Raw genomic sequence first — 49563 nt, 5'->3', positions numbered from 1 at the left:
GGCTTACCGGCGCGCAACCCTTGGGGCCACCCACCACGCTGGGCCCCCCCGCGGGCCCCCCATGATGTGGGCGTTGCCCCCGGGGCCCCCCGCCGCTAAACCGGCGGTTTCGCGGATTCCCGCCTTGAGCAGCACATCGCGATCGAAGCCGACGCCCTTCACGGTGCGGCCGTTGAAATCTGGGCCGAGACGACGGAATGCCTCGACATTGAGGTCGACGACGGCGATCGAATGACCGCGCTTCTCCATCACCCGAGCCAGGCTCGCCCCGACGCGCCCACAGCCCATGATCACAAAATGCACTCGAACCCCCGAATCCACACACCCGCACTAGAACACCCGCACTAGACCCCCTGCCCTGCACCCAAGGCGCAGCGCACGGAAGACCGGCACGAACGTGGTGATCTGCCGACGGTCTGCGCCGGCCTGCATACCGAGCTGCTCAGTGCGTTCCTAGCGTAGTCATCCCGAGGCTATTGGGAATCGAAGGTCCGGCGCGCCAGCTGCCCGGGCGGAGCCTTCCGCAAGCGCGATGGTTGGCAGCCAGGGTCTCGGCGTTAGTCTTGGCGGTCGTGAGCATCACCGATGCGGTCAAGCGCGTGATCGTCGGACGCCGCCTGGCAAGCGCACAGCTGGGTGAGACCCTGCTTCCGAAGCGTATCGCGCTTCCGATCTTCGCCTCCGACGCTTTGAGCTCGGTGGCCTATGCACCCGACGAGATCCTTGTCACCCTGTCTCTGGCCGGAATGGTGGGGTACGGTTTTTCGATCCCGATCGGGATCGCCGTGGGCGCCCTGATGCTCGTGGTCGTGGCCAGCTATCGCCAGACCGTGCACGCCTATCCCAACGGTGGCGGCACCTACGAGGTGGTCACCACCAATTTGGGGCCTACCGGGGGGCTGATGGTGGCCAGCTCGCTGCTGGTGGACTATGTGCTCACGGTGGCGGTGTCGGTGAGTTCGGGGGTGCAGAACGCCGAGGCCATGATGCCATTCATCCAGGGCCATGAGGGGATCGTGGCTGCCGTGGTGATCGTCTTCCTGATGACGGTCAACCTGCGGGGCCTGCGCGACTCGGGAGCCTTCTTCGCGGTACCCACCTATTTGTTCATCGCCGGTGTCGGCTGCATGGTCGTCTGGGGTTTGTTCCAGATGCTGGTGCTCGGTCATCCGCTTCGTGCCGAGACCGCCGGGTACACCGCCGTCGGGACGAGTTCCTACGACCCCTTGACGGGCTTCGCGATGATCGTGCTGCTGGCGCGCACCTTCTCCTCCGGCTGCGCCGCACTGACCGGCGTCGAGGCAATCAGCAATGGGGTGCCGAATTTCCGCAAGCCCAAGAGCAAGAATGCGGCGACGACGCTGCTGATGCTCGGTGTCATCGCTGTGAGCATGCTGCTGGGCATCCTCGCGATGGCCCGGATGACCGGCATCAAGATGATCGATCCGTCCAGCGGCTCCTACTTCGTGACACCTGACGGCCGGCACATCACGACCGGCGCCACCACGGTGATGGGCCAGCTGGGCAGGGCCGTCTTCGACCCGAGCTTCCCCTTCGGCTTCTACTTCCTCGTCACGATGACGATGGTGATCCTTTTCCTGGCGGCGAACACCGCCTTCAACGGTTTCCCGACGCTGGGATCGATCCTGTCCCGCGACGGCTGGCTGCCTCGCCAGCTGCACACCCGCGGCGATCGGCTGGCCTACTCCAACGGCATCATGACCCTGGCCGGCGGCGCCGTCGTCCTGGTGCTGGTGTTCAACGCCTCGGTCACCGCGCTCATCCAGATGTATGTGATCGGGGTGTTCATCTCGTTCACGCTGAGCCAGTACGGCATGATCAAGCACTGGACGCGTCATCTGACCACCGAGACCGATCGCGGTGCGCGCGCCGCCATGAAGCGCTCCAGGGTCATCAATGCCGTCGGCATGGTGATGACGGCATGTGTGCTCGTCATCGTGGTGCTCAGCAAGTTCCTGCACGGCGCCTGGCTGGCGATGCTGGCCATTGCCGTGCTGTTCATGATGATGCAGCAGATCCACCGGCACTACGACCAGGTGCGCGAGGAGACCTCGAATATCGATCCCTCCGATCTGGCGTTGCCGAGCAGGGTCCGCGCGGTCGTCATGGTGAACACCCTCAACAAGCCCACCGTGAAGGCGATCCAGTTCGCCAAGGCCACCCAGCCGAGCGAGCTGGTGGCCGTGACGGTGGCTGTCGATCCCGACGAGACGGCCGAGGTCATCGCCGAGTGGGAGGCCAATGACCTGTCGGTGCCGCTGCGCGTGATCGATTCGCCGTTCCGCCAGATCACCCAGCCCTTCCTGGACTATGTGCGCGCGATGGTCAGCGAGAATCCCCGCGACATCGTCTGCGTCTACATCCCCGAATACGTGGTGGGGCACTGGTGGGAGCAGATTCTGCACAACCAGACGGCCTTGATGATCCGCACCCGGCTGCACTTCATGAAGGGGGTCATGGTCACCTCGGTTCCGTACCAGCTGCGGTCCTCGAAGATTCTGATGGATCGCTATCGTGCCCGGGAGCGCGACAGGGCGCGGGCAGTGGTGAGGCGATGATCGGAACCGACATGGCTGCGCCCGGTGATGTGATCGGGCCGGTGGACATGGGTCCTGTGGCGCACGGTGGCCACTTCGTGGCCCGCTTCCAGGGACGCGTCATCTTCGTGCGTCACACGCTGCCCGGCGAGCAGGTGATGGTGCGGCTCACCGATGTCAGCCACGACCGCTTCTGGCGCGGGGACGCCACCCAGATCCTGCGGACCTCACCCGACCGGGTCGAGCCGCCCTGCCCGGTGGCCGGGGTCTGCGGAGGCTGCGACTTCCAGCACGTGACACCAGAAGCGCAACGCCGGCTCAAGGCCGATGTGGTCGCCGAGCAGCTGTCCAGGCTGGCCGGGATCGAGCGGGAGGTGTGCGTCGAGCCCTTGCCAGGCACCAGCGGCGATGGCCTGGGCTGGCGCACCCGGATGCGCTATCGCGTGCACGATGGGCGTGCCGGACTGCTGGCCCACCGAAGCGCGCACATCGTGGCGCTGCCGGAGGGCGGCTGCCGGATCGCCGATCCCCGGGGGCCTCACGACGAGGCGCTGCAGGCCTATTGCGCCGACGCCGGTGAGGAGATCCTCGTGACGACCGCCTCCTCCGGGGCGAGCGTGTTCAGCGACGGGCGCGTCCTCGCCGGTGAGGAGATCGTGCGGGAACAGGCCGGTGGACATGACTTCCAGGTGAGGGCCGACGGCTTCTGGCAGGTGCATCCGGGCGCGGCATCGACCTTCAGCCGTGTGGTCGCGGACTCTCTCGAACCTGAGCCAGGGGAGGTGGCCCTGGATCTGTACTGCGGTGTCGGCGTGTTCGCCGCCGTACTGGTGGATGCGGGCTGCCGGGTGCACGGCGTGGAGGCCGACAGACAGGCCATTTCGTGGGCCCGGCGAAATGTGCCGGCCGCGCATTTCGTCGTCGCACGGGTGGAGAGGGCCTTTCATGCGCTGCCGCACCGAGCGGACCTGGTGGTGCTCGATCCGCCGCGCACCGGCGCGGGGAAGCGGGTCGTGGCGGCCATCGCTGCGCTGCGGCCCCGCAGGATCGGCTATGTGGCCTGCGATCCGGCAGCGCTGGCCAGGGATCTGAAGGCCTTCGCCCGGGCCGGCTACCGGCTGAACTCGTTGCGGGTCTTCGATGCCTTCCCCATGACCCATCACATGGAGTGCATCGCGATAGTGGAAGCATCCGGGACGTGATTCCTGGCGTTGACCAGGGGCACCTTCAGGCGGGCTGGGTGATGGCAGCTTTCGCCCGTTCGCCGGACTGGCCGAGCCAGTAGGTGCGGGTGTATCCGTCCTCGACATCGGTGATGTCGACGTGCACGATGCCATTCGGGTCGACGGTGTACACCTCGCGCACCACCGGAAAGTCATCGGCGCGCCGCAGCGGTACCTGGGCGAGATCCTCCACATCGCGCAACGCCGGGTCGAAGGGGAACAGCACCAGGCCGAGAGGGGCGATGTCGCCGACCGGTTGGCCATCGCGATCCAGGTCGGAGTGCTCCGCGAAGCGGAACCAGCCGACGTTGTGAACCGGCCGGTAGCGCCGCTCGATCCGTATGTCGCCCGCCGCCGGAAGGACTTCGTGACGGGAGACGATGGGATCGAAGACCACCCGGCGCCCGCCGTCCCATTCCCGGAACACCCCGAAACCCCGGGAGAGCTGATCGGTGATGGTGTAGCCGCTGCTCGGGTCGGCGGCGATGGCCAGGCCGATCGCCGTGGACGCTGCCGGATAGGGCGCGCGATGCACGCGGCGCCCGAAGCGGGCGCGCAACATCCGCGGCACGATGGGCAGTGAACTCGCTCCGCCTGCGACGTAAATTCCGGCCAGACCGGACAGTGCGCCATCGGTGTCGTCGTCGAGCAGTTTGGAGACCACCGCGATGCTGCGTTCCACCAGTGGTTCCGCGGCCTGGTAGAAGTCGTCAACCAGGATCTGGACGATCGATTCATCGACGTCCAGGGTGATCTTGCGGGTCTGCGGGGTCAGGGCCTCCTTGGCCTGGCGGGCCTGCTCGCGCAAGGCCTGCTCGGCGTCCGGTGAGAGCGTCCCCTCGTCGATGCCGGCAGCCTCGAGGCACATGTCCTTCAGGATCTCGTCGAAGTCGTCCCCGCCCAGCCGGTTGATGCCGGCGGAATCCAGTACCTCGTGGGCGTGCTGGCGCACTTCCACCAGCGAGGCGTCGAAGGTGCCACCGCCCAGGTCGAAGACGACGATCTGCGTGCGGTTGGAGGTGACCGTGCGTCCCTGCCGGTGGGTGTATTCGAAACCGGCGGCCGACGGCTCGTTCATCATGGCAACCACCGGGAACCCGGCCCGCTGGAAGGCCTCGAGCGTCATGACGCGCTGCGCGCTGGTGGCATGGGCGGGAACCGCGACCACTGCGCTCTCGATCTCGTCTCCGGCCAGCAGATCGGCAATGGTGGACTCCTCCGCCAAGGCAGTGCGCAGGCTGCTCAGGAAACCCACCAGCACGTCCATCAGGCGAACCCTGACACTCTCGCTCTCGATCTCGGTGTCGTTTGAGACGTCCGGCGCAGCGAGGGCCCGCTTGAAGGAATGAAATCGCACCCCCGGGCGGTCATCCATGGCCGCCGTCCCGAAGTCCCAGGTCTCATCGGGGCGAAGCGCCGCGACGCTGGGAAAGTAGTCGAGCGAATCACCCAGCCGGTCGAAGAAACTCACGACCGGGTAGTTTCCCCGGTCGGCGAATGAGACCACCGTCCGAGTCGTGCCGAAGTCGACTCCCACATACATGACCACAGCCTAGACATTCTGTGAATGCGGTGTGGTGGGGGCCACCACGTGCCGTTGGATGGGCGGATTCGTTCGCGACGAAGCATCCGCTGGCGCGCTACCTTGATGTCCAGAGGTGCCATGTCCAGATATGGCCAAGCGACCGCGCCGATCGCCGGTTGTTGGGATAATCGTCCGCGGTGCCAGCCGTGGCCCAGGGAAGGAATGCGATGACCGTCAACAGCTTCGGTGCCCAGTCAGAATTGGCGGTGGGGGACAGCCGCTATCAGATTTTCCGATTGGACGCCGTGCCGGGCTCAGGCTCTCTGCCGTACAGCCTGAAAGTACTTCTGGAGAACCTGCTCCGCCACGAGGACGGCGCCAACATCACCGCGGATGACATCAAGGCGCTGGCCGGCTGGGACCCCTCGGCGCAGCCCAACCATGAGATCCAGTACACGCCGGCCCGCGTGATCATGCAGGACTTCACCGGTGTTCCCTGCATCGTCGATCTCGCCACGATGCGCGAGGCGATGGCTGATCTGGGCGGTGATCCAGCAGGCATCAATCCCCTGAGCCCATCGCAGCTGGTCATCGACCACTCCGTCATCGCCGAGAAATTCGGCACGCCCGAGGCGCTGCACGCAAACACCGACATCGAATACCACCGCAATCGCGAGCGCTACCAGTTCCTGCGCTGGGGCCAGACGGCATTCGACGACTTCAAGGTGGTTCCGCCGGGCACCGGCATCGTGCACCAGGTGAACATCGAGTATCTGGCCCAGGTGGTCTACTCCCGTGAGGTCGGTGGCGTGCTGCAGGCCTACCCCGACACCTGTGTGGGCACCGACTCCCACACCACCATGGTCAACGGCCTGGGCGTGGTCGGCTGGGGCGTCGGCGGTATCGAGGCGGAGTGCGCCATGCTCGGCCAGCCGGTGAGCATGCTCATCCCGCGCGTGGTCGGATTCAAGCTGTCCGGTCAGCTTCCCGAGGGCACCACCGCCACCGACCTGGTGCTCACCATCACCCAGATGCTGCGTGCGCACAAGGTGGTCGGCAAGTTCGTGGAGTTCTACGGGCCAGGTATGGCCGAGGTGCCCGTCGCGAACCGCGCCACCATCGGCAATATGAGCCCCGAGTACGGCTCGACCATCGCCGTGTTCCCCGTCGACGACAAGACCCTCGACTACCTTCGGCTCACTGGGCGCAGCGACCAGCAGATCGCCCTTGTCGAGAGCTACGCGAAGGAACAGGGCCTGTGGCACGATGCCGCACACGAGGCCAAGTACTCCGAGTACCTCGAATTGGATCTGTCGACCGTGCGTCCCTCGATCGCCGGCCCGAAGCGTCCCCAGGACAGGATCGCCCTGGACGAGGCGAAGCAGATCTTCGAGCGCGACGTGAAGAACTATGTCAGCGACGCCACCACTCCCGCGGAGGTGGAATTCGACGGTGAGCAGGTGACCCTCGACAACGGCGCTGTCGGCATCGCGGCCATCACCTCATGCACCAACACTTCCAATCCGAGCGTCATGGTTGCAGCAGGCCTGCTCGCCAAGAAGGCCGTGGAACACGGTCTCACGCGCAAACCGTGGGTGAAGACCTCGCTGGCCCCCGGCTCCCAGGTGGTCACCGACTACCTGGGCAAGGCCGGTCTGCTGGAGCCGCTCGCCGCTCTGGACTTCGACATCGTCGGCTATGGATGCACGACCTGCATCGGCAACTCCGGTCCGCTCATCCCGCAGGTGAGTGGTGCCGCCGAGGACAACGACCTGGCGATCACTTCCGTGCTGTCCGGCAACCGCAACTTCGAAGGCCGGATCAACCCCGACGTGAAGATGAACTATCTGGCCTCGCCACCCCTGGTGGTGGCCTATGCACTGGCCGGCAGCATGGACCTGGACATCGTCAACTCGCCCCTTGGCGTGGACAAGGACGGCAAGGACGTCTACCTGGCGGACCTGTGGCCCACCCCTGCCGAGGTGGACGAGGTCATTTCGGACAGCATGAACGCCGAGATGTACCGCACCAGCTATGCCGATGTCTTCACCGGCGACGAGCGCTGGCGCAATCTGGAGACCCCCTCCGGTGCGGTGTTCAGCTGGGACGACAACTCCACCTATGTGCGCAAGCCTCCCTACTTCGAGGGCATGAAGCACTCCGCCGATCCGGTATCCGACGTGCTGGATGCCCGGGTGCTGCTCAAGCTCGGTGATTCGGTGACCACCGATCACATCTCCCCGGCCGGCGCCATCAAGGTCGACTCGCCTGCGGGCCACTACCTCAAGGAGCACGGCGTCCGTCCGCTGGACTTCAACTCCTACGGCTCCCGTCGTGGCAACCACGAGGTGATGATCCGTGGAACCTTCGCCAACATCAGGCTGCGCAATCTGCTCGCACCTGGCACCGAGGGTGGTTTCACAAGGGACTTCACCAAGCCCGATGGGCCCGTTACCACTGTCTACGAGGCCGCTCTCGATTACCGCGCGGAGGGTATTCCGCTGGTGGTGCTGGCCGGCAAGGAGTACGGCACCGGTTCCTCGCGCGACTGGGCTGCCAAGGGCACCATGCTGCTCGGCGTCAAGGCCGTCATCGCCGAGAGCTACGAGCGCATCCACCGCTCGAACCTGATCGGCATGGGCGTGCTGCCACTGCAGTTCCCGGCAGGCACCGGCGCCGACAGCCTTGGGCTCACCGGTGAGGAGACCTTCTCCATCAAGGGCCTCGCCCCCTTCAACGAGGACGTGACTCCCAAGACGGTCGAGGTCACTGCAGTGGCACCCGACGGGCACGAGACGAGCTTTGAAGCCGTGGTACGCATCGACACGCCAGGGGAGCGCAACTACTACGTCAACGGCGGCATCATGCAGTACGTGCTGAGGCGTCTGGCTGCGGCCTGAACCGAGGTTTCAGCCAGCCGAGGCGTTCGACGACGGGAGCAGTGGGTTCGTGTCCGTTGCTCCCGCCGTCTGTCCTTGGGCCGGTTCGTCCTTGTGGGACTGCGCTTTCGTTGCGTATACGCACCAGGATCGCAGTCCATCTTGGGTTGGCACCGCGAACCATTCCCGCCGCTGAATCCCGCCTCGCGGATATGTGAGCCCGTATCCGTTCTATGAACTGAGAAGGGCGCCGGGTCCCGTCCACGGGGTTGCGTCCCAGCATGGACGGCGACGACCCGGGCCCTACAATTGCCCCTATGGCGCTGCTCGACGAGATCAATGGGCCGGCGGACCTCAAGGCCCTGAAGCCGAGGAAGTTGCCCGCACTGGCCAAGGAGATCCGCCAGTTCCTCATCACGAATGTGGCATGTACCGGCGGGCATCTCGGCCCCAACCTCGGTGTCGTCGAACTGACGATGGCCATCCACCTGGCGTTTGATTCACCCTACGATCCGATCGTCTTCGACACCGGGCACCAGAGCTATGTGCACAAAATCCTCACCGGCCGTAAGGACCAGTTCAGTACGCTGCGGCAGAAGGACGGCCTGGCCGGTTATCCGAGCCGTGCGGAGTCCGAGCATGACTGGGTCGAGAATTCCCATGCGTCGGCCGGTCTGAGCTGGTCGGAGGGCATGGCCAAGGCCTTCCGGCTCACCGGCCAGCAGGACCGCACAGTCGTCACCGTCGTGGGGGATGGTGCGCTCACCGGCGGTATGACCTGGGAAGCGCTCAACAACATCGCGGTGGAACAAGACCTCAACATGGTCATCGTCGTCAACGACAACGGACGTTCCTACGCCCCCACCGTCGGTGGGCTGTCCAAGGAGCTCTCCGGATTCCGCACCGATCCCCGCTACGAGAAGACGCTCGACATCATCAAGGCCTCGGTGAATCGTGCGCCGCTGTTCGGCAAGCAGGCCTACGACCTGTTGCACGGCCTCAAGATCGGCCTGAAAGATGTGCTCGCTCCCCAGGGCCTCTTCGGAGATCTCGGTCTGAAGTACATCGGCCCGGTCGATGGGCATGACATCCAGGCACTGGTGACGGCCTTCAACCAGGCAAAGGGTTTCCACGGTCCCGTCATCGTGCACGCCATCACCGTGAAGGGCAAGGGTTTCTCCTTCGCCGAGAACCACGAGCAGGACCGCTTCCACGCCATCGGGCGGATCAATGAATTCACCGGCGAGCCACTCGAGGTCTCAGTGCAGGCCACCTGGACAGACGCCTTCGCCCAGGACATGGTCGAGGTCGGCGCCGAGCACCCCGAGGTGGTCGCCGTCACCGCAGCCATGCTGCATCCGGTGGGCCTGACGCGCTTCGCCGCCGCCTATCCCGAGCGAGTGTTCGACGTCGGCATCGCCGAACAGCACGCGATGGCTTCGTCTGCCGGCATGGCCCGCGCCGGGCTGCATCCGGTCTTCGCGCTCTATTCGACCTTTCTCAACCGGGCCTTCGACCAGATGCTGCTCGACGTGGGCATGCACCATCTCGGCGTCACCGTAGTCCTCGACCGGGCAGGGGTGACGGGCCCGGACGGACCGAGCCACGACGGCATCTGGGACACTTCGCTGGCAGGTATCGTGCCAGGGCTCCGGCTCGCTGCACCGCGGGACGCAGCGCGGCTCAATGATGCGCTCAGAACCGCCGTCGGCATCAACGACGCGCCCACGGTGATCCGCTACTCCAAGGGCAGGTTGCCCGACCAGATCGATGCGGTGGTCGGCGAGGACGGCTACGACCTGGTGCGCCGCGACGAGTCGAGTGATGTCCTCATCGTGGGCTACGGGCCGATGGTGGGTACTGCCCTCAAGGCCGCGGAGCGGCTCGCGAAGCAAGGTATCGGTGTCACGGTGGTTGATCCGCTATGGGCACTTCCGGTCAACCCGGCCCTGGTCAAGCTCGTGTCGAAGTTCGCTCTCGTGGTGACCATCGAGGACGGCCTGGTGGCCGGAGGACTGGGCTCGCATCTGCAGCAGGCCATGGACGACGCCGGGGTCTCGGTGCCGGTGCGGCTGTTCGGCGTGCCCCAGGAATACCTTCCGGTGGGTACCAGGGATGAATTGCTGGAAGAGGTCGCGCTCACTGCCAGGCAGATCGCCAGGTCGGTCACCGAGACCGCGCTCACATTGCTGCCCCAGCCTGCGCTGCCAGTCGAGGAGAACGACGAAATTCCCACCGCGCCAGCGATGAAGCCGCTGCCCCGCCGCGGTGCACCGGTGAGGCGTCACCACTGAGCGTGCGCGCCGCCGCTCGGGTGAACGCATCCTTCGGCATCGGCGTCAGGCCGTCGTCCACCTGCTAGGTCTTTCGCTCACCCACCAGGCCCTTCATCTGCTCATTCGGCCCGGAGCGCGGCACTCAGCACAGGGGACAGCAGAGTGCGCTGCCAGGGCCGCACGTCGTGCTCGGCGAGACGTTCAGAGATGGCCTGCGCGTCGACGGAGGGCAGCGGATCCCACACCAGGCGGCGCAGCGCATCGGGGGAGACCAAGTTCTCCGGTGGCATCGACAGTTCCGCTGCCAGTGCATTGGCCGCAGGACGCACCTGCTGCCAGTGCTTCCAGGCCTCAGGTCGGCTGCGTTGCCAACTGCGCGGCTGGGGTGGCCCATCATGGGCGACCTGCAGGCTCGGCAGATCGGCTGCCGGTAGTCCGGCAACCTCGTGGCACGCCTCCAGCCAGTGCTCCCGATAGCGCTTGGCGAGGCGATGGTGGAATCCCATCACCGTGTCCATCTCGCGTGGTCCGGGCACCTTGTGGTTGTCCTTGGTGATGGTGGCCGCGAGTTCGGTGATTGCCTTGTCCTGGACGATCTTGCCCGGTGCCTTGTCCAGGTCGAGAGCGAGCTGGTCCCGGTGTGTCCACAGGGCACGCACCAGCGCGAGACCGCGCCGCGAACGCACCGCATGAATGCCATTGGTGCGCCGCCAGGGCTCGACCCTGGGTGGCGCAGGGGTGCGGTAGACCTCGACCAGGTGGTCGAACTCCTGGTGAGCCCATTCCAGCTTGCCGGCCTTGTCGAGTTCTTCCTCGAGCAGATCGCGCAGTTCGACGAGCAGTTCCACATCGAGGGCGGCGTAGGCGATCCAGTCCTGGGGAAGGGGGCGGGTGGACCAGTCGGCGGCAGAGTGCTCCTTGAGCAGGTGCAATCCGAAGTACTTCTCCACCAGGGGGCCCAGTCCCACTCGCGGTAGGCCGAGCAGTCTGCCGGCCAATTCCGTGTCGAACAGGCTGGTGGGCCACAGGCCGTCCTCCACCAGGCAGGGCAGATCCTGGGTGGCGGCATGAATGATCCACTCCGCCGAACTCGTGGCCTCACGCAGGGCAGTGAAATCAGCGTCGGCACCCGGTGAGGGTTCGAAGGCTTCGGGGTCGATCAACCAGGTTCCGGCATCGGCACGGCGGAACTGCAGCAGGTAGGCCTTGGCGCTGTAGTGGAAGCTCTGAGCCCGCTCTGTGTCGATGGCCAGCGGCCCGGTGCCATCGCCGAGTTCGCGGATGCACTCACTGAGCGCCTCGGCGGTGTCCACGACGACGGGAAGGCCGTCACGGGGCATCGCGAGGATCGGCAGACCCGAATCCGGATCGATTCGTTGATCGGCGGTACGGGCATCAGTCATGACGAGAACCATTGTTCAACTGCTGGAGCGAGCTGCCCCCATTCCGGAAACCGAGTGGCGTGATGCCCTCGGGCAGCGGTGGAAGACCGGCCACCTGGCAGATGAGCTGCTGCCAGCCCTTGAGGTGCCTCTCGATGTCACCGGGTTCTTCGACCAGCGGCGTCCAACTCGTGCGGATCTCCACCTCGGCGCGATCAGGTTCGCTGTTCATGTCGCCGAAGAAGCGGCTCGAAACGACTGTCACTGTTCCTGCCGGGGCTGTGTAGCCGGCGTCGTGGTCGTCCAGGGCATCGGTGAACCAGCTCCATCCCACCTCGCCCAGCAGCGGGTCTGTCGCCATCTCCAGGTCGGTGTCGGCGCGCACCAGGCTCACCAGACGATGGGTTCCCTGCCAGGCATCCACGCCCGCCGGATCGTGCAGCAGGACCAGCCGGCCCGACCCGAGTTCTGCGTTCGTGGGGCCGAGCGTCACTTCGATCGCATAGCTGTAGGGCGCAATACGCTGCGGCGAGCCGATCTCCTCACAACGCAGATCGTGGCGCCAGGTGAACCGATCGATGCACTCGAGGATGCGAGCAAAGCGCTCGCGCACCGCAATCGCGTGTGGGTCGAGAGCCATGGCTCGACCCTAAGAGCAGAGAAGTTGTCTGGGGCGCAGGCTCGCCGGGATGCGGCACCATGCGCTGCCCGTACGAGCCATACCCCTTTGAATGATGCTGCCGGCCCGGATGCGCGCCTACTCATTCTCGGTGGGTTCCAATGTCAGGCAGATGGAATTGATGCAGTAGCGCTGATCGGTGGGCGTGTCGTAGCCCTCGCCCTCGAAGACATGGCCCAGATGGGAGCCACAGTTGGCGCAGCGGACTTCCGTTCGCCGCATGCCGAGCGAGTCATCGACGATGTATTGCACGCGATCCTCGGCAAGCGGAGCATAGAAGCTCGGCCAGCCGCAGTGCGAGGGAAACTTCTGATCGCTGCGGAACAGTTCTGCACCGCAGGCCCGGCACCGGTAAACACCCTTGGTGGTGGTGTCGGTGTACTCGCCCTGATAGGGCGCCTCGGTGCCTCCCCGCCGGAGCACCTGGTATTCCTGCGGGCCAAGTTCAGCCTGCCACTGCTCATCGCTCTTCAATCGTGCGTGTGCCAGGTGGGATTGTGGCTGGTCTGACATGACGACCTCCAGCTGTCGGCGTTCCAGCCAGCGTACGTCGGTGCTGCACTACCTCAAATGGCGAGCAGGCGCGTGTTGGAGGTGGTCATCACATCGCTGCCCAGGTGTTCTGCGGCCGGGGCGTCATCGAGCATGTCCATGGCGGCGAATGCATAGCGGGCCATCAGCAGGTCGACGATGTGTTCGTCGGCGCCGAGCGGTGCGCTCACCGCAACAGCTCCGGCGGCCAGCGCCTGCTCGGTGGCCAGGACATAGCGCTCGTCGGCGGTGAGGAAGAGGGCACCGACGGCGATTGCGCGGCGACCCTGCTCTCGCAGCGTTGCCATGGCTGCTCCCACCGACAGGCCCGAGCCGTCGACGGAGGCCACGGCAACGGGCAGCCTGTGGTGTGAACCCCACTGGCGTGCGCGGCGGGCCATCAAAGCTGAGCCACGGACATCGCCGCTGTCGGGTGCGCACAGGATCAGACCATCAAGCTCGAGTGCGTGGCAGGCGGACAGGGCGTTCCGCAGTCGAAGATCGAGGACATTGAGGAGCTCGGTGGCCGGCCCGATCGGGTGGGCGAGCGTGACATTGAGATCAGGATGATTCTTGCGGACCGCTTCGACCATGGCGATGGCTGCGGGATCGGCGTCCACCGCGTGGCTGAGGGCCAGCGGTGCGAACACGATCTCCTGCACGCCGCGCGCTGCGAGCGTGCTCACAACCTGAGGGCCGCTGGGCGGGCAGTGGTCGATGAATGCGAGATGAATTGAGAGTTCCTGACGCTGCATCTGCATCTGCTTGCGCAGCTTGTGAATCACCTCGACGACGCGAGGCTCGGAGGAACCTTCGGCCAACAGGACCAGTGCCGGTGCAGTCATCTGCATGCCCTTTCGTGGATCTTTCGTGATCTGCAGGGCGGCGCCGTTGCCGTTGATTGACTCCAACTGTCCGCCCTGGCGAAGCTCTTCGCAAGCCCCTTGTCCAGGATGTGACACTAAAAATCACATTTCGAGACACAAGAACTCTTGTCTGAGCATCTCAATAGTGGCTTCTCACGCGAGAATCTGTGGTACTTGGCCTAATAGGTAACAAAGACGTAACACTTCGTAACTTCTGTGCTATAAGCCACCGCTGATCAGGGTGTGGAGAAGTGCAACGGCATCCTGCCGTCATTCAGATCGGGCCGATATTCGGGTGCTGTCACGGGCTCGCCGTTGTGGGCATCGGCAGCCCATCGGGCCGGTCGGCTGTCAGACCAGCCACCCTGGGAGCCGGTATCGGCACGCATCACAAAGATTATCAGTCGTCCTTGCGGTCCACTCGTGCGCACCGGGTACATCGTCTCGTCCGCGGATTGACGCGTTGGGATGCCGGAGCGATGTCGCGAAGGCCGAGGCCTTCGGGCTCTGCGGTCGGCGGTCTTGTCCTCTCGGCCGCCTTCGGTGCCCTGGGTCTGGCGGTTGTCTCAGCTCGCGTTTATTATCGAACGCATGTTCGAACCTTCGAGAGTGGCGGCTGCCGCGTGGCCTTCGCCCGCGCAGGACTACACCAGCGAGCCGTTGGACTGGGTGGCCAGGCTGATCGCCCATCCTCCGGCGACCTTCATCGTCGCGGCAGGGGTGGACTGGCCCGAGAGGCAGATACAGGCCGGAGACGAGCTGATCGTGGATCGTTCCCTGGAGCCCCGCTCCGGGTTGCTGGTCATTGCGTCCAGCGGCGGGCAGCTGCGTCTGGGTGCGATGACCAGGGCCGGAAGGATCGTCGCCCCGAGCGGGTTTCTGGGTGAAGCGACAGTGTGGGGTGTGGCCGCCGCGATCGTGCACCGGACCGCCTGGTGAGCGCCGCGGCGTACGGGCTCGTGGACGTCTCCTCGATGTATGTGGCCTGCGAGCGGGTCTTCGACCCGTCCCTGGTCGGACGGCCGGTGGTGGTCCTGTCCAACAATGACGGGTGCGCGGTCGCACGGTCCGCCGAGGCGGTGGCCCTCGGGATTCCTCTCGGGCAGCCCTGGTACCAGATCAAGGCCGATCCCAGGCTCCGCGCGGTGGTGGCCCGGTCCTCCAACTACGAGCTGTACGGGGACATGTCCCGGCGCATGGTGGACGTGCTCGATTCGCTGTGCGCGCAGGTGATGCCCTACTCGATCGATGAGTCCTTCGTCCTGCTCGGCCCGGGGCGGGATCCCGGCATCGCCCACGCCATCCGGGACCGGCTGGACCGCTGGCTGGGGCTGCCCGTCCGGGTGGGGATCGGGCCCACCATGACACTCGCGAAACAGGCCCAGCACTGGACCAAGACCTCGCCTGGCCTCGGCGGGGTGCTGGACCTGACCGGCGCGAACCCCGGAGTCGTCTGGCGTGCCCTCAAGCGCACCCCCGTCGAGAACGTGTGGGGTGTGGGTCACAGACTCGCCCGCAGACTGTCACCCCGGAACATCGTCACCGCCGCCGATCTCGCGGCCGCCGACCCGGTCGTGCTGAGGCGTCAGCTGGGGGTTCCGGTCGCCCGCACTGCCCTGGAATTGGCCGGCACGCCGTGCATGGAGTGGCAGCCGGCTGCCCCCGCAGCGGGCCAGGTCATGTACTCCCGTATGTCCGGGCATCCCATCACCACACCGGCCGAGGTGCGGACCCTGCTGGGCGACTACGCGACAGCCCTGGCCCGCAGACTCCGGCGCCGGGGTCTGCTCGCCGGCCGGATCGAAACCTGGCTGGCCACCTCCCCGTTCCGCTCGGGCCTGGAGGTCGCCCGCCACACGCAGGCCCTCACCCCGCCGTCCGCGTCGACGCTTGCGATCGCTGCCGCCGCGCGCCACGTCGCCGACGCCCTGCCCTGCAGACAGTGGATCCGGGCCGGGATCACAGCCACCGCGCTCGTCCCCGACGGCACCCAGGACATGCTGCCCCTCGACGAACCCGACGACAGGGACCAGCACCTGGACACCGCCCTGGACACGATCACCACCCGCTGGGGGCAGACGGCCGTCACCCTCGGCCCGCCGCACCACCTCGGCATGCACCGCGACATGCTCTCCCCACGCTGGACCGCAGACCAGCCGCCCATCGCCCACTGATCCCCAGCCTCGGGAGCAGAGAGCAGGCGTCCGACCATTCGACGGCCGGATCGGCAGATGACCGGACAATGGTCGGAAACACAAAATGGGCACTCACGAATGAGTGCCCATCCCTGGTCCGGATACGGTGGGCGATACTGGGATCGAACCAGTGACCTCTTCGGTGTGAACGAAGCGCGCTACCGCTGCGCCAATCGCCCGCAGCGACGACAAGGCTAGCGCACAGGCGTCTGGGCCGCCAATCGTGGCGTGTGCAAGATGGTTGCGCGAGCTGTGGGGCTGTCCATGCTCCGTGTGCGTCCAATTTTGATGTGTAGGACGGAGCTCTTCTCGCTCCTCGTCACGGCGGTTGGTGCGCCCGTGAACCAGGCGGCAGAGGGGTGACAGGCAGCGTGATGCGGGCGAGGATCCCTCAAGTTGTGCCCCACAATGGGGTCCGCTAAGGTAGTTAACGCGCTTGAACGGGGGACCCCCTCCGGTACAGCAATGCGGACGTGGCTCAGTTGGTAGAGCATCACCTTGCCAAGGTGAGGGTCGCGGGTTCAAGTCCCGTCGTCCGCTCGGAGAGGCTTGAGCCCCATCCACCTGGCCACAAACCTTCGTGATGAGGCAACTCTTCAGATGGTGGAGTGGCCGAGAGGCGAGGCAGCGGACTGCAAATCCGTATACACGGGTTCAAATCCCGTCTCCACCTCGGGCGGCTGGCGCAGCGGTAGCGCGCTTCCCTGACACGGAAGAGGTCACTGGTTCAAACCCAGTGTCGCCCACGGGACCGAGGGTCCGGTTTTCAGATGTGAGTCTGATGGCCGGGCCCTTTTTCACAAGCACCCACGACTGCCATGTGCAGAGAGCCCCTGATTCGGCATCGGGCACAATTGGCGTCATCGATCACGCGCGGCCAGGTATGCCGCCCGAAAGGAAGATCATCGTGTCCTCAACAATCACCATAAATCGCGACGAACAGGCAGAACCGGTGGTGATCGAGGGCGCTACGACCGGGCTCGATCTGTTCGGCGATGATCGCTCGGTCGTGGCGATGAAGGTGAACGGAACCACGGTCGACCTCGCCGTCGAGGTGCATGAGGGAGACACAGTCGAGCCGGTGCTCTCCACCAGCGACGAGGGGCTGACGATCATCCGTCACTCGGCTGCCCATGTCACCGCGCAGGCGCTGCAGGATATCTATCCGCAAGCCCGGCTCGGTATCGGTCCTCCCATCACCGACGGCTTCTACTACGACTTCAAGACCGATCCGTTGTCACCCGAAGACCTCAAGGCCATCGAGAAGAAGATCAGCGCGATCATCAAGCAACGTCAGCGCTTCGTGCGCCGCGTGGTCACCGAGGAAGAGGCGAGGGCCGAAGAGGCCAACGAGCCTTACAAGCTGGAACTCATCACCGACAAGGGGCACCCTCGCGCCGATGACGGTTCTGATGTCGAGGTCGGCGGGGCGGAACTCACCGTCTATGACAATGTGCGCCGCGACGGCTCGGTGGCCTGGCGCGATCTGTGCCGTGGCCCGCACGTGCCGCACACGGGCTACATCCCCGCCGTGGCGCTCACCAAGACCAGTTCTGCCTACTGGCGTGGCGACCAGCACAACGACCAGCTGCAGCGCGTCTACGGCACCGCGTGGGCATCCCGCGATGACCTCAAGGCCTATCAGCACAGGCTGGCCGAGGCCGCGAAGCGCGACCATCGCAAACTGGGCGTCGAGCTCGACCTGTTCAGCTTCCCCGAGGAGATCGGGCCCGGCCTGGTGGTCTTCCACCCCAAGGGCGGCATCCTGCGTCACGAGATCGAGAGCTATATCGAGCAGAAGCACATGGAGGCCGGCTTCGAGTTCGTGCACACCCCTGAGATCTCCAAGGGTGGCCTGTTCCACACCTCGGGACACCTTCCTTACTATGCGGACACCATGTTCCCGCCGATGCTCGTCGACGAGGAGCGCGACGAAGAGGGAAATGTCACCCGGCAGGGTCAGGAGTACTACCTCAAGGCCATGAACTGCCCGATGCACAATCTCATCTTCCGCAGCCGCGGGCGGTCCTACCGGGAACTGCCGATGAGGCTGTTCGAGCTCGGTCACGACTACCGCTACGAGAAGTCTGGCGTGGTGCAGGGACTCACCCGGATGCGTGGCTTCACCCAGGACGACTCGCACACCTACTGCATGCCCGAGCAGGCCGGCGACGAGATCAAGATGCTGCTGAATTTGTTCCTCAACATCCTGCGCGACTTCGGGCTCAAGGAGTTCTACCTCGAGTTGTCCACCCGGGACGAGAATTCGAGCAAGTTCATCGGGTCCAACGAGGACTGGGCCGCGGCCACCGAGATCCTGCGCGAGGCCTGCGAGTCGACCGGTCTGGAACTCGTGCCCGATCCGGGCGGCGCAGCCTTCTACGGCCCCAAGGTCTCCGTCCAGGCCAAGGACGCACTGGGCCGCACCTGGCAGATGTCCACCGTGCAGTACGACTTCAACCAGCCGGAGCGCTTCGAGTTGGAGTACACCGCCGCCGACGGCAGCCATCAACGCCCGGTGATGATCCACTCGGCGAAACTCGGCAGTGTGGAGCGCTTCATCGGTGTGCTCACCGAGCACTACGCGGGTGCCTTCCCGGCCTGGCTCCACCCGGTGCAGGTGGTGGGCGTGCCGGTTGCGGGGGAGTTCACCGGCTATCTGGAGGAGATCTTCGAGAAGCTCAAGGCCCAGGGTGTACGTGTCGAGGTCGACGAATCCGACGACCGCATGCAGAAGAAGATCCGCAATGCGACCCGTCAGAAGGTGCCCTACATCCTCATCGCCGGCGAGAAGGATCGCGAGGCCGGCACGGTGAGCTTCCGCTTCCGCGACGGTTCCCAGGACAACGGCGTGCCGATCGATGAGGCCGTGACAAGGATCGTCGACCACATCCACTCCCGCAGCGCCGAGGATCCGACAGCGCCGCACCAGGAGTCCTGAGGTGGCTCGTAGCGGGCACACGCCCGTCGAGGTCGATTCTGGCGAAGACCTCGCGGGCGTGCCCGACAGCCTCCAGAGGTTGTGGACGCCCTATCGAATGGTCTACATCCAAGGGGAGAACAAGCCCCAGGATGCTGCGTCTGATGAGTGCCCTTTCTGCTGCGCCCCGCATCAGGATGATGAGCATGCGCTCATCGTGCGCCGGGGCCGGGAGGCCTTCGCCATATTGAATCTGTATCCCTACAACCCGGGCCACCTGCTGGTCTGTCCCTACCGGCACGTCAGCGGATATTGGGAGACCAGCGAGCAGGAAAGCACCGAGATCGCTACGCTGACCAAGCAGTCCCTGCAGGTGATCAGGCACGTCTCCCGCCCAGCGGGATTCAACCTGGGCATCAATCAGGGGTCCGTGGCCGGAGCGGGGATCGCGGCGCACCTCCACCAGCACATCGTGCCCAGGTGGCAGGGCGACGCCAATTTCCTTCCGGTCGTGGGCCGCACGAAGGCGCTGCCGCAACTGCTCTCGGACACCCGGGCGCTTTTCGCCCAGGCATGGGTGGAAGATTTCGGCCCCTCACAGGAGGACAACAATGCTTGAGCATCTCCGCTCCAGATGGACGAAGGTGCTGTCACCGGCGGCCGCGCGGCTGCTGAAGGCAAACATCACCCCCGACATGGTGACCTGGATCGGAACCATCGGGGTCGTCGTCGTCTCGCTGGTGTGCTTCCCCCGTGGCTGGCTGTGGCAGGGCACGCTCCTCCTGCTGGTCTTCATATTCTCCGACTCCCTCGACGGCATCATGGCCCGGATGTCCAAGACGAGTTCTTCATGGGGAGCATTCCTGGACAGCTGCCTGGACAGGATCGCCGACGGGGCGGTGATGGGTGGTCTCGCCCTCTACTACGTGGGCAAGGACTACAACACGCTGTGGGCCACCCTTGCCATCGTCGCACTGGTCTGCGGGCAGGTCACCAGTTACACGAAGGCCCGCGGCGAGTCCCTTGGATTCACGGTGGACGGCGGCCTGGCCGGGCGTTCCGATCGTCTGCTGGTGGGCCTGCTCGGCGCCTTCCTGACGGGTCTGAGCATCGGCTGGGCGCTGCCCGTCGCACTGATCGTGCTTGCCATCGCGGGAATCATCACCGTGGGGCAGCGGATGACGCTGGTGCGTGGTCAGGTCGTCGCCGACGCACACCAGGACGAGACGAAGTGAGCCGTCACCGACGATCACTGAACACGCTCGACGCCATGAAGATCGGGGCGCATCTGCCCCAATGGCTGTGGCGCCCGATCGGCCACATCGTTATCGCGGTGCTGGTGGCCAGGCGTCCCAGGCCGGTGCGTCAGCTGGCGATGAACTACGAGGTCGTCACCGGCGAGGCGCCTTCTCAGGCCGTCGTGCGCAAGGCCATGAAGTCGTGGCTGGAGAATGTGATGATCTCGCTCCAGCTCGGCAACTGGTCACCCCGGCGCATCCGTCGCAAGGTCATCGTCGACGATCCTCCTGCGTGGCAGCGGCTGAAGGATCTGTGCAGCCAGGGTGGTCTGGTCATCGCGCTGCCGCACATGGGCTGCTGGGATCTGGTCGGCGCCTATGGCGGATTGGAGGAACTGCCGGTCACCTCTGTGGCAGAGGCACTGCCCGATGGCCAGTTCGAGTATTTCCGGCTGCTGCGCGAGAAGCTGGGCATCAAGATCTACAGCACCGCGGAGCGTCATGTCTTCGAACTGCTGCGCGACGACCTCGACGAGGGCCGCCTGGTCAGTCTCGTCTCGGACCGTGACTTCGGGCGCCGCGGTGTGCCCGTGACATGGGATTTCGCCGCCGGTGCGATGGAACAGACGCTTCCTCCGGGGCCTGCGATGCTGGCACAGCAGGGCCCGCATCCCTTGATGGGCGCGGCAACCTATCTCGGTGAACATCGAAAACTGCACCTGGTGCTCGCCGGGCCCGTCGAGGTGGCCCCCGGCAGGCAGGGTCTGATCGACGCGAGCCAGTGGCTCACCGATTTCTTCGCCACACAGATCTGCGCCCATCCAACGGATTGGCACATGCTGCAGAGATTCTTCAAGGGAGTGACGCCATGAAGGTGGGCATCGTCTGCCCCTACTCGTTCTCCCGACCAGGTGGGGTGCAGAACCATGTGCTGGGCCTTGCCGGATGGCTGAAGGAGCAGGGGCACGAGATCTCGATCATCGCTCCCGGCCAGGCCAGCCCGGCGCTGCTGGCCGAGACAGGTCTCAAGCCTGCCGAGTTCGTCACCGCCGGGCGGGCGCTGCCGGTCAACTTCAATGGCTCGGTGGCGCGGATCAATTTCGGTGTCGGTCCGGCGCTCACGGTGAAGAAATGGCTCGATGAGGGGCATTTCGATGTCATCCATCTCCATGAGCCGGTGGCACCGACGATCTGCCTGCTGGCGCTGTATCTGACCGATTGCCCGGTGACTGCCACCTTTCACACCGCCACGCCCGCGGTGGGGGCGATCACCATCGCCAATCGGCTGCTGCCGAGGGTGGTCTCCCGCATTGACGCCTCGATCGCGGTGTCCAGCGAGGCAGCCGCGGTGGCCCAGCACCACCGCGGCGTGCATCCGGTGGTGATCGGCAACGGCATTCACATTGACGACTATCCGATCGCACCGGTCAGCGGGCGGTGGCGCGGTGGGGAGCACCCCAGACTCACCTTCTTGGGCCGGTACGACGAACCGCGCAAGGGGTTCGAAGTGCTCACCGCCGCCTTGCCGCTGGTGACAGCCCACTATCCGGATCTCGATGTCGTCGTGATCGGCAACGGCTCGTCCCGGTCGGTGGAGGGCGTCCGCTTCCTCGGCGGCCTGGACGACATGGCGCGAAACCGCTGGCTCGGGAGCAGCGATGTCTACATCGCCCCCCAGACCGGCCGGGAGAGCTTCGGTATCGTGCTGCTCGAGGCGATGGCCTGTGGTGCGCCGGTGGTGGCAGCCAATCTGCGCGCCTTCACCGAAGTACTCACCGACGATCAGGGCGTGGTGGGTCAGCAGTTTCAGATCGGCAACTCGGCCAGCGCATCGCGGGCGATCCTGCGCTCCCTGGCTGAGCCCCGTGATCTACGTCTGGAGCGCGGCCGGGCGCAGGCCGCCAGCTTCGACTGGTCGGTGATCGGGCCGCAGGTGGTCGCCATGTACGTGATTGCCCAGCAGAATTCTGCCCGGGAGCGGAACAAGGAGATCGGCCCGGCATGAATCGAAGTGCACAGGAATCCTCATCGCGCCCCCCGCTTCCTCAGATCTGCCGCTCTGGTTGCTGAACCCTGTCGTGGCGGCACAGTTGTCATAGCGGTGCAGGGGGGAGTCGCCTAGTCTGAGGTGGTGTCCGATCCTCAGCACAGCGGTCAGCCCGTGCAGGACAAGAGTTACGACACCGATGCCGTCGTCACTGTGCCCAATGTGCTGTCCGCGTTGCGGCTGGCAGGAGTGCCTGTCTTCCTCGTGCTCATCCTCATGCACCGCGATGTCGCGGCCATCGTGCTGCTGGCGTCCGCCAGTGCCACTGACTGGTTGGACGGGCGTCTGGCGCGGGGCCTGCACCAGGTGAGCAGGCTCGGCCAGATGCTCGACCCGGTGGCCGACCGGCTCTACATCGCGGCCACCGTGGTCGGGCTCGCCGCGCGTGGCATCATCCCGTGGTGGTTCCTGGCGGTGCTGATTGCCCGGGATGTGCTCATGCTCTGCCTTGTGCCAGCCCTGAAGACCGTCGGGTACACCAGCTTGCCAGTGCATTTCGTCGGCAAGGCGGCAACATTCTGTCTGCTGTACGCCCTGCCCCTGGTGCTGCTCGGCGCCGGCCCATGGTCCTGGTCGCCGGCGGCGCAGGTCGTGGGCTGGGCCTTCGCATTGTGGGGTGCCTTCTTGTACTGGTGGGCGGGTCTGCTCTATGCACGCCAGACCAGAATGCTGATGACCGTGCCGCGTTCGTCATAGCGTGCGTAGTCCCCGTCATGCATTCCTCCTGGGTACGGGAAGATTGAGTAGGCTGCCCGTGGGCCCGGTCCCACCGCCAGAGAGGAATTGCCATGGTCGACGTTCCACCAGATCTGCTGTTCAGCACCGAGCACGAGTGGGTTCGTCGCGCGGGTGCGACGGCCAGAGTGGGGATCACCGCGCATGCTGCGCATGCCATGGGCGACATCGTCTATGTCGCACTGCCGACGGTCGGCTCCCAGATCGTGGCAGGTGATGCCTGCGGGGAGCTGGAATCCACCAAGTCCGTCTCTGATCTGTACGCTCCGGTCACCGGCATCGTCAGCGCCGTGAACGAGGAACTCGCGGATTCCCCGGAGACCGTCAACGCCTCTCCCTACGATGAGGGATGGCTGTTCGACGTCGAGATGGCTGACGAGTCCGGTGTCGAGGCGCTGCTCGGCCCAGCAGCGTATGAGGAGCTCATCGCCCAGTGAGGGGCCGGTGGCTGAGGAAAGCACCTGAGAAGGTTCGCTGTAAGTCGGTAAGGTGACTGTGAGCGGCCAGAAATCTTTGGGAGAAGAGAGTTCGCACCATGATGGTTTGCGGTAAATGCGGTTTCAAGAACCCCGATGGAAGCAATTTCTGCGCCAACTGCGGGGTCCCCCTGGGGAGCCCTTCCGAGACCACTTCGGTGATCCCGGTCGTCGACGATGACATTCCCCGCTCCGAGATCAGTGCTGAGGACAGCGCTGCGGTCAGTGCACTGCCAGAGGGCAATGCACTGCTCATCGTGACCCGCGGCCCCGACGTGGGGGCCCGCTACTTGCTCGACCAGGAGCAGACCACCGCGGGCCGCAGCCCTGACTGCGACATCTTCCTCGACGACATCACGGTGTCACGGCACCATGCTCGTTTCGACATGCATGAAGATCGCATCACCATCACCGATCTGGGCAGCCTCAACGGAACCTATGTGAACCGGACGCTCGTGGACGGCTCTGCCGAACTCCGTCCTGGTGAAGAGGTCCAGATCGGCAAGTTCCGCATGGTCTTCTTCGTGAGCGCGCACGGGTTGCGCTGATGGCCCAGCCGACGCTGCGCAGCATCGGCCAGGTTCTCACCATTCTCAAGGCGGAATTCGCCGACGTCTCCATCTCCAAGATCAGGTTCCTTGAGAGTGAGGGCCTGGTGTCGCCTGAGCGCGCACCGTCGGGCTATCGCAAATACTCCGAGGCGGACATCGAGAGATTGCGCTACATCCTGCGCGCCCAGCGCGACCAGTACCTGCCGCTGAAAGTCATCCGGGAAAACCTCGAACGCATGGATGCCGGGGAGCAACCTGCCGCACCCGAACCGATTCCCCAACCGTCAGCTCAGCCTGCCGCGCAGCCAGTGCAGGCTGCGGTGCCACCGGGTGCAGGCCGGTCGGGGCGTCCGCTCAGACTGACCCGGCGTGAGTTGCTCAAGGGCTCCGGGCTGTCGGAGGCTCGCCTCATCGAATTGGAGCGTCAGCAACTGGTGATGCCTCGGCACAACTCCACCTATTACGGGCGCGAAGCCCTGATGATATGTATCGTGGCGAGGAAGCTGCAGGTCTACGGCATGGACACCCGGCACCTCAGGGCGATCAAACAGGCCGCCGAGCGGGAGGCGGGACTGGTGGAGCAGGGCGCCCAGCCATTCGTCCGGAACAATCCAGAGGCGGCGCAGCTGGTGAGCGAGCTCTGCCAGCTGGTGATTCACGCACACGCCGCCCTCATGTACACCATGCTGGAGCGCTGAAATAGGTTGGAACGCTGGGAGAGGTTGGTGCGTCGAGATGGCCAGACTTGAATTCGTCGGTTTGCGTGTCATGGAGTCCGGTGACCAGCCGGTGCTGCTGCTCCGCGAGACCGACAACACCAGGCTGCTGCCCGTATGGGTGGACGCGGTCGCTGCCGCGACGCTGCTGGGCGTCTCCGACGGGGACGAAGGGGGTTCGGCGCGCAGCTTCCAGCTGTTCGCCGAAATGGTCCGCGCCCTGCACCCGCACTCCCTCAGCGCCGAGATCTTCGGCTGGGAGGAGGGAGCCTTCTCCGCGCGTCTGTTCGTGGACGGCAAGGAGATCCCCGGACGGCTGTCCGACATCGTCGCCCTGTCCAGCGTGCTCGACTTCCCTCTGACCTGCTCCGACACACTGCTCACCGAGTTGGGTATCGAGGCCTTCGACCAGGACCCGGATGTCGTCGAGGAGTTCAAGAGCTTTCTGGACGAGGTCGATCCCGGGGACTTCGAGAAATGATCATGACGCGGGCGGCCACGATTGCCGGCAGCCCTTCGACGCACCGTGGTCTGCTGGTTGGTCACGCGGCGAATGGTGTCCGAGGCGGCGCCGATGAGCACGACACGTTGCCGATCGGGCCCGAATGTCGTTGCGCTGCACCCGGTCGGACGCTTACGGTCAGGATTGCAGCAGCGCACCTCCCCGGCTGCATCGACTGATGAAAGAGGCCAGCGTGACCGACCCAGCCTCACAGGCGGTGGCGAAGGCCACCTGTCAGGACGCCCTCTTCGAGGGTGATTTCGCCCGTGTCCCCGAAGACGCGGGTTTCCGGGGTCCCACCGCCAGCCGGGTCGCAGGCATCACCTATCGTCAGCTCGACTATTGGGCACGCACCGGCCTGGTCACCCCGGGCATCCGCTCCGCCGGTGGATCGGGCACCCAGCGGCTGTACTCCTTCCGTGACATCCTCATGCTCAAGGTGGTCAAGAGCCTGCTCGATGCAGGCATCTCGTTGCAGCAGATCCGCACGGCCGTGGACTACCTGCATGCCAGGGGAAATCAGGAGCTCGCCGGAGTCACCATCCTCAGCGACGGAGTCTCGGTCTACGAATGCACCTCCGAGCACGAGGTCTTCGACCTGTTGCGCGGTGGCCAGGGCATGTTCGCGATCGCCATCGACGGCGTCGTGCATGAGATCGAGGGTTCTCTCACGGAGCTTCCCAGCACGGAATTGGCCCGCGAGAATCCTGACGGGCGCCCGGCCGGTGATGGTCATGATGAATTGTCGATGGCTCGCCGCAAGCACACGCAGCAGTCGGCGTCCTGAGGCTGCTGCTCGCTAGACTCCTGACATGCGATGGCCCGGGAGCGCAACCGCCGAGGATCACAGACGCCCCTCTGGTCACGGGTTCAGTGAACGCCACATCGGGCCGAGCCCTGCGGATCAGCGCGCCATGCTGGACGATCTGGGGCTGGATTCCCTCGATCAGCTCGCCGATCTGGCAATGCCACCCCAGATCCGGATGGAGGGATCGCTGGATCTCCCCACACCGGGCAGTGAGCAGACCATCAAGTCTCGGCTCGCTGAACTTGCGGGGCTGAACCAGCCACACAGGGCGATGATCGGGATGGGCTATTACGGCACCGTGACACCTGCCGTGCTGCGGCGCCACATCCTGGAGAATGCCGGCTGGTACACCGCTTACACGCCCTACCAGCCCGAGATTTCCCAGGGCCGGCTCGAGGCGCTGCTCAACTTCCAGACCATGGTCGCCGAGCTGACGGCTCTGCCGATCGCCGGTTCGTCGCTGCTGGACGAGTCCACTGCGGTGGCCGAGGCGGTGGCCCTGGCGCATCGTGCCACCCGGGGGAAGGGGAACCGGGTCGTTGTCGACTCAGGTCTGCTTCCGCAGACCTTGGCAGTGCTTCGCACCAGGATGGATGCCCTCGGCCTGGAGATCGTGAGTACCGGGCAGCTCGACGACGCGGAAGCGCTGGCCGGGGCGTTCGCTGTGGTCGTCCAGACTCCCACCGTGGACGGGCGCATGCAGTCCACCGGTGAACTTGAAGCTGTGGCTGCGGCCGCGCACGAGGCGGGTGCCCTGGTCATTGCTGCGGCCGATCTGCTGGCCCTTGCACTGGTCGTGCCGCCTGGCCGGTGGGGTGTCGACATCGCAGTGGGCAGCACCCAGCGTCTCGGCGTGCCGCTGTTCTACGGCGGCCCGCATGCCGGCTACATCGCCGTGCGCAGCGAGCTGGCCCGCCAGTTGCCGGGACGCCTGGTGGGCGTCTCGAAGGACGCCGACGGTGCGGTGGCTTATCGGCTTGCGCTGCAGACCCGCGAACAGCACATCCGCCGGGAGAAGGCCACCTCCAACATCTGCACAGCCCAGGTGCTGCTCGCCGTCGTCGCGGGAATGTACGCGGTCTGGCACGGCCGCGAGGGGCTCCAGGCGATCGCGCGCCGGGTGCATGACCGGGCTCGACAGCTCGCTGGGGTGCTGGTGGCCGGTGGGCTGCAGCCTGTGCACGAGAACTTCTTCGACACCCTCACGGTTCCGGTGCCGGGCAGGGCCGACGAGGTGGTGTCCCGGGCACGCGAGCTGGGTGTGCACCTGCGCCGGGTGGACGCAGACACCGTGGGTGTGAGCATCGGTGAGGATGCCACAGAAGAAGACCTGAACCACGTCGTGATGGCATTCAGGTTTGCCAGCGCGAGGTCAGAGGAATCACCCGCTGACGAAGCCGAGCTGTGGGGGAGTCTGGGCGCCGACCGGCGCAGCGATGATTTTCTGGCCCATCCGGTGTTCACGAGCTACCACTCCGAGACCCGGATGATGCGCTATCTGCGAACCCTGCAGAATCGCGACTACGCGCTGGACACCGGGATGATCCCACTCGGCTCCTGCACCATGAAGCTCAACCCGGCGGTGGCACTGGAGGCCATCAGCCTGCCCGGTTTCGCCGATCTGCACCCCTTCGCACCAGATCAGGACGCCGAGGGCTACCGGATCCTGATCGACGAACTGTCCGGGTGGCTGGAGGCCATCAGCGGATACGCCGGCTGTTCCCTGCAGCCCAACTCGGGAGCGGCGGGCGAGTTCACCGGGCTGTCGGCGATCCGCGCGTACCACAACTCCCGCGGTGAGACCGAGCGCACGGTGTGCCTCATCCCGGCCTCGGCGCACGGTACCAATGCCGCATCGGCAGCCATGGCAGGGCTCGAGGTCGTCGTGGTGAGTTCCGCCGAGGACGGCCAGATCGACCTGGCCGATCTCGCCGCGAAACTGGAGCGCCATGCGGGTCGCGTCGCCGCGGCGATGATCACCTATCCGAGCACCCATGGCGCCTTCGAGGACACCGTCACCTCGCTGTGCGCCATGGTGCACGACGCCGGGGGGCAGGTGTACATCGATGGAGCCAACCTGAATGCCCTTGTCGGGCTGGCGCAGCCCGGGCGTTTCGGCGGAGATGTCAGCCACCTGAATCTGCACAAGACCTTCGCCATCCCGCACGGCGGTGGCGGCCCCGGCGTGGGCCCGGTAATGGTGGCCAACCACCTCATACCCTTCCTGCCCGGCCACCCGATGGCCCAGCCCGCCCAACTTTCCCAGCCTGCGGATCCGGCGATCACACGGGGCGGCGCCGTGGCCGGCGCACCCTACGGTTCGGCCGGGGTGCTGCCGATCAGCTATGCATACATCGCCCTGCTCGGCCCAGAGGGGATGCGCCGGGCATCCCAGGTGGCACTGCTCAACGCCAACTACATCGCCCATCGTCTCAGCAAGGCCTACCCGGTTCTCTACACGGGAAAACACGGCCTGGTCGCCCACGAGTGCATCCTGGACTGCCGTGAACTCACGAAGGTGTCCGGCATCAGCGCGGAGGACATCTCGAAAAGACTCATCGACTACAACTTCCATGCGCCCACGATGAGTTTCCCGGTACCGGGCACGCTCATGGTGGAACCCACCGAGAGCGAGGATCGCAGCGAACTGGACCGCTTCTGCGATGCGATGCTGGCGATTCGCGCAGAGATCGACGGCGTAGTCCAGGAGAGGTGGCCCGCCGATGACAATCCGCTTGTCAACGCGCCGCACACCCTGGCTCGGGTCAGCGCTGACGAATGGCCGCATCCCTACAGCCGGACCCTTGCGGGCTTCCCTGCGGGGCGCCGCACCGGGCCAGTCGAGGGTGGATCGGGCGACAAGTACTGGCCTGCGGCCGCCAGGATCGACGCAGCATACGGTGACCGTCATCTGATGTGCGCCTGCCCACCGCCAGATGCCTACGAGGTGTCGTGAGCGCACAGGATTCACTTCCGGCGTGGATCAGCCGATGGGCCACATGGGGCATCAACTGGCTGGGGAACCATCCGTGGGCCACGCACCTGGGCAGGGCCGGGCAACGCTTCACATACCGGTTGGGCAATGCATTCGCCGGCGCCATCACCTTCTTCTCCGTCGTGTCGTCAGTGCCGGTGCTGATGCTCGGCTTCAGCGCCCTGGGTTTCGTGCTCACCGTGCTGCGTCCCGATGTGATGCAGACCGTGCGTACTGTCGTGCAGGCGAATTTGACCACCGGCCCGGTACGCGACGCGGTGCTCGAATACCTGAACATCTACCTGTTCCACTGGCAGGGGGTGGGGATGGCGGGTCTGGCCATCGGGGCGTGGTCCGGCGCGGTGTGGATGCGAAATTTCAAGAGCGCCGTGCGGGCCATGTGGCGTCCTGAATTCGATCGGTTGGAGAAGAAGCGCTTCTGGCCTCTGGAGATGCTCATCAACCTGGGAATGATGTTGGCCCTGCTGGGCCTGGTGCTGATGGACTTCGCGCTCACCTCGTTGTTCGCACGATGGGGCAGAGGGCTCTTCTCATGGCCGCCGCTGACGGGACTCGGTGGCCTTGAATGGCTCGTGCGGGTGATCTCAGCGCTGGTGTCGATCGCGGGCGGCACGCTGATCCTATATCTCGTCTACACTGTGCTGCCGCAGGTGAAGGCCCCCAAGCGTGCAGTGTGGATCGGTAGTGGCATTGCCGCTGCGGTGGTCTGGGGACTCCAGACCACCGCGTCACAGCTGACCGTGGTCTTCTCCCGCAATCGCAGTGCTGCGGTGTGGGGTGCGTCCGTCATCGTGGCGCTGCTCTTCATGAACATCCTCGCCCGAGTGGTGCTGTTCATCGCCGCCTGGATCGCGACCGACAATCAACCGGCAGTTGCTCTGAAATGGAACAAGTTCGACGATCCGCTGCGCAATCGTGACGATGTGCTCGCGGTGGATGGTCACTGGGAGGCTGCCGACAAGCAGCGTGACGCGGCCAACGCGGCTCAAGCACCGACGGCGAGCACCAGCAGGTAGACCAGCCCGGTCATCTCGACCAGCGAGCCGAAGACGTCGCCGGTGACACCGTGCAGGCGCATCACGATGTGGCGCTGCCACGCGGCCTCGAAGCCCCAGGCTGCCAGGCAGGCGATGGCAGCGGCGATTCCGGTGTGTGGACCGAACAGCCACAGGCCGCTGACGACCGAGACCACGAGCACGGCCGCCATCACGACCGCCAGAGTGAAGGGGCTCGTCAGACCGGTGAACAGCGCTCCGAAGCCCTCCTTGCGGGCAGAGGGGACCCAGCGTCCCGATGCTGCCAGAGGCGCCACCCTGGCCACCATCGGCAGGGTCACCAGCACCCAGACGCCGTGCCAGCCGCCCAGATGCGGCGAGGCTGCGGCGGCGATCTCCAACGCGAGCACCAGGATGATGGCCGTGACACCCATGGGGCCGATGTCGGACTGCCGCATGATCTCCAGGGCCTGCTCGGCGGGCTTGCGCGAACCCAGCCCATCGGCGGTGTCGGCCAGGCCATCCAGATGCAGGCATCCGGTGGACATGGCAAGCACGGCCAATCCGGCGATCATCACGAGCGGCTGCCCGCCGTTCAACAGTGTCACGAGAGTTGCTGCCGCACCGGCCATCACACCCAATCCCAGTCCCACCAGCGGCATCGCGTGCAGCGCGCGCCGGGCGATGTCCGGGGTGATCTCCTCGACCACCGGGGCCGGCAGAATCGTGAACAGTCCCCATGCAGCCAGCGGACCCCAGGTGCGGCTCACGAGTGGGTCTCCTCGCTGGATTCAGGCTTCTCGGGTATCGGGGCGATGGGTCGGGTGCTCGTGGCCGGCAGGCTGAGAGCACGCCCTGCCACGCACAGCACCACCTCATCGCAGGCATCGGCGATGCTGGCATTGAGGATGCCGATCCGGTCGCGGAAGGCGCGCCCGGATGCGGTGGCCGGGACCACACCGGAGCCGACTTCGTTGGTCACCAGCATGACGCGTCGCTTCGTGCAGGCCACCGCAGCGGCCAGCTCGGCGACATACTGGTCGACCTTGTCAGAAGCGGCATCGGGATCGGACCAGAAGCCGGTCTCGTCGAGAATGCGGGTGAGCCACACGCCGAGGCAGTCCACCAGCACTGCGGGCCCGGGCGTGGTGAGCACAGAGGCGACATCGATGGTCTCGATGGTGTTCCAGCTCGACGGGCGCCGGGCGATGTGTGCGGCGATCCGCGCCATCCACTCCGGGTCATCCTCGTTGCGCGCCGAGGTGGCGACATAGTCGACCACCGATTCACCTCGCAGCAGTGATTCGGCGTGGCTGGACTTGCCGCTACGGGCGCCTCCGGTGACCAGCGTTCTCCGTGGCCGCCGTGGTGCCGCATCGACGGGTGTGGCTCCCAGTTCACGCAGCTGCCCGACCAGTGCCCAGGCTCGCGGGTCGTCGGGAATGTCGAGCCTCACCGTGGCCATCAGTGCTGTCCACCGGCGGGTTCCAGGGATTCGTGCTCGGATCCCACCCCGGCGGAGTCAAAAGTGGCCATCTCAGCCATGATCTTGGCCGCGGCGACCAGTATCGGCAGCGCGGTCACGGCTCCCGAACCTTCTCCCAGGCACAGGCCCAGCTGCAGGATGGGACGCAGGCCGAGGGCATCCAGCGCGATGCCGCATCCCGGCTCGGCGCCGCGATGCCCGGCAAACAGGTAGTCGCGCGCGGCAGGGCACAGCCGCACCGCGGCCAACGCCGCCGAGGCCGCAATGACACCATCGAGCACCACGGGAACACCGGCGGCTGCTCCGGCGAGCATGAATCCTGCCATGGCTGCATGCTCGGCGCCCCCGACGGCCGCGAGCACCCCGAGTGCGTCCAGCTGGCCGACATGGTTCACCTCGAGGCCACGAGAGATGACGTCGATCTTGCGGGCAAGCATCTCGTCGTCGGCGCCGGATCCGCGGCCGGTGACCAGCTCCACCGTGGAACCGGTGTAGGCGGCGATGAGGGCTGCCGCCGGCGTCGTGTTGGCGATGCCCAATTCCCCGGGCACCAGCGCGCGATGGCCGCTCGCCACCGCATCGCGCGCCGCGGTGATGCCGATCACCATGGCCTCGATGGCCTGCTCACGGAGCATCGCCGGGCCCTGCGACAGATCCGCGGTGCCCAGAACCACCGGGCAGTTGACCACCGACGATGATTCGGGCAGCGAGGTGAGCATTCCCACGTTGTAGATGCGCAGGTCGGCACCGGCATGGCGGGCGAGCACGCTCACCGCTGCACCGCCGGCCGCCATGTTCGCACCCATCTCGTAGGTGATCGCCTGCGGCCAGGGGGACACATGGTGGGCCTGCACACCGTGATCGCCGGCGAAGACGGCGACGAAGGCGGGTTCGGGCAACGGCGGGGGGCACTGACCGGTCACCGCGCACTGGCGCACGCCGAGATCCTCCAGCTCGCCGAGGGAATGCGGCGGCTTGGTGAGTTGGAGCTGGTAGTCCTCCGCGGCCTTCATCGCCTCCGCATCGATCGGCGCAATCGCGTCGATCGTCTCCTGCAAGATCTGGTTATGTGTCGCTGACAAGGGAGAACCTCGGTTCTTTGATGGGCTGCACGGGGCTCCGCGCAGTTGGTCCGACGGAATGAATTATCTCGGATCGCCCGGATGACCGGTCGGCCGGGAGAAGGCGGCGCAGACCGGACGGACGATCATGGGTGGGGGCGGCCAGCGCTGGAGGACAGTGCCATGGCCAGTGCCTGGGCGAACGCCATTGATGTCCCGCGTGAGCGAACGGCCAGCCGCAACCAGCTGGGCCCGAGCCCTGGGAAGCTCTCGCAGCCACGCACCGAGAAGCCCGCCGAGTGCAGTCTTTCGCGCAGCATGGCCGGCTCGGCGTCGCGCAGATCGGCGAGCACGAAGGGCGCCCGGGGGGAGTTCACGATCCTGATGCCGGAGCGCGTGAGGGATTCGGTGAAGTCGTCGCGGTCCTCGACGATCTGACGAGCCTGCTGCGCGGTCTCGGCCTGCGCTTCAGGGCTGCAGCACAGCTCGATGGCGTCCAGCGCCGGCGAAGCGACCGGCCAGGCCGGCTGCTGGGCGGTGAGCTGGGCCACCACACGGGCATCTCCCACCGCATATCCGGCGCGAATGCCGGGGATGCTCCACGTCTTGGTGAGCGAACGCACCACCAGCAGACCCTCCATCGAGCCCCCGATGAGTGACTCGGGTTCACCCGGCACCGCATCCATGAAAGCCTCGTCGACCACCACGATGCGCTCAGAGCGCAGCATTGAACGGATCGACTCGGCAGGATGCAGCACGCTGGTGGGATTGGTGGGGTTGCCGATCATCACCAGATCGGCGCGGGAGTCCACCATGACCGGATCGAAGCGAAAGCCCTGCTCGGGACGAAGAATCAGCCGCCCCACGCGATGCCCCGCGGTGCGAAGGGCGACCTCGGGCTCGGTGAATTGCGGATGCACCACCACAGCCCAGCGCGGCGTCACTGCGCGCGCCAGCAACCAGAAGGCCTCCGACGCCCCGGCGGTGAGGAGCACCTGGTCCGGGTTGACGCCGTGCCGGGCCGCCACTGCGTCGCGGGCCACGGTGGCATCGGGGTAGCGTCCCCAGGTGTTGGCGCGATGGGTCAGTTCGCCCACCAGCCACTGCGGGGGACGCTCGGCGTGCACATTGACCGCCAGATCCACAAGGCCCGACTCGATGTCCTGGTCCCCATGGTGACGCAGGTCGACTGCTGCCGGTAGGCCGGACGACTTCACGGCATCACCAGTGGTCAGACGCTTGGTGATTGCCCTGTGCGAGACAGCGGCCTGCCCGACGGCGAAGTCCGCGGCGGCCTGTGCGAAACGCTCTGCGAGCACCGGAGAGCTGGCCCAGTGAGTGTGCTGGTAGCTCGCCACCAGTGTCGCCGGGGTTCCTGGGGAGCTGACTCCAGGAAAGGTCAGCACGACCCCTTCGTCACACTCGCCGATCTGCCAGGCAGGTTCGAGCACGCCCTGTGCCTCGTCGGACAGCCCGGGCGCGGCCTCAGTGATCGTGCGATGGAACTCGTGGGCACGCACCACCTCACCCTTGTGGAACAGGAAACTGGCCTCAGCGGCGTGCGCCTCGTGATAGCCGATGGTCAACTGTGGCGACATCCGCGCATCGAGATCCACCGCACCCGCCATGGCCAGGCCGTCCAGGCTGCGGCACAGATAGAGCAACCCGGCGCACTCGGCGATGGTCGGCATCCCTTCAGCGCAACGCCGGCCGATCTCCTCGCGAAGGCTCGTGTTTCCCGCCAGAGCCTCGGCGTGCTCTTCCGGGAAACCGCCACCCAGGTACAGTCCGGCAGTTTCGGCAGGCAGGTGGGCATCCCCCAGCGGGTCGAAGGACTCCACGCGGGCACCCGTGGCGCGCAGCAACTCCTCGGTTTCGGTGTAGCGGAAGGTGAACGCCGGGCCGGCCGCCATGGCGATGACAGCTCCCTGTCCGACCGGGTGCACTTCGGCTGTCGGGTCCCAAGGATCCACCTGTTGGCCCGGGGCCTGAGCGGCCAGTGATCTCACGGCGTCGAGGTCCACATGGGCTGCGATCAGCTCACCAGCTGAGCGGACCACCTGTGCAGCATCCTCCGACTCGTCCGCGGTGATCAATCCGAGATGACGCGAACCGACTGAAACAGCCTTGTCAATGGGGATCACGCCGAGCACCGGCAAGCCCACCTGATCGCATCCGCGGGTGATCTCGTCGGCCACGAGGGGGCTCATCACCCGGTTCACAACCACACCGGCTACCCGAATCCGCGAGTCGTAGCTGGCCAGACCGTGGCAGACCGCGGCGGCCGTCCGTGAACCGTGCGAGGCGTCCACCACTACAACCACGGGCGCCTCGAGCAGGCGCGCCACATGGGCAGTCGAGCCGAAACCGGCCAGATCCTGAGAGCCATCGGGCCAGGCCCCGAGCTTGCCGTCGAACAGCCCCATGACGCCCTCGACGACGGCGATCTCGGCAGGCGCAGGTTCAGTCGCGCCGTGCAGGAACAGCGGCGCGATCCTCTCCTCGCCGCACAGGTAGGGGTCCAGATTGCGCCCGGGCCGCCCGCACGCCAGCGCGTGATAGCCGGGGTCGATGTAGTCGGGGCCCACCTTGAAACCGGCGACGATGTGCCCCCGGGCGCTCAGCGCAGCCATCAGGCCGATCGCAACGGTGGTCTTGCCCTGACCGGAGGAGGGCGCGGCCACGACCAGACGGGGAATGCGCGTGCTCACCACTCGATACCTGCCTGTCCGCGTTCTCCCTTGTCGAAGGGATGTTTGATCTTGTCCATCGAGGTCACCAGGTCGGCCGTGTCGATCAATTCCTGTGGACAGTGCCGTCCTGTGACCACGACGTGCTGGCAACCAGGGCGGCTTGCCAGTGTCTTGACCACCTCATCGACGTCGAGCCAGCCCTTGGCCAGCACATGGGCGAATTCGTCGAGAATGTAGAGCCGGTGGGTCTGGGCTGCCAGCTGGGCGCACACATGGTCCCAGCCTTCGCGGGCCATCGCCTCCTGGTCGGCACCCTCGGTGGAGTGCAGCCAAGTCCAGCCCGGTCCGAAGCACTGCCACTCCACCGGCCCGCCGACTCCGGTGGTCTCGTGGGCGAGATTCAGCTGCTCATAGGCCTTCTGCTCGCCAGCGTGCCACTTGCCGGACTTGATGAACTGGAACACACCGATCGACCAGCCTTGCGCCCAGCCGCGCAGTCCCGAACCGAAAGCTGCGGTGGATTTCCCCTTACCATCCCCGGTGTGCACGATGAGACGGGGCTGGTGCCGCAGCTGGGCAGTGGTGCTCACCTGGCAGCCTGCGGGGCAAGGGCCAACAGTGCATCGACGTCCAGATGCTCCTCGATGGCATCTGCCAGACGGGTGATCATGGTTTCGCGCCGTGCCGCATATCCGGGAGCTGACATGTCCGTACGCCAACCCGAACCGGTTTCGGCGGCGATCAGGCTCAGGAAGCGGCGGCGGAAGTCGTCATTTTCCAGGCTGCCGTGCAGCATGGTGCCGAAGCTGTTGCCGCTGCGCACGCCGTCGAGGAAGACTTCGCCGCCGTGCGGGGCGCACAGTCCGTGATGGATCTCGTAGCCGCGCACGTCCAGATCGTCGAACCGGTAGTGCGCAACCCGCACAGTCTTGGCAGCGTCGAAGCGCACGTCGACCGGCAGCACACCGAGCCCGGGGACGGTGCCGATGCGGGATTCCACCTCGTCGTCCATCTGTTCGGCCATCATCTCGTAGCCGCCGCAGATGCCCAGCACCGGGCGGCCCTGCGCGTGGCGGCGGTTCACGACGTCAGCGATGCCTCGCTCACGCAGCCAGGCAAGGTCACCGACTGTTGAGCGGCTGCCCGGCAGCACCACCAGATCGGCCCGTTCGCAGATAACCGCATCATCGGTCACCTGCACGTCGACGCCCGGCTCGGCGGCCAGCGCATCCACGTCGGTGGCATTGGAGATCCGTGGCAGATCGACGGCGGCCACAGTCAACTGGTTCGTGGGGCTCGTGGCGGCCTCTTCGCGCCGCCAGCGGTCCACCTGAAGGGCGTCCTCCCCGTCGATCCATACACCGGGCAGCCAGGGCAGCACCCCGAAACAGGGCATCGAGGTGCGCCGGGTGATCTCGTCCAGACCAGGGTCCAGAAGTTCCTGGTCGCCGCGGAAGCGGTTGATGACATAGCCGCGCAGCAGCGCCCGATCGGAGTTGTCGAGCAGTGCCCAGGTGCCATACAGGCTGGCCAGAATGCCGCCCCGGTCGATGTCTCCGATGATGATCGTAGGAATGTCGAAGCGCCTTGCCAGTCCCATGTTCACATAGTCGCCCCGGCGTAGGTTGATCTCCGCCGGGGAGCCAGCCCCCTCGCAGATCACCAACTCGTGGTCGGCGGCCAGCCGGGAGTAGGCGTCGAACGCCGCCTCGGCGAGCTGGCGCCGTCCGGTGGCGTATTCACCAGCCTCCAGCTCCCCGGCGGCCTCACCCATCAGCACGATGAAGGAGCGCCGATCGGTGCCGGGCTTGAGCAGCACCGGATTCATGGACGCCTCGGGGGTGACACCCGCGGCCGTGGCCTGAAGGTATTGGGCGCGCCCGATCTCCGCGCCGTCAGGACAGACCATGGAATTGTTCGACATGTTCTGCGCCTTGAAGGGCACCACGTCGACGCCGCGACGGGCGAGCACGCGGCACAGCCCGGTGACCAGGGCCGACTTCCCGGCGTCCGAACTCGTGCCGCAGACCAGCAGGCCAGTCATCGATTGCCTCCATGATTCGGTTCTCTGGAAGTGTGCGGAAGCTGTGGGTCCCTGCCGCGGGAGAACCATGAAAGTGCAGAGCTGGCAAGGCATGATGCCGCGGCAATACCAGCTCCGGCAAGGGTGACTCTGCGCACCAGTTTCGCAGCCCGGCGCACCTGCAGTGCGCGTGGCCGGGGGCCGTCGCCCAGCAGCCCGCGTTCCTCGGTGACACCCGCGGGATAGACATTGTGGCCTCCGAGTTGCACGCCCAGGGCCCCGGCCCACGCCGACTCGCACCATCCGCCATTGGGGCTGGGATGGTCGTGGGCGTCGCGCAGCACGATCCGTGCTGTGGCCGCCGGCCTACCGCCGACAGTGGAGGCGAGCGCGCAGGCCAGCGCGGCGGTCAACCGTGCTGGTGCCAGATCGAGCAGGTCGTCCAGCCGCGCGGAAGCGGTGCCGAAGCGGGCGTAGCGGGTGCTGCGGTAACCGACCATCGCATCGAGGGTATTCGTCGCGCGGTGGACGAGCATTCCGGGGATGCCGCCCAGTGCTCCCCACCACAACGAGGCGATCGCTGAATCGGCGGTGTTCTCGGCCAGTGATTCGACGGTGGCCCGGGCCAGTTCGGGCTCGTCCAAGCCGTCGGGAAGCCGTCCGCACAGGTGACTCAGTCTTCCCCGTGCACCAGGCAGGTCACCCTCATCGAGCCGGCCGGCCATCAATTCGCCCTCGCGGGACAGCGATCCGGCGCCGATGACCACCCAGCCTGCCAGCGCTGTGGCCAGGGCATGCGCCGCCGGACAACGATGCGTCGCGACCTCGGTGGCCAGGCCCAGGGCAGCGACAGGCGCCAGTGCGACGATGGTGAACGTGGCGCCTCGCATTCTCGAGTCCGACCACATCCGGGCCTCCAGCCAGCCCGCCCAGGTGCCGAACCAGGCCACTGGATGCCAACGATTCGGGGGATCGGGCAGAACTTGATCGGCCAGTGCTGCGAGCCCCAGTCCGGCGGCCCTGCTCGCCGCCGGGGTTAGGCTGCCGATGTGCCTGCCGATGTGTTGGAGCTCGCCCTGGTACGTCATGGCGAATCCACCGGAAATCTGGGCGGCCGGGTGCTCGGCCACCAGATGAGTCCCCAGTTGACCATCAGGGGGCGTGCCCAAGCCAGTGCCGCGGCTGCCGCCCTGATCGGTTGGGGTGGACAGGAATTGTGGTCCAGCGACATGATGCGCGCCCGGCAGACCGCCGAAGCCATTGCGAGCGCCACTGGGTTGCCCATCCGCGCTACCGCTCTGCTGCGCGAGCAGAACCACGGGCGCCTCGACGGCATGACTGCGTCTCAGCTTGTCAGCGAGCCAATTCCGGAACCCACCGAGGTGGGAGCAGACATCAGCGAGGTGCGCTGGGGCGGGGGGGAGAGCGTCGTCGACGTCTACCGCCGGCTGCGCGAATTCTGCGGTCTGCTGTCCGCCCGTCCGCCGCGCCGGATCATCGTGGTCAGCCACGGCGACGCGCTGTGCGCCCTGATGGCTCTGGTGGTCGGGCGAGGCCATCGTGACGTCGACTGGGAGGCCAGGCTTCGTCATGGCGAGGTCCGTTGGGTGCGATGGAGGCCGGGCAATGTCCTGCCGTTCTGACCCTGCTGGGCGGTGGCAGCTTTTTGAGGACCTTCTCACGCTGGTTGTGGCACCGACCCGAGATCGGTGAGGAAGTTATTGGCCCAGGCATCGATGTCGTGTCTGAAGACCTGCTTGCGCATCGAGCGCATCCTGCGGGCATGGTTGGCATGGGAGTCACCGGCTGCGCGCAGGATCTGGTTCTTCAAGCCGTTGAGGTCGTACGGATTGACCAGATAGGAGTGCGTCAGTTCCAGCGCAGCACCCGCGAATTCGCTGAGCACCAGGGCGCCGTCGTCGGAATCGTGTGCCGCGACGTATTCCTTCGCGACCAGATTCATGCCATCGCGCAGCGGGGTGACGATCATCACATCGGCGGCACGGTACATCGCGGCGAGTTCCAGCTTGGGGTAACTGGAGTAGCGGTACACGATGGGGGAGCGCCCGATGCGCCCGCTCAAGGAGTTGATCCTGCCCACCATTTCGTCGATATCGCGATGCAGTTCTTGATATCGGCGGACGCCTTCACGGGTGGGGGTGGCAACCTGGAGGTACACATTGTGTGCCGGATCGAGCTGGCCGGAGGTGAACAGCTCACCGAATGAGCGCACCCGAGGGCGCAGGCCCTTGGTGTAGTCCAGCCGGTCGATACCGAGGAAGATCCTGTCCGGATTACCCAGGTCTTCTCGTAGCTGCTGCGCTATATCGCGGGCCTGCGGGGTGCGCGAGATATTGAGCATGTCCTGCGAGTCGATGGAGATCGGATAGGCGCGGGCCGTCACCGTGCGGCCATCGGAGGTGAATAATTTGTCGCGCAGTGTGTGCAGCCCGGCCAGGCGCCGCCCCAGGCGCACGAAATTCTGCGCCGAGCCGGGCTCCTGGAACCCCACGATATCGGCTCCGAGAAGCCCCTCGATCACCTGATATCGCCAGGGCAGCTGCATGAATAGTTCGATCGGTGGAAAAGGAATGTGCAGGAAGAAACCGATCTTCAGATCGGGGCGCATCGCGCGCAACATTTCCGGGACATTCTGCAACTGGTAGTCCTGAACCCATACCGTGGCACCCAGTGCGGCGACGTCTGCCGCGGCGCGTGCGAAACGTTCATTGATTCGCAGATATGCGTCCCACCATTCACGGTGATATTCAGGATGCTCGACACAGTCGTGATAGAGCGGCCAGAAAGTCGCATTCGACATGCCCTCGTAGTAGTCGCGGACCTCGTCGCCGGACAGATCGACGGGGATCACGCCATGACCATCGAAAGTGAAGGGGTCGATGTGCTCATCGGCCGATCCCCCCCAGCCGACCCATGCGCCGCCCTGCGCCTGGATCACGGGCTTCAGTGCGGTGACCAGGCCTCCGGGGGATGTCTTCCAGCCCTGTGAACCATCAGGATTCTCCATCCGGTCAACGGGAAGCCGATTTGCGACCACGACAAAGTCAGCGGATTGACTGATGCTGAGCGAATCCTCTCGTGGTGCCAGATCGGCCACGGTGCCGGTGTTCTCAAGTGTCGCACTGGAATCCTGTCCGGTCGGGATGCCGTGCGTGCGCTCTGTCGAGGATTCGTTGACGGTCACTTCGGTAGACCCCCTTGGCTTGCTGTTCGCTGTGCTGAGGTTATCAACGCTCGGGAAATCATCTCGCAGACTCGCCTGTCGAACCGATCCGCAGGGCATCTGGCAGAGTTGAGGCCATGACCAGCGGTGGCCGTTATCAGATCCCAGATCATGTGACATTTGCGTCCGCAGCTGGTCGTGAGGCGACCGAAGCCATCCTGCGCTGTCCGGCCAAGGCGCTCATCTGTCTCGACTATGACGGAACACTGGCCCCGATCGTGGCCAAACCCGAGGACGCCCGCCCGCAGCCGGGAATGCTGGACATTCTGCAGCGACTGATTCCGCACGTCGGTGGAGTCGTCGTCGTCACCGGGCGGCCGGTGCAGGTGATCCTCGATCTGGGTGGTTTCGCGAGATTGACCGAGACTCAGCACCTGCGCATCTACGGCCAGTACGGCCAGGAGACCTGGGACGGGATCACCGGACGGCTCACGGTGCCACCTCCACCGCCCACCATCGCAGCGGCGAACAGCCGGCTCACTGATCTGCTGGACCAGGTGGCCCGTGAAGGCATCGACGTCGAAGGCGTCGGCGTGGAGGACAAGGGCCTGGCGGTAGTGGTGCACACCCGGCGCAATCCACGTCCGGGAGAACTCCTGGAGAAGCTCGCGCCACATGTCCAGCGCATCGCCGAGGAGCTGGGGCTCAGCGCGCAGCGTGGGCGCAACGCGATCGAGTTGCGCAACAGTTCCATCGACAAGGGTGATGTGGTGCGCGATCTCCTGCGCAGCGATGTACCGGAGACAGGAATCTTCTGCGGCGACGACCTCGGGGATCTGCCGGCATTCGATGCCGTAAGCGAGTGGCAGCGTGCAGGCCACCATGGGGCGCAGGTGGTCTCGGCCTCCGGTGAGGTGCCGGAGCTGGTCTCTCGCGCTGACATCGTCTGCGATGGCCCGGCAGGGATTCTCGCTTGGCTGACCATGCTGGCGGACGGGATGGAGTCGCAGGTTTCCGACCAGGCCAGCTGGATGTGATGTCCAGACAGGTTGTTTTCGATTCTGCTCATGGGTGGACTCCGATTGCGCGGTGGAGCTGTTGAGTCCAACCGTTTCACGAACCCGGAGTCCCTCGCTTCTCAGCTTTCATGGCCATGCCGCTTTCATGGCCATGCCGCCGGAATGACGTCTCTGGACATCACAGCTGGAGTGTCCGGTCTTCGGCACCGCTCGGTGGGGTGGCTGGTGTCCGACCTGGTTTGTTGGGGGTGGTCGGTTTCCGATCGGGCTCGCTAGAGTGACACGGTCGGGGCGTTAGCTCAGCAGGTCAGAGCAGGGGACTCATAATCCCTGGGTCGTGGGTTCGAGCCCCACACGCCCCACCGATTAGATACCTAGTCAGAGCAGGAATGAGCGGCCAGAAGAGCGACGCAACCACATCTGTGGGTAGCTATTGGAAATCAAATGGGTAGCACGATGTCCGCGCACAGCTCGCGGGAACCCTTCATACCGATGGGGTCGTTTCATGGTTGTCCCTGTCGGTCGTCTTGACGACAGATGGCGCATGGCCACAACCATGTGCCAAATGACTCTCCTTCACGCCAAGAGTCTCCGTCACCCCGCAGTGACTCGCAGGATCGAGTCACTGCGCCCGTTGTCCGTGGTCACCAGCAGCGATCCGTCGGGGGCGAGAACCACAGTGCGAAGTCTGCCGTGGCCGTTCAGCTCTGGAATTCGTTGCTGGTCGACCAGCTTGTTCTCCGCGTCGACCTGCAGAAGCAATGCCTGCTGACCCTTCAGCGCGGCCACGACCATTCGCCCTTGCCAGGAACCCCATTGCGATCCGCTGAGGAAGGTGCCGCCCGAGGTGGCGATGGTCTGCGAGCCGGACGACCATACTGCCGCGCGCGCATTCGGCAGCTTGGTGTCGGTCATGGGAACACCCTGCTCCACGTAGTTGGATCGGCTGGCACTGGCCGGGTTCCAGCCGTAGTTGCCGCCTACCGCCAGTAGGTTCACCTCGTCGTCAATCGTTGAGCCGTGCTCCACCGACCAGATCTGGCCGGTTCCCGGCTGGATCGCGAGCCCCTGCACATTGCGGTGACCGTAGGTGTAGACGAGTTGCTGTTTCGGATCCGAGGAGCCGGCGTAAGGATTGTCGCTCGGCGCCTTCCCCGTGGCAGGGTCAACCCTCAGCACCTTGCCGCCCAACGAGCCGAGATCCTGGGGATTGTTCGGTTGGGCGGCGTCACCGGTGCCGATCCACAGCATGCCGTCCTGCCCGACGAGCAGTCGGCATCCGCTGTGCCGCCCCGACGAGTTCGCTGGAAGGCCCTGAACCAATGGCTGCTGGGCACTGGCCGAGCTCAGATCGGCGGACAGCGTCAGCGGGGTCACCCGCACATCGCCCTCCATGGAGTTGAAACACACCCAGGCGGTGCGGTCCGACTCGAAGTGAGGACTCGCCGCCACATCGAGCAGACCACCCTCGCCGGCCGCCCTGACCCCCAGATCGACATCGACCTGGTGAAGATGCCCGTCCTCACGCACCACTCCAAGCCGCCCAGAACGTTCTGTGACCAGCATCGAGCGGTCAGGCAACACAGCGAGCCCCCAGGGATGGTCGAGATTCGTGACCACGGTGCTGACTGAGAGCCTGGGCGCCGCCCCCGATCCCGATGATGTCGAGGACCTCGCTGAATTCGTTGAGCTTGATGCCTCGGATACATCACCGGAATCGTTGCCCGGTGCGGGTGCCGTCTGGCGAGCTGTGCACGCCGTCAGCAGCACGCAGAGAAATGCCATGACGATGGCTCGGCGGGCGGCCCAGGCTCTGGCCACAGAAGAGTCTGAATGGTGTGCCATGTACCGACGTTACCGACGCGTTCCAATGCTGCCACTCCATCCTTCCCTCGAGTCGGATGCGTGGGTTAGGAATTCACATACGAATTCACATACATGGTGGGATATCGAGTGCGGTTCGGAAAGACTCGCCTCGGCAAGCGCCCCGGGCTGGTGGGTTGTCTGATGAGCAGCTCGTGTGGGCAGAAATCAGCGACTTCTTGTGGGAGGCGTCTGGACCCGAATGTCCGGCTCGCGCCCACGACCAAGGGCCGATGGGTTTCAAAGGTGGTCCGGGTACGAGAAAATGCAGTCCATCAGGGCGGTGCGAACCCGGTTGCGCCATGTGCGGGGCATGGCCATGTGCAACGGAGTGATGCCGACGTCACGAGGAATCCACGAGTCAAGGTTGACTCGGATTGTCTTCGGAACGGATTCGCCGGGGGATGGACTCACAAGGTGGGGATTCGTACTCGATCTTCATGGAGGAACTCCATTGTTCTCGGGTGCGGCGGAAGATTGCGTTCAAGTCTGTGGACGCGAAAAGTGTCTCGGCCGAGAATTTGAGCAATGCCCGAACAGAGACCCAGAGACACCACTCTTCAGGCTGACCAGTCGCCCAAGGCTCCTTCGAGAGCCCCGGTAGCAGTGTCGATGAGGGGCCATCTGTCATCGGGGGGACAGCCTTCGTCCACCCAGCGCAGACAGGCCGAATCCAGGAATCCGAAATAGCCCCACAGGGCATATTCGTGGCGTCGCTCGGTGCTGGGTTCAAGTAATTGTACGAGGGCTTCCACGTAAGCCATCCGTGCCTTGGTGCGCAGGTCTGCCGCTGCGGGCGGCTCGCCACCGGGCTGGCGCATCGGCATGGCCCAGGCGTTGGGATGGCTGGCAATGTGGTCGAGATAGACCTCGGTGGCTGCGCGGATGCGATCACGCACAGGAGCACCGTCGGGGAGTGCATGAATGGCGGCACGGTGCCTGGCGCGCAGGTCTTGGATCGCCAGCCGGACGACTTCCACGTAGAGGTCTTCCTTGTTGGCGAAATAGCGGTAGACAAGTGCTGATGAAGCCTGCACGTCAGTGGCGATCGAGGCGATCGTCACATCCCCGTAGGGGAGGGAGGCGAAGGCATGGGTGGCCGCATTCAGGATGGCGGCACGACGCTCTGAGGGGTCGAGCCGTTGGCGGGGCTTGCGGTCCGTACGTGCCATGTTGCTCATGGTAACGCTAGTGAAGTAACATCACTAATGTTAGTGAACATGAATCAGTAGAGGAGCGGTCATGGGTTGGGCGGAGCACACGATCTGGTGGCAGGTTTACCCCCTCGGCTTCTGCGGGGCGCCCATCCGTGAGGAGGACACGCACCCGGGCCCGCGCCTCAACAAGCTCTTGGGATGGCTGGACTATGCGGTCGAACTCGGGGCGTCGGGGCTGTTGCTGGGGCCGATCTTCGCGTCGCAGACCCATGGCTATGACACGACCGACCAATTCCGCATCGATCGACGCCTCGGTGGAGACGAAGAGTTCGATGCTCTGGTTGCTGCCTGCAAGCAACGCGGCCTGCGTATTCTGCTGGACGGCGTTTTCAGCCATGTCGGGGCGCAGCATCCCGATGTGATTCAGGCACTCGCCGAAGGCCCTGACGGCCCCAAGGCGCCCCTGTTCGACATCGATTGGAATGCTCCCGGTGGGCCTGCTCCACGGGTGTTCGAAGGACATCGGTCGCTCGTGCGCCTCAACCATTCCACTCAAGAAGCCGTCGACTATGTGGTCAAGGTGATGGAGTACTGGTTGGCCAGGGGCATCGACGGCTGGCGTCTGGACGCCGCCTATTCGGTGTCCACCGAATTCTGGACACGGGTGATTCCTCGTGTTCGAAGCCACTATCCGGATGCCTGGTTCCTCGGCGAGGTGATTCACGGCGACTATCCGGAGTTCGTGACTGGTTCCACGGTGGATTCGCTGACCCAGTACGAACTGTGGAAGGCGATCTGGTCATCCATAAAGGAACGTAATCTCTTCGAACTCGATGCGTCTTTTACGCGGCACAACAGTTTTCTGGAGAGTTTCACGCCGAACACCTTCATCGGCAATCATGACGTGACGCGGATCGCCAGCACTGACGGTCCCGATGGAGCGCTGGCCGCAGCAGCCATTCAGCTGACCGTGGGCGGAATCCCGTCCATCTACTACGGCGATGAGCAGGGATTCACCGGGGTCAAGGAAGATCGTGTAGGTGGAGATGACGACGTGCGTCCGTCCTTTCCAGATGCGCCGTCCTCGCTGGCAGCGTGGGGACAACACATCTATCGCGCATACCAAGATCTCATCGGAGTGCGCCGGCGGAACTCCTGGCTTGTGAATGCAAGCACGACAAAACTCAGCCTCAAGAATGAACACTATGTGTATCGGGTCAGCGCTCGTGGCAGCGACGAATATGTGACCGTGGAAGTCGATCTCACCAATAAGCCGTTGGTCACTGTCAAGGATAGGAATCATCATATTCTTTGGAAACAATCCCAGTATTGATTTTCTGATGAGCCTGCTTGCGGCTTGGACAAAGATGACCGTATCTGATTGATCGCGCCGGCACCTGAATTCAACGCACTATTATTCGGCAGCTGTACAACTGTGTCCGTGATCTGACATGCGGGCTCGTATCGTGGCAGCCCCGTGGGCAGAGGAGCAGGATTCTTGCACGCCTTGATCCACAGCGGAGTGACGCTGGTTTGATGCTGAACACTGACGGCTGAGGTCTTCTGTGCTGCCCCGCTACCTTGTCTGAGATCTCCGGAAGTGCGCCTGTGGATAACGAGAAGGACAGCACCTGCGGATGTCATGATGGCCGAGAACATGTCGGCTCCCTCGCCCCCTGGAGGCTCTCATGCGTGTGCGTCGGGACGGTGCTGTCCGGTGGTGGTTGACCGCTGCGTGCGTGACGACGGTGCTCGCGCTGGTGAGCTGCAGTTCCAGTGCGGGGCCGGGATCCGCGTCGGGTGGTTCACCGGGTGCCGCGGTGTCGTCGGCTACCCCTGCGGCCGACGCAAGTGTTGATGCGCATGCTCAAGCTTCGGCATCTCAGGCGGCGCTGTATGCGGAAGCTGAGGGTGTTTATCGGGCCTTCTTCGCTGACTATCAGGAAATCCTTGTCCGAGGTGGGGTAATGGAACTCCCGTCTGAGGATGCACGTTATCTCATGCAAGAATACTACGAATCCGTTCAGGCGATCCTCCGAAAACTCCATGATCTGGGGTATAAGTCAAAACCGGGGACTGCTGTAGTTCTATCCGAACTAGCTCCATATCCCTTTGAAACGCGGGACGGATCACTGGTTACATTAGGTGTTTGTGTTGATAACAGTGGTAGCCCTCTTGTTGATGCAGAAGGAAATGAATATACCGGAAAGATAGATTTTCATGTCGTGTTTTTGAAGCATGACACTGATGGTCTGCTAAAAATATTCGATGGCCACGCAAGGGAGGTTGATCAGTGCCCCGTTTCCTAGCCCTCGTATTGGTGGCGGTTTTGATTTGTCATGTACTGGCCACTAATATCGCTGTAGCGGCGGATTGCACAGCGCCCACCTTTATTGTAAATTCTGGCCAATTGGGTGTGTGTAATTCTGGTGGAGAAATTACAGTAGGGGTCCACATTCGGGAAAGAAGTGAATCTCCTCTAGCTGGCGGAAATACCGGTGGAGGGAGTGTCGCTCTCCCAAATCAGGGTTCCGGTGGCCGTCCTTATGTTGATTTGGCTTCCGCTCAGGTCACTGGTTCTGAAGGTGGTCAAGCCATTCCGGCCAGCGATGAGTTGGTGAGTCAGCAGACCACCAAGAGGGTGCTGGTTCCTGGGTTTGATGCGTGGGGTAATGGCTTGATGCAGTGGGCGGCCGTGCAGGATCCGAATCGCAGCATGTTGCTCTTGCCCGGGGTTGACGCGATGCCGGATGTGACGCCGATGCAGGGCGTCCCTTTGATGAACCGCCCGAATAATCCGGATCCAACGGCTGTTGCTGCGCCGGCCGTCCCGCAGGTGAATGTCACTGAGGTGGCTCGTCAGGCTGTGGCGCGTCTGTCGGTACCGGAATCGCAGTTGGGCATCGATCCTTCCCCGGATGCGAATGAGTGGAATGCCGCGGCAGTGGGGGAGCAGTTGTGGTTGTGGACTCCGGAGACCTTGAATCGATCCGAACATGTGTCGTCCGAAGGCATAGACATCGCGATCACTGCTGCACCGGGGCCACTTGTGATCGACATGGGTGACGGTCACCGAGTGAGCTGCACCAGAACTGACCGTCTGGTGGGTCCGTTCCGCAATCAGCCGTCACCGTCGTGCGGACATGTGTATCAGTCGAAGGGCGTGTACACCGTCACAGCAACACGAAGCTGGCAAGTGCAGTGGTCTGCGCTGGGTCAATCAGGAACAGAATCGCTGGTCCGCCCGGCGGCACAACATCAGCTGAACGTCATCGAACTCCACTCGCTGCTCGTCCCCGGCGGATGATTTCCGGAGTTGAAGTCGAGGGGTGTACGGCTGAATGTCCTTTCACTCGTCGTCCTGCCGGGTGATGCGCCTCAGAATCAGTCGAGGTATCGGATTCTGCGTCTCCGTTCCAGGGACAATCGACACAGGGCATCCGGCAGCGGATCAGCCGAAGCGCCGTCGAGCAGTCCGTTGCCCACGAGAATTCCGGGCCAGGCGTCACCGGGTGTGTTCTCGATCGCTGAGTGTCTTGCGATCTCAGAATCCAGGTCGTCTCGTCGCCTCGCACCCAATGGTTGTCCCGAACCAGCTACCAATCCATCGGCTCGGCTCCGCGGGCCGTGCCAGACTGGAGGGCATTGCAGGGGAGGCACGCCTCGGTTCTGTCAAGGATGCGAATGTCGCACATGTCTCCACGCGATGATCCTTCTTGCCGGGTTGTGTCCTTCAATGTGTATCGGAGTCCCGCATGACTGTTCTTGACGAGTCGTCGCGCCAGTACGACCTGCCGCTTCCGCCGACGCTCACGCCGGCGCGCCTGACCGAGCTGGCCACACACGCGGTGAGCAACCCAGAGGGCAAGACGATCAGCACGACTGCCCCCTACACCGGCACTCCGCTGGGTGACCTGCCGCTGGCTACGAAGGAAACCGTCGAGGATGCATTCGGTCGGGCGAAGAATGCGCAGGCCGGCTGGGCTGACACCCCGATCAGCGAACGCAAGAAGATCATGCTGCGTTTCCATGACCTGGTGCTGGCCAGGCAGGCGGAAGCCCTGGACCTCATGCAGGCCGAGAACGGCAAGACCCGGCGTGACGCATTCCTCGAGATCGCCGACACCGCCATCACCGCCCGCTACTACGCCTGCAATGCCGAGCGCTTCCTCCACCCGGTGCGCCGCAGGGGTGCGGTTCCTGTGCTGACGCGCACCACGGAGCTGCACCATCCAAAGGGCATCGTGACGATCATCTCGCCGTGGAACTATCCACTGAGCATGGCTGCAGGAGACGCGGTCCCAGCGTTGATGGCCGGAAATGTGGTGGTGCAGAAGCCGGATACGCAGACGGCCCTCACCGCCCTGTGGGCCCTTGGCCTCATGCGGGAGGCCGGACTGCCCGCCGATGTCTGGCAGATGGTGGTCGGCCACGGTTCCGAGATCGGTGACACTCTGCTCGATGGCGCCGACTTCGTGATGTTCACCGGTTCTACCGCATCGGGCAGGCGGATCGCTTCCGGTGCGGGGGAACGACTGATCCGGGCAGCCCTGGAGCTCGGTGGGAAGAACCCCATGATCGTGCTCGACGATGCCGACCTGGACAGGACCATCGCGGGGGCGGTCGCAGGATGCTTCCCCTCAGGCGGTCAGCTGTGCGTATCGATCGAGCGGATCTACGCGCCGGACGCCCGGTTCGACGAGTTCGTCGACCGATTCGCAGCTGCGACGCGGGCACTGACGATCGGTGCCGCATACGACTACTCGATGGAGATGGGCTCCCTCACGACGCCGTCGCAACTGAAGACGGTTACCGAACATGTCGATGACGCCGTTTCCAAGGGAGCGAAGGTGGTGGTCGGTGGCGCGGCGCGCCCCCCCCCCCGGGCCTAGTTTTTCGCAACGGCACAATACAACCCCGGACCCCCCGCCAAAACGCGCGTGAGACCAGCAAGCCTAGGCCCCCTTGTTTTGTTGGTTA

The 49563-nt window shown here is 64.9% G+C and carries 40 protein-coding genes, 5 tRNA genes and 1 pseudogene; 29 read left to right on the top strand and 17 right to left on the bottom strand.

Translation table 11 applies throughout. The features are described 5' to 3' along the window. Window positions 1-60: 60 nt before the first annotated feature. Window positions 61-288 (bottom strand): annotated as a pseudogene (locus tag ABF648_RS03820) (NAD-binding protein); the annotation flags it as partial. A gap of 284 nt (window positions 289-572) precedes the next feature. Here ABF648_RS03820 and ABF648_RS03815 point away from each other — a divergent pair. Both ABF648_RS03815 and ABF648_RS03810 read left to right on the top strand, forming a co-directional pair. Further along, on the top strand, window positions 573-2579 hold the full coding sequence (locus ABF648_RS03815) for an APC family permease (protein ID WP_415630963.1): 2007 nt from the start codon (window positions 573-575) through the stop codon (window positions 2577-2579). After that, window positions 2576-3760 carry a class I SAM-dependent RNA methyltransferase gene (locus tag ABF648_RS03810; protein WP_415630962.1) on the top strand — a complete coding sequence of 395 codons (1185 nt, stop codon included), beginning with the start codon at window positions 2576-2578 and terminating at the stop codon, window positions 3758-3760. Before ABF648_RS03815 ends, ABF648_RS03810 begins: the two co-directional genes overlap by 4 nt. A 25-nt stretch (window positions 3761-3785) precedes the next feature. Here the strand turns inward: ABF648_RS03810 and ABF648_RS03805 are convergent, their stop codons facing one another. Continuing rightward, the gene (locus tag ABF648_RS03805) at window positions 3786-5324 is read right to left on the bottom strand and encodes an Hsp70 family protein (protein WP_415630961.1); all 1539 of its coding nucleotides are present in this window, start codon (window positions 5322-5324) and stop codon (window positions 3786-3788) included. Between the two features lie 209 nt (window positions 5325-5533). Here ABF648_RS03805 and acnA point away from each other — a divergent pair, with 209 nt between their 5' ends. Further along, window positions 5534-8206: an aconitate hydratase AcnA gene (acnA, locus tag ABF648_RS03800; RefSeq protein ID WP_415630960.1), complete on the top strand. Its 2673-nt coding sequence runs from the start codon at window positions 5534-5536 to the stop codon at window positions 8204-8206. A gap of 296 nt (window positions 8207-8502) precedes the next feature. Further along, the gene (dxs, locus tag ABF648_RS03795) at window positions 8503-10479 is read left to right on the top strand and encodes a 1-deoxy-D-xylulose-5-phosphate synthase (RefSeq protein ID WP_415630959.1); all 1977 of its coding nucleotides are present in this window, start codon (window positions 8503-8505) and stop codon (window positions 10477-10479) included. Between the two features lie 101 nt (window positions 10480-10580). Here the strand turns inward: dxs and ABF648_RS03790 are convergent, their stop codons facing one another. The 4 genes from ABF648_RS03790 to ABF648_RS03775 form a co-directional block, all read right to left on the bottom strand. After that, window positions 10581-11864, bottom strand: coding sequence for a ribonuclease D (locus ABF648_RS03790; RefSeq protein WP_415630958.1), 1284 nt, complete (start codon window positions 11862-11864; stop codon window positions 10581-10583). Continuing rightward, the gene (locus ABF648_RS03785) at window positions 11857-12483 is read right to left on the bottom strand and encodes a DUF3000 domain-containing protein (protein WP_415630957.1); all 627 of its coding nucleotides are present in this window, start codon (window positions 12481-12483) and stop codon (window positions 11857-11859) included. The genes ABF648_RS03790 and ABF648_RS03785 overlap by 8 nt, the downstream gene beginning before the upstream one ends. A gap of 117 nt (window positions 12484-12600) precedes the next feature. Further along, a complete protein-coding gene (gene msrB / locus ABF648_RS03780) occupies window positions 12601-13035 on the bottom strand; it encodes a peptide-methionine (R)-S-oxide reductase MsrB (protein ID WP_415630956.1) in 435 nt (144 codons plus the stop codon). A gap of 53 nt (window positions 13036-13088) precedes the next feature. After that, window positions 13089-13898, bottom strand: a complete 810-nt coding sequence (locus ABF648_RS03775; protein WP_415630955.1) for a sirohydrochlorin chelatase — start codon at window positions 13896-13898, stop codon at window positions 13089-13091. A 612-nt stretch (window positions 13899-14510) separates the two neighbouring features. Here ABF648_RS03775 and ABF648_RS03770 point away from each other — a divergent pair. Further along, window positions 14511-14858 (top strand): hypothetical protein, encoded by a 348-nt coding sequence (locus ABF648_RS03770; RefSeq protein WP_415630954.1) that lies wholly within the window; start codon window positions 14511-14513, stop codon window positions 14856-14858. After that, on the top strand, window positions 14855-16093 hold the full coding sequence (locus tag ABF648_RS03765; protein ID WP_415630953.1) for a Y-family DNA polymerase: 1239 nt from the start codon (window positions 14855-14857) through the stop codon (window positions 16091-16093). The genes ABF648_RS03770 and ABF648_RS03765 overlap by 4 nt, the downstream gene beginning before the upstream one ends. A 128-nt stretch (window positions 16094-16221) precedes the next feature. On the opposite strand, the gene ABF648_RS03760 is transcribed toward ABF648_RS03765, so the two are convergent. After that, window positions 16222-16293, bottom strand: a tRNA-Val gene (locus ABF648_RS03760). Between the two features lie 288 nt (window positions 16294-16581). On the opposite strand from ABF648_RS03760, the gene ABF648_RS03755 reads away from it, so the two are divergent. The 16 genes from ABF648_RS03755 to ABF648_RS03680 all read left to right on the top strand — a co-directional run bounded on the left by ABF648_RS03755 (window position 16582) and on the right by ABF648_RS03680 (window position 30118). Beyond that, window positions 16582-16654: transfer RNA gene (locus ABF648_RS03755), tRNA-Gly, on the top strand. A 62-nt stretch (window positions 16655-16716) separates the two neighbouring features. Further along, window positions 16717-16787: transfer RNA gene (locus tag ABF648_RS03750), tRNA-Cys, on the top strand. A gap of 1 nt (window position 16788) precedes the next feature. Further along, window positions 16789-16860 (top strand) — tRNA-Val (locus ABF648_RS03745). Window positions 16861-16997: 137 nt separating this feature from the next. Then, on the top strand, window positions 16998-19055 hold the full coding sequence (gene thrS / locus ABF648_RS03740; RefSeq protein WP_415630952.1) for a threonine--tRNA ligase: 2058 nt from the start codon (window positions 16998-17000) through the stop codon (window positions 19053-19055). A 1-nt stretch (window position 19056) separates the two neighbouring features. Beyond that, the gene (locus ABF648_RS03735) at window positions 19057-19653 is read left to right on the top strand and encodes an HIT family protein (RefSeq protein WP_415630951.1); all 597 of its coding nucleotides are present in this window, start codon (window positions 19057-19059) and stop codon (window positions 19651-19653) included. Beyond that, window positions 19646-20269: a phosphatidylinositol phosphate synthase gene (pgsA, locus tag ABF648_RS03730; RefSeq protein ID WP_415630950.1), complete on the top strand. Its 624-nt coding sequence runs from the start codon at window positions 19646-19648 to the stop codon at window positions 20267-20269. The genes ABF648_RS03735 and pgsA overlap by 8 nt, the downstream gene beginning before the upstream one ends. Beyond that, window positions 20266-21144 carry a hypothetical protein gene (locus tag ABF648_RS03725; protein ID WP_415630949.1) on the top strand — a complete coding sequence of 293 codons (879 nt, stop codon included), beginning with the start codon at window positions 20266-20268 and terminating at the stop codon, window positions 21142-21144. The genes pgsA and ABF648_RS03725 overlap by 4 nt, the downstream gene beginning before the upstream one ends. Next, on the top strand, window positions 21141-22277 hold the full coding sequence (locus ABF648_RS03720; RefSeq protein ID WP_415630948.1) for a glycosyltransferase family 4 protein: 1137 nt from the start codon (window positions 21141-21143) through the stop codon (window positions 22275-22277). The genes ABF648_RS03725 and ABF648_RS03720 overlap by 4 nt, the downstream gene beginning before the upstream one ends. A 123-nt stretch (window positions 22278-22400) precedes the next feature. Continuing rightward, complete coding sequence (locus tag ABF648_RS03715; RefSeq protein WP_415630947.1) at window positions 22401-23015, top strand: CDP-alcohol phosphatidyltransferase family protein; 615 nt, start codon at window positions 22401-22403, stop codon at window positions 23013-23015. Window positions 23016-23107: 92 nt separating this feature from the next. Further along, a complete protein-coding gene (gene gcvH, locus ABF648_RS03710; protein WP_415630946.1) occupies window positions 23108-23491 on the top strand; it encodes a glycine cleavage system protein GcvH in 384 nt (127 codons plus the stop codon). Between the two features lie 98 nt (window positions 23492-23589). After that, a complete protein-coding gene (locus ABF648_RS03705; RefSeq protein WP_415630945.1) occupies window positions 23590-24078 on the top strand; it encodes an FHA domain-containing protein in 489 nt (162 codons plus the stop codon). Beyond that, window positions 24078-24779, top strand: coding sequence for a MerR family transcriptional regulator (locus tag ABF648_RS03700; RefSeq protein ID WP_415630944.1), 702 nt, complete (start codon window positions 24078-24080; stop codon window positions 24777-24779). The genes ABF648_RS03705 and ABF648_RS03700 overlap by 1 nt, the downstream gene beginning before the upstream one ends. Before the next feature lie 37 nt (window positions 24780-24816). Next, window positions 24817-25278 (top strand): bifunctional nuclease family protein, encoded by a 462-nt coding sequence (locus ABF648_RS03695; RefSeq protein WP_415630943.1) that lies wholly within the window; start codon window positions 24817-24819, stop codon window positions 25276-25278. Window positions 25279-25477: 199 nt separating this feature from the next. Then, window positions 25478-26086 carry a MerR family transcriptional regulator gene (locus tag ABF648_RS03690; protein WP_415630942.1) on the top strand — a complete coding sequence of 203 codons (609 nt, stop codon included), beginning with the start codon at window positions 25478-25480 and terminating at the stop codon, window positions 26084-26086. Between the two features lie 25 nt (window positions 26087-26111). After that, window positions 26112-29063 (top strand): aminomethyl-transferring glycine dehydrogenase, encoded by a 2952-nt coding sequence (gene gcvP / locus ABF648_RS03685; RefSeq protein WP_415630941.1) that lies wholly within the window; start codon window positions 26112-26114, stop codon window positions 29061-29063. After that, window positions 29060-30118 (top strand): YihY/virulence factor BrkB family protein, encoded by a 1059-nt coding sequence (locus ABF648_RS03680; protein WP_415630940.1) that lies wholly within the window; start codon window positions 29060-29062, stop codon window positions 30116-30118. The genes gcvP and ABF648_RS03680 overlap by 4 nt, the downstream gene beginning before the upstream one ends. On the opposite strand, the gene ABF648_RS03675 is transcribed toward ABF648_RS03680, so the two are convergent. From ABF648_RS03675 to cbiB, 7 genes are all read right to left on the bottom strand, one after another. Continuing rightward, on the bottom strand, window positions 30088-30867 hold the full coding sequence (locus ABF648_RS03675) for an adenosylcobinamide-GDP ribazoletransferase (RefSeq protein WP_415630939.1): 780 nt from the start codon (window positions 30865-30867) through the stop codon (window positions 30088-30090). The two genes, ABF648_RS03680 and ABF648_RS03675, sit on opposite strands and share 31 nt — an antisense overlap. Next, window positions 30864-31562, bottom strand: a complete 699-nt coding sequence (gene cobU, locus ABF648_RS03670) for a bifunctional adenosylcobinamide kinase/adenosylcobinamide-phosphate guanylyltransferase (RefSeq protein WP_415630938.1) — start codon at window positions 31560-31562, stop codon at window positions 30864-30866. Before cobU ends, ABF648_RS03675 begins: the two co-directional genes overlap by 4 nt. Further along, window positions 31562-32665: a nicotinate-nucleotide--dimethylbenzimidazole phosphoribosyltransferase gene (cobT, locus tag ABF648_RS03665; RefSeq protein WP_415630937.1), complete on the bottom strand. Its 1104-nt coding sequence runs from the start codon at window positions 32663-32665 to the stop codon at window positions 31562-31564. Before cobT ends, cobU begins: the two co-directional genes overlap by 1 nt. Window positions 32666-32790: 125 nt before the next feature. Continuing rightward, entirely contained in the window at window positions 32791-35355 is a 2565-nt protein-coding gene (locus ABF648_RS03660; protein WP_415630936.1) for a cobyrinate a,c-diamide synthase, read from the bottom strand. After that, the gene (cobO, locus tag ABF648_RS03655) at window positions 35352-35927 is read right to left on the bottom strand and encodes a cob(I)yrinic acid a,c-diamide adenosyltransferase (protein ID WP_415630935.1); all 576 of its coding nucleotides are present in this window, start codon (window positions 35925-35927) and stop codon (window positions 35352-35354) included. Before cobO ends, ABF648_RS03660 begins: the two co-directional genes overlap by 4 nt. After that, window positions 35924-37381, bottom strand: coding sequence for a cobyric acid synthase (locus ABF648_RS03650; protein ID WP_415630934.1), 1458 nt, complete (start codon window positions 37379-37381; stop codon window positions 35924-35926). The genes cobO and ABF648_RS03650 overlap by 4 nt, the downstream gene beginning before the upstream one ends. Then, the gene (cbiB, locus tag ABF648_RS03645) at window positions 37378-38448 is read right to left on the bottom strand and encodes an adenosylcobinamide-phosphate synthase CbiB (protein ID WP_415630933.1); all 1071 of its coding nucleotides are present in this window, start codon (window positions 38446-38448) and stop codon (window positions 37378-37380) included. The genes ABF648_RS03650 and cbiB overlap by 4 nt, the downstream gene beginning before the upstream one ends. Between cbiB and ABF648_RS03640 the strand changes: the two genes are divergently transcribed. After that, the gene (locus tag ABF648_RS03640) at window positions 38410-39003 is read left to right on the top strand and encodes a histidine phosphatase family protein (RefSeq protein WP_415630932.1); all 594 of its coding nucleotides are present in this window, start codon (window positions 38410-38412) and stop codon (window positions 39001-39003) included. The genes cbiB and ABF648_RS03640 overlap by 39 nt on opposite strands. Window positions 39004-39038: 35 nt before the next feature. Here the strand turns inward: ABF648_RS03640 and ABF648_RS03635 are convergent, their stop codons facing one another. Next, window positions 39039-40469, bottom strand: a complete 1431-nt coding sequence (locus ABF648_RS03635) for an alpha,alpha-trehalose-phosphate synthase (UDP-forming) (RefSeq protein ID WP_415630964.1) — start codon at window positions 40467-40469, stop codon at window positions 39039-39041. Window positions 40470-40681: 212 nt separating this feature from the next. Here ABF648_RS03635 and otsB point away from each other — a divergent pair, with 212 nt between their 5' ends. Further along, on the top strand, window positions 40682-41581 hold the full coding sequence (otsB, locus tag ABF648_RS03630) for a trehalose-phosphatase (RefSeq protein ID WP_415630931.1): 900 nt from the start codon (window positions 40682-40684) through the stop codon (window positions 41579-41581). A 270-nt stretch (window positions 41582-41851) separates the two neighbouring features. Then, window positions 41852-41925, top strand: a tRNA-Ile gene (locus tag ABF648_RS03625). Window positions 41926-42157: 232 nt separating this feature from the next. Here the strand turns inward: ABF648_RS03625 and ABF648_RS03620 are convergent. Both ABF648_RS03620 and ABF648_RS03615 read right to left on the bottom strand, forming a co-directional pair. Continuing rightward, complete coding sequence (locus tag ABF648_RS03620; RefSeq protein WP_415630930.1) at window positions 42158-43183, bottom strand: PQQ-dependent sugar dehydrogenase; 1026 nt, start codon at window positions 43181-43183, stop codon at window positions 42158-42160. Window positions 43184-43986: 803 nt separating this feature from the next. Beyond that, window positions 43987-44598, bottom strand: coding sequence for a TetR/AcrR family transcriptional regulator (locus ABF648_RS03615; protein WP_415630929.1), 612 nt, complete (start codon window positions 44596-44598; stop codon window positions 43987-43989). A gap of 70 nt (window positions 44599-44668) precedes the next feature. On the opposite strand from ABF648_RS03615, the gene ABF648_RS03610 reads away from it, so the two are divergent. From ABF648_RS03610 to ABF648_RS03595, 4 genes are all read left to right on the top strand, one after another. After that, the gene (locus ABF648_RS03610) at window positions 44669-45916 is read left to right on the top strand and encodes an alpha-amylase family protein (RefSeq protein WP_415630928.1); all 1248 of its coding nucleotides are present in this window, start codon (window positions 44669-44671) and stop codon (window positions 45914-45916) included. 406 nt (window positions 45917-46322) lie between these two features. Beyond that, the gene (locus ABF648_RS03605; protein WP_415630927.1) at window positions 46323-46892 is read left to right on the top strand and encodes a hypothetical protein; all 570 of its coding nucleotides are present in this window, start codon (window positions 46323-46325) and stop codon (window positions 46890-46892) included. Window positions 46893-47200: 308 nt separating this feature from the next. After that, a complete protein-coding gene (locus ABF648_RS03600; protein ID WP_415630926.1) occupies window positions 47201-47890 on the top strand; it encodes a hypothetical protein in 690 nt (229 codons plus the stop codon). Window positions 47891-48338: 448 nt separating this feature from the next. Beyond that, the gene (locus ABF648_RS03595; protein WP_415630925.1) at window positions 48339-49475 is read left to right on the top strand and encodes an aldehyde dehydrogenase family protein; all 1137 of its coding nucleotides are present in this window, start codon (window positions 48339-48341) and stop codon (window positions 49473-49475) included. The last annotated feature ends 88 nt before the right edge of the window (window positions 49476-49563 follow it).

This window comes from Propionibacterium sp. (assembly GCF_047719395.1).
GTDB lineage: Bacteria > Actinomycetota > Actinomycetes > Propionibacteriales > Propionibacteriaceae > Propionibacterium.
The sequence above is the reverse complement of the archived record's forward strand: the minus strand, read 5'-3'. Positions and strand labels throughout refer to the sequence as shown.

Excerpts from the sequence above, each read along its gene's own strand:
- thrS (WP_415630952.1), top strand. The coding sequence starts at position 16,998 with ATGCCGCCCGAAAGGAAGATCATCGTGTCCTCAACAATCACCATAAAT.
- ABF648_RS03805 (WP_415630961.1), bottom strand. The coding sequence starts at position 5,324 with ATGTATGTGGGAGTCGACTTCGGCACGACTCGGACGGTGGTCTCATTC.
- ABF648_RS03775 (WP_415630955.1), bottom strand. The coding sequence starts at position 13,898 with ATGACTGCACCGGCACTGGTCCTGTTGGCCGAAGGTTCCTCCGAGCCT.
- cobU (WP_415630938.1), bottom strand. The coding sequence starts at position 31,562 with ATGGCCACGGTGAGGCTCGACATTCCCGACGACCCGCGAGCCTGGGCA.
- cbiB (WP_415630933.1), bottom strand. The coding sequence starts at position 38,448 with ATGACGTACCAGGGCGAGCTCCAACACATCGGCAGGCACATCGGCAGC.
- msrB (WP_415630956.1), bottom strand. The coding sequence starts at position 13,035 with ATGTCAGACCAGCCACAATCCCACCTGGCACACGCACGATTGAAGAGC.
- gcvP (WP_415630941.1), top strand. The coding sequence starts at position 26,112 with ATGCGATGGCCCGGGAGCGCAACCGCCGAGGATCACAGACGCCCCTCT.
- ABF648_RS03650 (WP_415630934.1), bottom strand. The coding sequence starts at position 37,381 with ATGACTGGCCTGCTGGTCTGCGGCACGAGTTCGGACGCCGGGAAGTCG.
- ABF648_RS03595 (WP_415630925.1), top strand. The coding sequence starts at position 48,339 with ATGACTGTTCTTGACGAGTCGTCGCGCCAGTACGACCTGCCGCTTCCG.
- acnA (WP_415630960.1), top strand. The coding sequence starts at position 5,534 with ATGACCGTCAACAGCTTCGGTGCCCAGTCAGAATTGGCGGTGGGGGAC.
- ABF648_RS03615 (WP_415630929.1), bottom strand. The coding sequence starts at position 44,598 with ATGGCACGTACGGACCGCAAGCCCCGCCAACGGCTCGACCCCTCAGAG.
- otsB (WP_415630931.1), top strand. The coding sequence starts at position 40,682 with ATGACCAGCGGTGGCCGTTATCAGATCCCAGATCATGTGACATTTGCG.
- pgsA (WP_415630950.1), top strand. The coding sequence starts at position 19,646 with ATGCTTGAGCATCTCCGCTCCAGATGGACGAAGGTGCTGTCACCGGCG.
- ABF648_RS03610 (WP_415630928.1), top strand. The coding sequence starts at position 44,669 with ATGGGTTGGGCGGAGCACACGATCTGGTGGCAGGTTTACCCCCTCGGC.
- ABF648_RS03705 (WP_415630945.1), top strand. The coding sequence starts at position 23,590 with ATGATGGTTTGCGGTAAATGCGGTTTCAAGAACCCCGATGGAAGCAAT.
- ABF648_RS03700 (WP_415630944.1), top strand. The coding sequence starts at position 24,078 with ATGGCCCAGCCGACGCTGCGCAGCATCGGCCAGGTTCTCACCATTCTC.
- ABF648_RS03790 (WP_415630958.1), bottom strand. The coding sequence starts at position 11,864 with ATGACTGATGCCCGTACCGCCGATCAACGAATCGATCCGGATTCGGGT.
- dxs (WP_415630959.1), top strand. The coding sequence starts at position 8,503 with ATGGCGCTGCTCGACGAGATCAATGGGCCGGCGGACCTCAAGGCCCTG.
- ABF648_RS03720 (WP_415630948.1), top strand. The coding sequence starts at position 21,141 with ATGAAGGTGGGCATCGTCTGCCCCTACTCGTTCTCCCGACCAGGTGGG.
- ABF648_RS03695 (WP_415630943.1), top strand. The coding sequence starts at position 24,817 with ATGGCCAGACTTGAATTCGTCGGTTTGCGTGTCATGGAGTCCGGTGAC.
- gcvH (WP_415630946.1), top strand. The coding sequence starts at position 23,108 with ATGGTCGACGTTCCACCAGATCTGCTGTTCAGCACCGAGCACGAGTGG.
- ABF648_RS03810 (WP_415630962.1), top strand. The coding sequence starts at position 2,576 with ATGATCGGAACCGACATGGCTGCGCCCGGTGATGTGATCGGGCCGGTG.
- ABF648_RS03785 (WP_415630957.1), bottom strand. The coding sequence starts at position 12,483 with ATGGCTCTCGACCCACACGCGATTGCGGTGCGCGAGCGCTTTGCTCGC.
- ABF648_RS03690 (WP_415630942.1), top strand. The coding sequence starts at position 25,478 with ATGAAAGAGGCCAGCGTGACCGACCCAGCCTCACAGGCGGTGGCGAAG.
- ABF648_RS03770 (WP_415630954.1), top strand. The coding sequence starts at position 14,511 with ATGTTCGAACCTTCGAGAGTGGCGGCTGCCGCGTGGCCTTCGCCCGCG.